At 72.4% G+C, this 50,110-nt stretch carries 40 protein-coding genes, 1 pseudogene and 1 riboswitch (1 of these 42 cut by a window edge); of the genes and pseudogenes, 27 read left to right on the forward strand and 14 right to left on the reverse strand.

Annotated features, from left to right (window positions below; all coding sequences use genetic code 11):
• The 3 genes from ACWDAS_RS26055 to ACWDAS_RS26065 all read right to left on the reverse strand — a co-directional run.
• Window positions 1-5: the 5' end (the start) of a hypothetical protein gene (locus tag ACWDAS_RS26055; RefSeq protein ID WP_450395317.1), read on the reverse strand. It extends 316 nt beyond the left edge of the window; the window shows 5 of its 321 coding nt (coding positions 1-5); its start codon is at window positions 3-5; its stop codon lies off the left edge, out of view.
• Between the two features lie 232 nt (window positions 6-237).
• The gene (locus tag ACWDAS_RS26060; RefSeq protein ID WP_450395320.1) at window positions 238-1,659 is read right to left on the reverse strand and encodes a vanadium-dependent haloperoxidase; all 1,422 of its coding nucleotides are present in this window, start codon (window positions 1,657-1,659) and stop codon (window positions 238-240) included.
• 284 nt (window positions 1,660-1,943) lie between these two features.
• On the reverse strand, window positions 1,944-2,669 hold the full coding sequence (locus ACWDAS_RS26065) for a hypothetical protein (RefSeq protein WP_450395323.1): 726 nt from the start codon (window positions 2,667-2,669) through the stop codon (window positions 1,944-1,946).
• Window positions 2,670-3,134: 465 nt separating this feature from the next.
• Between ACWDAS_RS26065 and ACWDAS_RS26070 the strand changes: the two genes are divergently transcribed.
• From ACWDAS_RS26070 to ACWDAS_RS26100, 7 genes and pseudogenes are all read left to right on the forward strand, one after another.
• Window positions 3,135-3,629, forward strand: coding sequence for a hypothetical protein (locus tag ACWDAS_RS26070; RefSeq protein ID WP_450395326.1), 495 nt, complete (start codon window positions 3,135-3,137; stop codon window positions 3,627-3,629).
• A gap of 46 nt (window positions 3,630-3,675) precedes the next feature.
• Complete coding sequence (locus tag ACWDAS_RS26075; protein ID WP_450395329.1) at window positions 3,676-4,152, forward strand: DUF4265 domain-containing protein; 477 nt, start codon at window positions 3,676-3,678, stop codon at window positions 4,150-4,152.
• A 45-nt stretch (window positions 4,153-4,197) separates the two neighbouring features.
• A pseudogene (locus tag ACWDAS_RS26080) lies at window positions 4,198-4,920 on the forward strand (dienelactone hydrolase family protein).
• Between the two features lie 544 nt (window positions 4,921-5,464).
• Window positions 5,465-6,571, forward strand: a complete 1,107-nt coding sequence (gene rlmN, locus ACWDAS_RS26085) for a 23S rRNA (adenine(2503)-C(2))-methyltransferase RlmN (protein ID WP_450395332.1) — start codon at window positions 5,465-5,467, stop codon at window positions 6,569-6,571.
• A gap of 58 nt (window positions 6,572-6,629) precedes the next feature.
• Window positions 6,630-6,734, forward strand: a riboswitch (TPP riboswitch).
• Window positions 6,726-7,817: a thiamine ABC transporter substrate-binding protein gene (locus ACWDAS_RS26090; protein ID WP_450395334.1), complete on the forward strand. Its 1,092-nt coding sequence runs from the start codon at window positions 6,726-6,728 to the stop codon at window positions 7,815-7,817. (Overlaps the previous riboswitch by 9 nt.)
• A gap of 68 nt (window positions 7,818-7,885) precedes the next feature.
• Window positions 7,886-9,499, forward strand: a complete 1,614-nt coding sequence (locus tag ACWDAS_RS26095; RefSeq protein WP_450395427.1) for an ABC transporter permease — start codon at window positions 7,886-7,888, stop codon at window positions 9,497-9,499.
• Entirely contained in the window at window positions 9,499-10,524 is a 1,026-nt protein-coding gene (locus ACWDAS_RS26100; protein ID WP_450395336.1) for an ABC transporter ATP-binding protein, read from the forward strand. The genes ACWDAS_RS26095 and ACWDAS_RS26100 overlap by 1 nt, the downstream gene beginning before the upstream one ends.
• A 216-nt stretch (window positions 10,525-10,740) precedes the next feature.
• On the opposite strand, the gene ACWDAS_RS26105 is transcribed toward ACWDAS_RS26100, so the two are convergent.
• From ACWDAS_RS26105 to ACWDAS_RS26125, 5 genes are all read right to left on the reverse strand, one after another.
• Entirely contained in the window at window positions 10,741-11,850 is a 1,110-nt protein-coding gene (locus tag ACWDAS_RS26105) for an LOG family protein (protein ID WP_450395339.1), read from the reverse strand.
• A gap of 58 nt (window positions 11,851-11,908) precedes the next feature.
• A complete protein-coding gene (locus ACWDAS_RS26110) occupies window positions 11,909-13,066 on the reverse strand; it encodes a hypothetical protein (RefSeq protein WP_450395342.1) in 1,158 nt (385 codons plus the stop codon).
• Window positions 13,048-13,773, reverse strand: coding sequence for an ABC transporter ATP-binding protein (locus ACWDAS_RS26115; protein WP_450395344.1), 726 nt, complete (start codon window positions 13,771-13,773; stop codon window positions 13,048-13,050). The genes ACWDAS_RS26110 and ACWDAS_RS26115 overlap by 19 nt, the downstream gene beginning before the upstream one ends.
• A gap of 194 nt (window positions 13,774-13,967) precedes the next feature.
• A complete protein-coding gene (locus tag ACWDAS_RS26120) occupies window positions 13,968-15,329 on the reverse strand; it encodes an aspartate aminotransferase family protein (protein WP_450395346.1) in 1,362 nt (453 codons plus the stop codon).
• 2 nt (window positions 15,330-15,331) lie between these two features.
• Window positions 15,332-15,829 carry an Lrp/AsnC family transcriptional regulator gene (locus ACWDAS_RS26125; protein WP_450395430.1) on the reverse strand — a complete coding sequence of 166 codons (498 nt, stop codon included), beginning with the start codon at window positions 15,827-15,829 and terminating at the stop codon, window positions 15,332-15,334.
• 171 nt (window positions 15,830-16,000) lie between these two features.
• Here ACWDAS_RS26125 and ACWDAS_RS26130 point away from each other — a divergent pair, with 171 nt between their 5' ends.
• On the forward strand, window positions 16,001-17,437 hold the full coding sequence (locus tag ACWDAS_RS26130; RefSeq protein ID WP_450395349.1) for a gamma-aminobutyraldehyde dehydrogenase: 1,437 nt from the start codon (window positions 16,001-16,003) through the stop codon (window positions 17,435-17,437).
• A gap of 82 nt (window positions 17,438-17,519) precedes the next feature.
• Entirely contained in the window at window positions 17,520-18,020 is a 501-nt protein-coding gene (locus ACWDAS_RS26135) for a hypothetical protein (RefSeq protein ID WP_450395351.1), read from the forward strand.
• Between the two features lie 29 nt (window positions 18,021-18,049).
• Here the strand turns inward: ACWDAS_RS26135 and ACWDAS_RS26140 are convergent, their stop codons facing one another.
• Window positions 18,050-18,712: a glycerophosphodiester phosphodiesterase gene (locus tag ACWDAS_RS26140; protein WP_450395354.1), complete on the reverse strand. Its 663-nt coding sequence runs from the start codon at window positions 18,710-18,712 to the stop codon at window positions 18,050-18,052.
• A complete protein-coding gene (locus tag ACWDAS_RS26145) occupies window positions 18,700-19,734 on the reverse strand; it encodes an adenosine deaminase (protein WP_450395357.1) in 1,035 nt (344 codons plus the stop codon). Before ACWDAS_RS26145 ends, ACWDAS_RS26140 begins: the two co-directional genes overlap by 13 nt.
• Before the next feature lie 114 nt (window positions 19,735-19,848).
• Between ACWDAS_RS26145 and ACWDAS_RS26150 the strand changes: the two genes are divergently transcribed.
• Window positions 19,849-21,423, forward strand: coding sequence for a hypothetical protein (locus ACWDAS_RS26150; RefSeq protein WP_450395360.1), 1,575 nt, complete (start codon window positions 19,849-19,851; stop codon window positions 21,421-21,423).
• Here the strand turns inward: ACWDAS_RS26150 and ACWDAS_RS26155 are convergent.
• Together ACWDAS_RS26155 and ACWDAS_RS26160 are read right to left on the reverse strand one after the other, a co-directional pair.
• Window positions 21,399-22,004 carry a hypothetical protein gene (locus tag ACWDAS_RS26155; RefSeq protein WP_450395363.1) on the reverse strand — a complete coding sequence of 202 codons (606 nt, stop codon included), beginning with the start codon at window positions 22,002-22,004 and terminating at the stop codon, window positions 21,399-21,401. The genes ACWDAS_RS26150 and ACWDAS_RS26155 overlap by 25 nt on opposite strands.
• Window positions 22,005-22,045: 41 nt before the next feature.
• Complete coding sequence (locus ACWDAS_RS26160; RefSeq protein WP_450395365.1) at window positions 22,046-23,695, reverse strand: PucR family transcriptional regulator; 1,650 nt, start codon at window positions 23,693-23,695, stop codon at window positions 22,046-22,048.
• A 281-nt stretch (window positions 23,696-23,976) separates the two neighbouring features.
• Here ACWDAS_RS26160 and ACWDAS_RS26165 point away from each other — a divergent pair, with 281 nt between their 5' ends.
• The 9 genes from ACWDAS_RS26165 to ACWDAS_RS26205 all read left to right on the forward strand — a co-directional run bounded on the left by ACWDAS_RS26165 (window position 23,977) and on the right by ACWDAS_RS26205 (window position 34,227).
• Window positions 23,977-25,494 carry a gamma-aminobutyraldehyde dehydrogenase gene (locus ACWDAS_RS26165; RefSeq protein WP_450395368.1) on the forward strand — a complete coding sequence of 506 codons (1,518 nt, stop codon included), beginning with the start codon at window positions 23,977-23,979 and terminating at the stop codon, window positions 25,492-25,494.
• A gap of 90 nt (window positions 25,495-25,584) precedes the next feature.
• Window positions 25,585-26,814, forward strand: a complete 1,230-nt coding sequence (locus ACWDAS_RS26170) for a polyamine ABC transporter substrate-binding protein (RefSeq protein ID WP_450395371.1) — start codon at window positions 25,585-25,587, stop codon at window positions 26,812-26,814.
• Window positions 26,815-26,843: 29 nt separating this feature from the next.
• Entirely contained in the window at window positions 26,844-28,028 is a 1,185-nt protein-coding gene (locus ACWDAS_RS26175) for an ABC transporter ATP-binding protein (RefSeq protein ID WP_450395373.1), read from the forward strand.
• Window positions 28,028-28,963, forward strand: coding sequence for an ABC transporter permease (locus ACWDAS_RS26180; RefSeq protein ID WP_450395376.1), 936 nt, complete (start codon window positions 28,028-28,030; stop codon window positions 28,961-28,963). Before ACWDAS_RS26175 ends, ACWDAS_RS26180 begins: the two co-directional genes overlap by 1 nt.
• Window positions 28,963-29,763 carry an ABC transporter permease gene (locus ACWDAS_RS26185; RefSeq protein ID WP_450395379.1) on the forward strand — a complete coding sequence of 267 codons (801 nt, stop codon included), beginning with the start codon at window positions 28,963-28,965 and terminating at the stop codon, window positions 29,761-29,763. Before ACWDAS_RS26180 ends, ACWDAS_RS26185 begins: the two co-directional genes overlap by 1 nt.
• Window positions 29,764-29,797: 34 nt before the next feature.
• A complete protein-coding gene (locus ACWDAS_RS26190) occupies window positions 29,798-31,192 on the forward strand; it encodes an NAD(P)/FAD-dependent oxidoreductase (protein ID WP_450395382.1) in 1,395 nt (464 codons plus the stop codon).
• 138 nt (window positions 31,193-31,330) lie between these two features.
• Window positions 31,331-31,801, forward strand: coding sequence for a hypothetical protein (locus ACWDAS_RS26195; RefSeq protein ID WP_450395384.1), 471 nt, complete (start codon window positions 31,331-31,333; stop codon window positions 31,799-31,801).
• A 137-nt stretch (window positions 31,802-31,938) separates the two neighbouring features.
• Window positions 31,939-32,631: a nucleotidyl transferase AbiEii/AbiGii toxin family protein gene (locus tag ACWDAS_RS26200; RefSeq protein WP_450395387.1), complete on the forward strand. Its 693-nt coding sequence runs from the start codon at window positions 31,939-31,941 to the stop codon at window positions 32,629-32,631.
• A gap of 90 nt (window positions 32,632-32,721) precedes the next feature.
• Entirely contained in the window at window positions 32,722-34,227 is a 1,506-nt protein-coding gene (locus tag ACWDAS_RS26205) for a CoA-acylating methylmalonate-semialdehyde dehydrogenase (protein WP_450395390.1), read from the forward strand.
• Here the strand turns inward: ACWDAS_RS26205 and ACWDAS_RS26210 are convergent.
• Window positions 34,199-34,828: a phosphatase PAP2 family protein gene (locus tag ACWDAS_RS26210; RefSeq protein WP_450395393.1), complete on the reverse strand. Its 630-nt coding sequence runs from the start codon at window positions 34,826-34,828 to the stop codon at window positions 34,199-34,201. The two genes, ACWDAS_RS26205 and ACWDAS_RS26210, sit on opposite strands and share 29 nt — an antisense overlap.
• Before the next feature lie 346 nt (window positions 34,829-35,174).
• Window positions 35,175-36,506, reverse strand: a complete 1,332-nt coding sequence (gene gabT, locus ACWDAS_RS26215) for a 4-aminobutyrate--2-oxoglutarate transaminase (protein ID WP_450395394.1) — start codon at window positions 36,504-36,506, stop codon at window positions 35,175-35,177.
• A 191-nt stretch (window positions 36,507-36,697) separates the two neighbouring features.
• Between gabT and ACWDAS_RS26220 the strand changes: the two genes are divergently transcribed.
• The 8 genes from ACWDAS_RS26220 to ACWDAS_RS26255 form a co-directional block, all read left to right on the forward strand.
• Window positions 36,698-39,274 carry an ATP-binding protein gene (locus ACWDAS_RS26220; protein WP_450395397.1) on the forward strand — a complete coding sequence of 859 codons (2,577 nt, stop codon included), beginning with the start codon at window positions 36,698-36,700 and terminating at the stop codon, window positions 39,272-39,274.
• Between the two features lie 294 nt (window positions 39,275-39,568).
• Window positions 39,569-41,104, forward strand: coding sequence for a PucR family transcriptional regulator (locus ACWDAS_RS26225; protein WP_450395433.1), 1,536 nt, complete (start codon window positions 39,569-39,571; stop codon window positions 41,102-41,104).
• Window positions 41,105-41,194: 90 nt separating this feature from the next.
• A complete protein-coding gene (locus ACWDAS_RS26230; protein WP_450395399.1) occupies window positions 41,195-42,640 on the forward strand; it encodes an aldehyde dehydrogenase family protein in 1,446 nt (481 codons plus the stop codon).
• Window positions 42,641-42,786: 146 nt separating this feature from the next.
• Window positions 42,787-44,979, forward strand: a complete 2,193-nt coding sequence (locus ACWDAS_RS26235; RefSeq protein ID WP_450395402.1) for a M48 family metalloprotease — start codon at window positions 42,787-42,789, stop codon at window positions 44,977-44,979.
• Between the two features lie 122 nt (window positions 44,980-45,101).
• A complete protein-coding gene (locus tag ACWDAS_RS26240; protein ID WP_450395405.1) occupies window positions 45,102-47,039 on the forward strand; it encodes an acyl-CoA dehydrogenase family protein in 1,938 nt (645 codons plus the stop codon).
• A gap of 89 nt (window positions 47,040-47,128) precedes the next feature.
• Window positions 47,129-48,397 (forward strand): 1-deoxy-D-xylulose-5-phosphate reductoisomerase, encoded by a 1,269-nt coding sequence (gene dxr, locus ACWDAS_RS26245; RefSeq protein ID WP_450395407.1) that lies wholly within the window; start codon window positions 47,129-47,131, stop codon window positions 48,395-48,397.
• Window positions 48,394-49,719 (forward strand): M50 family metallopeptidase, encoded by a 1,326-nt coding sequence (locus ACWDAS_RS26250; protein ID WP_450395410.1) that lies wholly within the window; start codon window positions 48,394-48,396, stop codon window positions 49,717-49,719. Before dxr ends, ACWDAS_RS26250 begins: the two co-directional genes overlap by 4 nt.
• A gap of 101 nt (window positions 49,720-49,820) precedes the next feature.
• Window positions 49,821-50,110: flavodoxin-dependent (E)-4-hydroxy-3-methylbut-2-enyl-diphosphate synthase (locus ACWDAS_RS26255; protein WP_450395413.1), on the forward strand; the 290-nt coding region annotated here is incomplete at its 3' end.

Genomic DNA, 50,110 nt, shown 5'->3' on the forward strand with positions numbered 1-50,110 from the left:
TTCATGGAACCGGCCCTCCCCTTCGCCTGCGGCAGCCCGTCTTCCGGCAAGCGATGGTGATCACTCTAATGGTCGGGTCCGGGCCGGGCACCGGTGCTGCCTCCGTCCGTCACTTCCCATGCGTGAGCGCCCTTCCGGGCCGTTCCGCGGGCCCGGGAGGGCGCTCTCGTGATCACGCCGACGACTGCCGCCGGCTCGTCAACGGGCCGGAGCGGAAGGGGAACAGCGCCGGTGCGGTCAGCTCGTGCCGTCGCGCGGGCAGGCGTCCGGGATGGGCGGTGACGACTGCGGGATTGCCGGGTGCAGTGGTTGGAAGTAGTGGGTGAGCGTCCAGACGCCGACGCGCGCGCCCGCCCGGCACCCCTCGGTGTCCGCCGTGCGGGTGTGGATCCCGGCCCAGACGCGGGCGTCGATCATGTCCTCGTTGAGCTTGACGGCGTCGTCGTACCGCCGTGTCGTGCCCGTGGCGTCGGAGGGGATGTCGAGGTCGAGGTGGGACGTGCCCAGGATGCCGGTCAGGGTCTGGGTGACGGCCCCGGCGACCGCCGCGTGCCCGCTGATGTAGTCGGGGTGCGGCGGCGTGATGAGCAGCGGCTGCCACTGGGGATCGGGTTCGGTCGCCGGGTTGCCGTCGGTGCCCGCCTGCTGGATGGCGGTGATCGGCCGCCAGGAACCGTAGTGGAACTTGGAGTTCCACGTGGTGATGACGGCGTCGGTGGCCGAGGCGTTCGCCGCGGCGAACAACCTCGCCGTGTCCGCGATGTCCAGGTGGTGCCGTGAGCTGTAGTCGCGGAACGCCGTCTGGAACTGCACCGTCAGATTGCCCCCGAAGAACAGGGCGGTCTCGGTCTGCGGCGCGGTGCGGAGCGAGCCGGTCCTCGCCCCCATGGTCTTCACCTCGTTCACGTCCTGGGCGTAGCGGGCCGACGTGAGGGCGGGCGGCGGGCCGGGCCGGAACTGGGCCGGGGAGGTGAGCAGCAGCGGGCGCAGCCGGGCGAGCCAGGTGTCGATGAAGGGGAGGTTGGCCGGCGGAGTGGGACGCCAGACACCTGGCGCGGGCGGGGTGGTGAACTCCAGAGCGTCGAACCGGCCATCGCCTTGGCGCAGTTCGAGTACGCGGTCGGCTGCGCGTGCTCCGAAGGCCACGCCCTGCCGCTTGGCCTTGCCGTCGGGGATCTTGGCGAGGGAATCGGCGTACGCGGCGTCGAGCAGCGTCCGGGACGCGGGGAAGTCGGCGAGCAGCACGTGGTGTGCGGCGGTCACGGCCGCCGCCTCGGGCGACGCGGTGGCGGGCCCGCGTGCCCGCCACTTGTAGGGCGTGTAGCGGCCCTCGATGCCGACCACGGCGTTGTAGACGGCGACCGATACGACTCCGTGCCAGGTGACCGCCTGCCCCGAGGGCCGGGTGGGGGTGAGGCTGGCGCTGATGACGTCGGTGGTGATGGCGTTCCAGTCGCGGATCGCCGCGGGGTCCGCCGCGGGCGGCCGGTGCTGTTCTGCGACGACCGTGGCGGCGGGGCCGGCGGCCCGGGCCGCGACGGGTACGGGCGACGCCAGCGCGGTGGCGACAAGGGCCGCCGGCGCGACTATGCCGGTGAGCCGTCCGTACCGCCGGAGGAACCGCCTTGACGGCGGAGAGGTCCTGTCCGCAGGACTCATGTCGGGACTCCTCGTCGATCTCGAGCCCGAGCCGCACCGGAAGGACTTCCGGCGCGGCTCGGGCCACGTCGACGTGATATGTACCCGAGACCACCCGCACGGCCGCCCGGGCCGTCCAAGTGGTGCAGCGCGTAGGGCTGTTGGCCATCCGGGGGCGCACGCCCGCAGATTGCGGCATGCCCGGTCAACTGCCTCGGGCCGCTTCAGCCCTTGTTCGCGTTCCGCAGGACGGGCGGTGACCGGCCGATCGCCGGCCACCGCCCGGGTACATCCTCGGGGAGCGGTCAGGGGACCCGAGGGGGCCGCTGGCCCAGGACCGGGGTCCAGTCGTCGCAGGCCAGGCCGGTATCGGTGATGATGCAGCGGTTCTCCAGCACCTCACCGCGGAAGGTGACGACCTTGACCGACAACTGGTCAGTGGGAACAAGGCTCACACTCGCGCCGCAGACCCCGGTGGAGGGGTACCCGCGGCGTCCGCTGAGGTTCTGCCAGGTAAAGGTGCTGCCGCCCACCTGGGCGGTGGGGTCGCTCTCGCCGACGTACGTCCGTCCGCGGACCACGACGACGGAGAAGTCGCGGCCGGTGGCGTCGGCGTCGCCGATCGAGTCGATGTCGCATCCCGCGAGCCTGCCCGGTCCGGGGAACGGACCGTAGCCGGGGCCGGGGCGGGGGCCGGTGAAGGAGTCGGGGTAGTGGTCGAGGTCGGGACCGGGGCGCGGTCCGAGAAGGGGACCGAGACCGAGGCCCGGACCCAGACCGAGACCGGGGCCCGGACCGAAATCGGTGTACGGGAACGGATCGTCGTCGTCGTACGGGCCGGGCGGCCACGGGAAGCTCGACGCCGATGCCGCGGGTGCCGACGTGCCGCCTGTGTCGGCTGCCTGTGCCGGGACGAGAGCGGACGCCGATATCGCGGCGGCGAGGGCCGCCGGCGCCGCGATGCCGGTGAGCCGTCCGTACCGCCGGAGGGACCGCCTGGAAGGCGGCGGGGTCCTGTCTGCAGGACTCATGTGGGGACTCCTCGTCGATCTCGGCCCGGAGCCGAACCGCCGGGGCTTCGGCGTGGCTCGGGCCCATGTCGAGGTGATCCGTACCCCCGCCCGCGGGCGTCTGCCGCGCAGGTCATCCCAGTGGCGCAGCCTCTTCACGGGCCATTGGGCGGCAGTCACCCGATCGGCGATCACCGGAGTGAAAGAACGCCGCCCGTGTCGACAACCCCGGGTCCTCGCTGGGCCGTGAAAGGCTGGCCAACGTTGCCGGCCGCTGCGACGCCCGGGGGTGACCGTCCCTCACCCGTTCGGGCCGCTCAGGTCACGATCAACTCGTCCAGGCAGGAGCCGACCGATTCGCGGCCAGCGTACGGACCCGGATCTCTCGCCCCGTGGCAGCTCCCGCCCAAAGTCGCTCTGCGCTCTTGCGCGTAGACTGCTGGCCAGCAACGGCGGGGGCGGCTTATGCCTCCAGGGGAGGTCGTCGTGCAGGCGAGCGACAACGAGCGCCGCTGGATCGGGGCGTGGCACGTTCCGTTGAACATTGCCGCTATGCACCAGAGCGGCGTACTGCTGTTCATCGGCTTGTGCTGGATTCCGGCCGTGTCCACGGCAGTCTATGGGCAAGCGTTCGGGCTGCTGATCTGGGTCCTGATGTTCCACGTCGCTATCCAGATACCCGCCGGCCTGCTTGCCTCCCGCTGGGCTGTTCGCGGCCAGGTAGCCAGGGCCGGCCTGGTCGCACTGGGAGTAGCCACCTCGGTCACGTGGACGCTCTATCTATGCACGGGTCAAGAGCCAGCGACGCGGGCTTTGTGGTGGCAGAGCTGGACATGTCTCTGCGTCTCCCTGAGCTGTTACGTGTGGCTGTGCACCCTGCGCCGCTCCACTGTGGAGCGACTTGCCGAACGGTTCAAATACTCTGTCCAACCACTCGCCATGTGGGCCTTGTTGCGTCCGCCATGGCGCGGTCCCCATTGAGGGGAGATCGCCACGATCCGGGCCCACATGCTGGCCGCCGGTCGGGGTGGAGAGCCTGTGGGCCATCGACCGGGGGGACGGAAGGGCCGAGCTGGCCAACTCGCCCTTCTTCGTGCGAGGCGTGGCGATCGGCGACATCGTCGAGACTTCCGCGGACGACGACGGGGTCAGGTGGGCGGTCAGGGTGGTCCGACCCTCGAACAACTGCACCATCCGCTTGATCGTGTTCCGTGACAAAGCCTCGGCAGCAGCGCGGCAGAGTGTGGTCAACGCCTTCCTTGAGTTGGGCGCCGGCGGCGAAGGCATCGAGCGATTCGGCATGGTGTCCCTCGACAATCCGTTGGATCTTGCCGGCGGAGCGCGACCGCCTTCGCGGCGGGCCCCGGAGCCCGCAAAAACCTGTTGGCGGACCACGGCGACCACCGCTACGTTTCCGGAAGCCGTGCGAGAGAACGAGGAGGTGGTATCCGTGAACACAGTATCGACATGGGTGCTCCCCTCCGGGGTCACGGTCGGGCGATAGGTCGTCCGGGAGCGCCGTTCAAGAGCACTCCCGAAAGGCACGACCATGCAGTTCACTTCTGAACAGCGCCTCGACGGCGGCGTCCTCGAGCGCGAATTCACCCTCGGCGAGATCCCCGGCACCCTGTGGACGCCCGAATCCGCCGCACCGGCCCCGCTGATCCTGATGGCCCACAACAACGGTCTGCCCAAGGGGGAATCCCGGCTGGTGGCCCGGGCCCGGCACACCGCGGCGTGCGGCTACGCGGTGGCCGCCATCGACGCCCCCGGGTGCGGTGACCGGCCCCGTTCCACCGCCGACGAGTAGGCCCGCGCCGACCTTCGCCGGGCGATGCAGGCCGGCGAGCCGGTGGATGAGATCTTCGAGTCCTTCGTCGGCCCGCTGGTCGAAAAGGCGGTCCCGGAGTGGCGGACCACCCTGGACGCCCTCCTTTCGCTGCCCGGGATCGGCGGCCCGGTCGGGTACGCGGGGTGGACCGCCGTCGGCATTCGGCTGGCGGTGGTCGAGCCGCGCATCGCGGCCGCCGGTTTCTTCGCCGGGGGTTACGTGCCCCGCGCCCAGCGCGAGGAGGCCCGGTTGGTCACCATCCCGCTGCTGTTCCTGCTGCAGTGGGACGACGAAGGGAATCCCCGGCAGCGGGCCTTGGACCTGTTCGACTCCTTCGGTACCAAGGAGAAGACGCTGCACGCCAATCTCGGTGGGCACACCGGCACCCCGTGGTTCGAGTTGGAGGACGGGGTCCGGTTCTTCGGCCGGCACCTGAGGTGAGGCCGGGCCGTCGGGCCGGCAGCAGACGGTAGGCGGTCTCGGCCGGGATGCCGCTCATCGAGGACAGGTCCCGGCCCTCCTCGATGGCGGTGGCCGGCAGATGCACAACCGCCCCGATCGCGGCGGTACCGGCCATCGGCGGTACCGGCCGGTCGGGGCGGCGCGTCTCCGGATCGACGTCGGTGAAGGTCCCGCCGGCGGGCATCGACCACCACGGAGGGGCGCCCCCCGGCGGGCCGTACCGCACCGACGGCTGGCAGACCGGATCTGCCCTCAAGAAGCGCACGACGCATCTCCTCCACCGGCACCGCCTCCAGGAAGACGGCCCCCAAGGGACCCAGAGATGGTGCAGTGAAAAGGACAAGATCCAGCCGGCCGAAGCCACTGCTCGCAGCCGGACCCACTGGCGGCGCGGGCCGCGTCCTCCGGGCCGTCTGCGGGCCGTGAAAGGTCGGCCGGCGTTGACAGGGGACATCTGAGGGTGACGGGAGCCTCACCCATCTGACCTGGGCGGGCCCAATCGATCTGCGACACTGGATGAACCATGCCTGCACCCGGAGAACTCACATTCGTCGCGCCGCGCGGAGCCAAGAAGCCGCCGCGGCACCTTGCCGATCTCTCGCCCGAGGAGCGCCGGGAGGCCGTCGCGGAGCTGGGGGAGAAGCCGTTCCGCGCGAAGCAGCTGTCGCAGCACTATTTCGCGCGGTACGCCGATGATCCCGCCGCCTGGACGGACATCCCCGCGGCGGCGCGCGGGAAGCTGGCGGAGGGGCTGCTGCCGGACCTGATGTCGGTGGTGCGGCACTCCAGCACCGACAACGACACGACGCGCAAGACGCTGTGGCGGCTGTTCGACGGGACGCTGGTCGAGTCGGTCCTGATGCGCTACCCGGACCGGGTGACGATGTGCATCAGCTCGCAGGCGGGCTGCGGCATGAACTGCCCGTTCTGCGCCACCGGCCAGGCCGGGCTGGACCGGAACCTGTCGACCGGCGAGATCGTGCACCAGATCGTGGCGGGCATGCGCTCGCTGCGGGACGGGGAGATCCCGGGCGGGCCGGCGCGGCTGTCCAACATCGTCTTCATGGGCATGGGCGAGCCGCTCGCGAACTACAAGCGCGTCGTCGGCGCCATCCGCCGGCTGACCGACCCCGAGCCGGACGGGCTGGGCCTGTCCCAGCGCGGCATCACCGTGTCGACGGTGGGCCTGGTCCCGGCGATGCTCCGCTTCGCGGACGAGGGCTTCAAGTGCCGGCTCGCGGTGTCGCTGCACGCGCCCGACGACGAGCTGCGCGACACCCTGGTGCCGGTGAACACCCGCTGGAAGGTGCGCGAGGTGCTGGACGCCGCGTGGCACTACGCGGACGTGTCCGGGCGCCGGGTCTCGATCGAGTACGCGCTGATCCGGGACATCAACGACCAGGCATGGCGCGCCGACCTGCTGGGCCGGCTGCTCAAGAATCATCGCGTGCACGTCAACCTGATCCCGCTGAACCCGACCCCCGGCTCGAAGTGGACGGCCTCGCGGCCCGAGGACGAGCGGGCGTTCGTGGCGGCGCTGGAGGCGCACGGCGTGCCGGTGACCGTACGGGACACGCGGGGGCAGGAGATCGACGGCGCCTGCGGGCAGCTGGCGGCTTCCGAGCGCTGACCCGCGCTTGCTAGGGTGACGGTCGTTTGCGGCCGTTTGCCGTGACATCACACAAAAGAACATCCGACAGGGGAGCGCACAGAGCGCTGAGAGTGCGGCACGGCCGCAGACCCTCGGACCTGATCCGGGTCATACCGGCGTAGGGAGTCACCACATGAGCACCACCCGTCGGCGTGTCGCCGGCACCGCCCTCGTTGTCGCGCTCGGCGCGAGCGCGCTCGCCGCGTGCGGCAGCGACAGCGGGGGCGCCGCCAAGGGCGAGGGCGGCAGCACCTCCAAGACCGTGACCCTGGTCAGCCACGACTCCTTCGCCGCGTCGAAGGGCGTGCTGAAGGACTTCACGAAGCAGACCGGTTACACGGTCAAGGTGCTGCGCGGCGGGGACGCCGGGGCCGCGGTCAACCAGGCCGTGCTGTCCAAGGGCAATCCGCAGGGCGACGTCTTCTTCGGCGTCGACAACACGCTGCTGTCCCGCGCCCTCGACAACGACCTGTTCGACCCGTACGAGGCCAAGGGCCTCGACAAGGTGCCCGCCACGCTGCAGCTCGACGCCGCGAAGCACCGCGTCACCCCGATCGACTTCGGTGACGTCTGCGTCAACTACGACCGCAAGTACTTCACCGAGCACAAGCTCCCCGTGCCGCAGAGCTTCGACGACCTCGTCAAGCCCGAGTACAAGGACCTGCTGGTCACCGAGAACGCCGCCACCTCCTCCCCGGGGCTCGCCTTCCTCCTCGCCACCACCGCGAAGTACGGCGACGGGGGCTGGGAGGGGTACTGGCAGAAGCTCAAGGCCAACGGCGTCCAGGTCGTCGACGGCTGGGAGCAGGCGTACTACGACAACTTCTCCGGAGCCGGCGGCGGCAAGGGCGACAAGCCGCTGGTCGTCTCGTACGCCTCCAGCCCGCCCGCCGAGGTGCTCGGCCTGAAGACGCAGCCCGCGGAGGGGCCGACCGGTGTCGCGACCGGCACGTGCTTCCGGCAGATCGAGTTCGCCGGCCTGTTCAAGGGCGCGAAGAACACCGAGGGCGGCAAGGCGCTCGTCGACTTCCTGCTGAGCCGCGCCTTCCAGGAGGACATGCCGCTCAACATGTTCGTCAACCCGGCCCGCGACGACGCGAAGCTGCCCGAGGTCTTCACCAAGTACGCCCCCGTCATCAGCGATCCGGCCACCGTCGCGCCGGAGAGGATCGCCGAGAACCGGGAGCAGTGGGTCAAGTTGTGGTCCTCGCTGGTGCTGAAGTAGCGGAAGCCGCCGAGGGAACACACGCGAAGGCGGCGGCCGTCCGGTCGATCGCCGTACGGCTCGGCCTGATGGCCGTGCCGGTCGCCTTCTTCGCGCTGTTCTTCGGCTACCCGGTCGCCGCCATCGTCGCCCGCGGGCTCCGCGAGGGCGGGCGGTGGCGGTTCGGCCGGTTCGCGGAGGTGCTCGGCGACCCCGACATCCTCCACGTGCTGTGGTTCACCTGCTGGCAGGCGGCGGCGTCCACCGCGCTCACCCTGGCGATCGCGCTGCCCGGTGCCTATGTCTTCGCCCGCTTCGACTTCCCGGGCAAGCAGGTGCTGCGGGCGGTGGTGACCGTGCCCTTCGTGCTGCCGACCGTGGTCGTCGGTTCGGCCTTCCTCGCGCTGCTCGGGCGCGGCGGGCTGCTCGACGAAGTGTGGGGGGTGCGCCTGGACACCACGGTGTGGGCGATCCTCCTCGCGCACGTCTTCTTCAACTACGCCGTGGTCGTGAGGACCGTGGGCGGGCTGTGGGCGCAGCTCGACCCGCGGCAGGAGGAGGCCGCGCGGGTCCTCGGCGCGGGACGCCTCGCGGCCTGGCGCAAGGTGACGCTGCCCGCCCTCGGCCCCGCCGTCGCCGCGGCCGCGCTGATGGTCTTCCTCTTCACCTTCACCTCCTTCGGCGTCATCCAGATCCTCGGCGGCCCCACCTTCTCCACCCTGGAGGTGGAGATCTACCGCGAGACCGCCCAGTTGCTGGACCTGCCGACGGCGTCCGTACTGACGATCGTGCAGTTCGCCGCCGTCGCGGCGATCCTCGCCGTGCACGCCGGGACCGTTCGGCGCCGGGAGAGCGCGCTGCGGCTGGTCGACCCGGCCCGCACCGCGCGCCGGCCGCGCGGCGCCGGCGAGTGGGGGCTGCTCGCGGGGGCGCTCGGCACGGCCGCGCTGCTGATCCTGCTGCCGCTGGGCGTGCTGGTCGAGCGCTCGCTGCGCGGGCCCGGCGGCTACGGCCTCGGCTACTACCGGGCGCTGACCTCCGTGGCCGGCAGCGGGGGGACGTTCCTGGTGGCGCCGGTCGCCGCGGTCTGGAACTCGCTCCAGTACGCGGCCGCCGCCACCGCCATCGCCCTGGTCGTCGGAGGGCTCGCCGCGGCCGCCCTCACCCGGCGGGCCGGGCGCCTGGTGAGGGGCTTCGACGCCCTGCTGATGCTTCCGCTGGGCACCTCGGCGGTGACCATCGGCTTCGGCTTCCTCATCACCCTCGACGAGCCGCCGCTGGATCTGCGCTCCTCGTGGATCCTCGTGCCGCTCGCCCAGGCGCTGGTCGGCGTGCCCTTCGTGGTGCGCACCATGCTGCCGGTGCTGCGTGCCGTGGACGACCGGCTGCGCGAGGCGGCCGCGGTGCTCGGCGCCTCTCCGCTGCGGGTGTGGCGCGAGGTCGACCTGCCGCTCGTGCGGCGCGCGCTGCTGGTGGCGGCGGGCTTCGCCTTCGCCGTGTCGCTGGGCGAGTTCGGCGCCACCGTCTTCATCGCCCGGCCCGACAACCCCACCCTCCCCGTCGCGGTCGCGCGCTTCCTCGGGCGGGCCGGGGAGCTCAACTACGGCCAGGCGATGGCGCTCAGCACCGTGCTGATGCTGGTGTGCGCGGGCGCTCTGCTGGCGCTGGAACGTATCCGCATCGACAGGTCGGGGGAGTTCTGATGGCCCTGCTGCGACTGGACGGCGCCACCGTGCGCTTCGGCGGGCATGCCGCCCTGGACGCCGTCGTCCTGGAGGTCGCCGAGCACGAGACGGTCTGTGTGCTCGGGCCCAGCGGCAGCGGCAAGTCCACCCTGCTGCGCGTCGTGGCCGGGCTGCAGCCGCTGGACGCCGGTCGCGTCCTGCTCTCCGGCCGCGACCAGGCGGGTGTGCCCACCCACCGGCGCGGCGTCGGGCTGATGTTCCAGGACCACCAGCTCTTCCCGCAGCGCGACGTCGCCGGGAACGTCGACTTCGGGCTGCGCATGCGCGGCGCCGGGCGCGCCGAACGGGAGCGCACGGTGGCGGGGCTGCTGGAGCTCGTCGGGCTCCCCGGCGCGCAGCGGCGCGCCGTGGCGTCCCTCTCCGGCGGCGAGCAGCAGCGCGTCGCCCTGGCCCGGGCCCTGGCCCCCGGGCCGCGGCTGCTCATGCTCGACGAGCCGCTCGGCCAGCTCGACCGCGGCCTGCGCGAGCGACTGGTGGTCGAACTGCGCGGGCTCTTCCGCCGGCTGGGCACCACGGTGCTCGCCGTCACCCACGACCAGAGCGAGGCCTTCGCCCTCGCGGACCGCGTCGTCGTCATGCGCGACGGCCGCGTCGAGCAGGCCGGTACGCCGCTGGAGGTCTGGCAGCGGCCGGCCTCCGAGTTCGTCGCCCGCTTCCTCGGCTTCGACAACGTCGTGGCCGCCACCGTCACCGGCGACGCCGCCGACACCGCCTGGGGCAAGGTCCCCGTCCCATCCGGCTCCCCGCAGGGCCCCGCCCGGCTGCTCGTCCGGCCCGCCGGCGTGCGGCTTGTTCCCGCCGACGACGGACTGCGCTGCGCCGTCCTCGCCCGCACCTTCCGCGGCGACCAGGTCACCCTCCTCCTGCGGCCCGAGGACGGCCCTCCCCTGGAGGCCGGCTGCGCCCTGCGCGACGCCCCCGCCGAGGGCGACACGGTCGGCGTCGCCTTCACGGCGGACGAGGTCGTGGTGCTCGGCGGGTAGACCCCGTCCCGTCAGCCGCCGCGCGACCTTCCCCGGCGGCCTTGCGGGGCCGGACGCTCGGTAGTCGAGCGGCAGGGGCCTCCGCTCCGCGCCCCCCTTCCCATCCGCAGCCCGCATCTGTGCGCCCGTAGGGCGCGAGACGGCGGGACGGCCGAACACGGTGCAGGCCGTACCCCGGTCGTGCGCAACGCGGTCGCGCGTACCCCGGAGTTCGGGCTAGTCCCGCGCCAGGCGGGCCAGTGCCCGCGGGGCGTCCTCGATGGAGTCGACCAGGGCGATCCGCCCTGCCATGGGGCGGTCCGCGGCGAGTGCCTGCAGCAGGGGCCAGGCCGGGAGGCGGCGGGTCCAGTGGTCGCGGTCGACCAGGACCATGGGGCGCGGGGCGCCGTTGGACTCGTAGTAGTTGGGGGTGGAGTTGTCGAAGATCTCCTGCACCGTGCCTGCGGCGCCCGGCAGGAAGACGACCCCGGCGTTGCAGCGGGCCAGCAGGCCGTCCTCGCGGGTGGCGTTGGCGAAGTACTTGGCGATGTGCGCGGCGAAGGCGTTCGGCGGCTCGTGGCCGTAGAACCAGGTCGGTACGCCGATCGAGGCACCGCCGCCGGGCCAGCGGTCGCGCACGTCGAAGACGACGCCGGCCCAGTCGGTGATGGAGGGACGGAAGGAGGGGACCTTCGCCAGCAGCTCCAGGGCGTCGGTGAGCATCGCCTCGTCGAAGGGCGCGGCGTAGGCGCCGAGGTTGGCCGCCTCCATGGCGCCGGGCCCGCCGCCCGTGGCCACGGTCAGGCCCTCGCGGGCGAGCGCGCGGCCGAGGCGGGCGGCGCCCGCGTAGGCCTCGGTGCCGCGTTCCATGGCGTGGCCGCCCATGACGCCCACGACCCGGGCGCCGGCCACGAGTTCGTCGAAGGCGTCGGAGACGGCGTCGTCGTGGATGCTGCGGAGCATGGACGCGTATATGTCGCCGCGTCCCCGGGTGCGCAGGAACCACTCGTAGGCGCGGGCGTCCGGCGTCGCCTCGTAGCCTTCGGCGAGTCCCTCGTACAGCGAGTCGGGACCGTAGAGGGAGCCGCGGTACGGATCGAACGGCAGGTCCGGCACCGGGGGGAACACCACGGCGCCGCAGGCGCGGACGTGCGCGGCCGCCTCGGGTTCCATCGGGCAGCCCAGGAAGACGGTCTCGGCCGTGTCGGCGGACAGCAGGACGGGCGTACGGGTCGTCAGATCGACCGACTGGACGCGGTGTCCGCGCAGCGAGCCCGACGCGGCGACGCGGTCGAACTCCTGGAGGGACTCGATCTCGTGATCGTTCGGCGGCAGCACGCCCGTCACGATAGCGCCCGCGCCGAGAGCCGCAGCCGGGGGGCCCGGCCGCGCGTGACCCGCGCGGCTACCGCAGCGGCAACGTGCCCAGGTGGGCGATGAGCAGGGTCAGCGGGAGCGCGACGCCGAGGACCGCGAGGGCGCGGACGGCGGCGGCGTTGCGCAGCAGGGCGGCGGGCGCGCCGAGGCGGGTGAGGGCCACGGTGGCCGGGCGGCGGGCACGCTTGGCGTCCACGGTCGCGGTGAGCGCGGTCGCGACGGCCGACACGGTGACGAGGGCGGCGCCCAGTACGGTCAGCGGGCCGACGGGATGCGTCCCGGTGCCGAGCCGGTCGCTGCCGACGAGGGCGGTGGCGACCACGGCGCAGAGCGCGCCCAGCGGTCGGCCCACAAGCGCGGCCTCCTCCTGGAGGGCGCGGCCGGCGAGCAGCCGCAGGGCGCTCGGCCGGCACATCGCCAGCAGCCGCCCGCACAGATGGACGAGCCCGGGCATGGCCAGCACCATGCCCGCGGTGGTCAGCAGCCAGCCGCAGACCACGGCCGGGGCGACGTGGCCGAGACCACCGGGCAGCGGCAGCGTGCCGCCGGATACGGGCGGACGGCCGCCGCGGGCAGCGGTGATCTCGACGGCCAGGCCGATCGCGACGAGCGCGGCGCCCCACGGCAACCCGGACGGGGCGCCGCCCTCGCGGGCGGCCGGCTCGTCCTCGCGGGTACGGCGTGGCCGCAGCGCGACCGCGGCCGCGACCGCCGCGGTGAGCGGCAGCGTGGCCAGCAGGGTCAGCGCGCCCACGAACGGCAGCGGCCGGTCCGCGCCCAGCACCTCGGCCGCGGTGCCGCTCAGCCGGGGACCGGGCAGGTCGCCGCGCAGACAGAGGAAGCCCAGGAGCGCCGTCAGGACCCCCAGGCCGCAGTTGAGCGCGGAACTCGCCGCGGCGAGCAGGGGCAGCCCGTGCCGGCCGAGCCCGGCCGCGGCCAGCCCCGCGTGCAGCCGCCCGCTCGGCTCCGTACGGGCCACGAGCACCGACAGATGAACGGTGGCGGCGAACGGCACGGCGCACCAGAGCAGTCTGACCACGTCGTCCGGTGCGACCTCGGGGTGCGCGAGGGCGTGCCCGAGCGCGGCGAGCAGCAGGAATCCCGTGCCCGCGGCCGCGGCGGCGACCAGCAGCCGGCGCAGCAGCACCTCCGGCCGGGAGCCGAGGGCTACACGGAGGCTGAGCACGAGTCGGCGTCCTCCCGGTCCTGTTGCGGCATGCCGGCGACGAAGCGCCCGTCGACCAGGGTGATCACCCGGTCGGCGAGGGAGACGACCTCGGGTTCGTTGGAGGCGAGCACCACGGTGATGCCGTGCGAACGGGCGGCGCTGGTCAGCATCCGCAGCACCTGGGCGCGGTCGGCTCGGTGGAGCGGGGCGGTCGGCTCGTCCGCGAAGACCACGGAGGGCCGGTTGACCAGGGCGCGGGCGATCGCCACCCGCTGCCGCTCCGCCTGCAGCAGCCGGCCCGGACGCTTGCGGGCGGCCCCGCCGATGTCCAGCCGGTCCAGCCACTCCTGCGCCGCGGCGCGGGCCGTGCGGTACGGGACGCCGCACAGCAGCAGCGGCAGCGCGGCGTTCTCGCGGACGGTCAGCTCGGGCAGCAGCTGCGGGCTGCTGTCGATCCAGCCGAAGCGTTCGCGGCGCAGGCGCTCGCGGGCGGTCAGGCCGAGGGTGTGCACGGGGGCGCTGTTGAACCACACCTCGCCCTGCTCGGGCAGCAGTTCGCCGGACAGGCAGCGCAGCAGGGTGGTCTTCCCCGCGCCGTGCGGGCCGAGCACTCCGAGGATCTCGCCCTCCCGTACGCCGAGGGACACGCCGAGCAGAGCGGGTGAGCGGTCGTGCGTGTGGCGCAGGCCGCGGGCCCACAGCACGTCGTTGTCGGGTGGGTTCACGTTGGCCTCTAACGAACGCGGGGAGTCCGGGTCACTGCGGCACCGTACGCGTCCGTCGGCCTCCGGCCCGGGTTACCGGGGGGCGTTTCCCGGGTGCGGCCACCCGTGCGGCCTAGCGCGATTTCCGCCGGGGACGGCGGAGGGCCGGGGCACGCGGAGTGCGTGCCCCGGCCCGTGGGGACCTGAGGGAAGGGTCAGAGCTTGGTCCAGGCCTCCGTGAGGACAGTGCGCAGGACGCCCTCGATCTCGTCGAACGTCGACTGGTCGGCGATCAGCGGCGGCGCGAGCTGGACGACCGGGTCGCCGCGGTCGTCGGCGCGGCAGTACAGGCCGTTCTCGTAGAGCGCCTTGCTGAGGAAGCCGTACAGGACGCGCTCGGTCTCCTCGTCGGTGAAGGTCTCCTTGGTGACCTTGTCCTTCACCAGTTCGATGCCGTAGAAGAAGCCGTTGCCGCGGACGTCGCCGACGATCGGCAGGTCGTGCAGCTTCTCCAGGGTCGCGCGGAAGGCGCCCTCGTTGTCGAGCACGTGCTGGTTGAGCTGCTCGCGCTCGAAGATGTCGAAGTTGGCCAGGGCGACCGCGGAGGACACCGGGTGGCCGCCGAAGGTGTAGCCGTGCAGGAAGGTGTTGTCGCCCTTGTAGAACGGCTCGGCGAGGCGGTCGGAGATGATGCAGGCGCCGATGGGGGAGTAGCCGGAGGTCATGCCCTTGGCGCAGGTGATCATGTCCGGGACGTAGCCGAACTTGTCGCAGGCGAACATGGTGCCCAGCCGGCCGAAGGCGCAGATGACCTCGTCGGAGACGAGCAGCACGTCGTACTGGTCGCAGATCTCGCGGACCCGCTGGAAGTACCCGGGCGGGGGCGGGAAGCAACCGCCGGCGTTCTGCACCGGCTCCAGGAAGACGGCGGCGACGGTGTCGGGTCCCTCGAAGAGGATCTGCTGCTCGATCTGGTCGGCGGCCCAGCGGCCGAAGGCCTCGGGGTCGTCGCCGAAGATCGGGGCGCGGTAGATGTTGGTGTTGGGCACCTTGTGGGCGCCGGGGACCAGCGGCTCGAAGGGGGCCTTGAGGCCCGGCAGGCCGGTGATGGACAGGGCGCCCTGCGGGGTGCCGTGGTAGGCGACCGCGCGGGAGATGACCTTGTACTTGGTCGGCTTGCCCTTGAGCTTGAAGTACTGCTTGGCGAGCTTCCAGGCGGTCTCGACCGCCTCACCGCCGCCCGTGGTGAAGAAGACCTTGTTCAGGTCGCCTGGCGCGTAGTTCGCCAGGCGCTCGGCGAGTTCGACGGCCTTGGGGTGGGCGTAGCTCCACACCGGGAAGAAGGCGAGTTCCTGGGCCTGCTTGTAGGCGGTCTCGGCGAGTTCCACGCGGCCGTGGCCGGCGTTGACCACGAAGAGGCCCGCGAGGCCGTCGATGTACCGCTTGCCCTTGTCGTCGTAGATGTACGTGCCCTCGCCGCGCACGATGGTCGGCACAGGGGCGTTCTCGTACGACGACATGCGGGTGAAGTGCATCCACAGGTGGTCGTACGCGGTCTTGGACAGGTCCGCGCTCATGGCTATCTGGTTCCCCAGGTGTAGGTCTGCTTCCGGAGCTTGAGGTAGACGAAGCTCTCGGTGGACCGCACGCCGGGCAGCGTGCGGATCCGCTTGTTGATCGTCTCCAGGAGATGCTCGTCGTCCTCGCAGACGATCTCGATCAGCAGATCGAAGGAGCCCGCGGTGACGACCACGTACTCGACCTCCGTCATGTCCGCGAGCGCGTCGGCGACGTGTTCGATGTCACCTTCGACGTTGATGCCGACCATCGCCTGCCGCCGGAATCCCACGGTGAGCGGGTCGGTGACGGCGACGATCTGCATGACGCCCTGGTCGAGCAGCTTCTGGACGCGCTGGCGCACGGCCGCCTCGGACAGGCCCACGGCCTTGCCGATGGCGGCGTACGGACGCCTGCCGTCCTCTTGCAGCTGTTCGATGATCGCCTTGGAGACGGAGTCGATCACAAAGGCACCGTTGGAGCCCCTGGGATCCGGAGTACGAGTGGCCACGCACCCCACTCTGCACGAGAGGTCAGCCGTCACGCAACCCCTGATCGATGAAATCCGTGGTTTGAGGGCTCGAATCTCACGGAATCCATTGTTTCGGAGTTTCGGCTATGTCGAATACGGCAGTGCTGCAGGTAGGCTGGTGACCGTCTCACACATCGGACAGGAACAGGGAGAGGTGCAGTGAGCGAGCTCCGTACCTTGCGCAACTACATCAACGGAGAATTCCGCGACGCCGCCGACGGGCGCACCACCGAGGTGGTGAACCCCGCCACCGGCGAGGTCTACGCGACCGCCCCGCTCTCCGCCGCCGCCGATGTCGACGCGGCGATGGCCGCCGCCGCGGCCGCCTTCCCGGCCTGGCGCGACACGACGCCGTCCGAGCGCCAGAAGGCGCTGCTCAAGATCGCCGACGCCTTCGAGGCGCGCGCGGACGAGCTGGTCGCCGTGGAGAGCGAGAACACCGGCAAGCCGATCGGTCTGACCGCCAGCGAGGAGATCCCTCCGATGGTGGATCAGATCCGCTTCTTCGCGGGCGCCGCCCGCCTGCTCGAGGGCCGCTCGGCCGGCGAGTACATGGAGGGCATGACCTCGATCATCCGCCGCGAGCCGGTCGGCGTCTGCGCGCAGGTCGCGCCGTGGAACTACCCGATGATGATGGCCGTGTGGAAGTTCGCCCCGGCCATCGCCGCGGGCAACACGGTCGTCCTGAAGCCCTCGGACACCACCCCCGCCTCCACCGTGCTGATCGCCGAGATCATCGGCGAGATCCTGCCCAAGGGCGTCTTCAACGTCATCTGCGGCGACCGCGAGACCGGCCGCCTGATGGTCGAGCACGAGACCCCCGCGATGGCCTCCGTCACCGGCTCCGTGCGGGCCGGCATGCAGGTGGCGGCCAGCGCCGCCAAGGACGTCAAGCGGGTTCACCTGGAGCTCGGCGGCAAGGCCCCGGTCGTGGTCTTCCAGGACACCGACATCGCCAAGGCGGTCGAGGACATCGCCGTCGCCGGCTACTTCAACGCCGGCCAGGACTGCACCGCCGCCACCCGCGTGCTCGTCCACGAGTCCATCCACGACGAGTTCGTCGCCCAGCTCGCCAAGACCGCCGCCGACACCAAGACCGGCGCCCCGGACGACGAGGACGTGCTGTACGGCCCGCTCAACAACGCCAACCAGCTCGCCCAGGTCACCGGCTTCATCGAGCGCCTCCCGGCGCACGCCAAGGTCGAGGCCGGCGGCCACCGGGTCGGCGAGAAGGGCTACTTCTACGCCCCCACCGTCGTCTCGGGCCTCAAGCAGGACGACGAGATCATCCAGAACGAGGTCTTCGGCCCGGTCATCACCGTCCAGTCCTTCTCCGACGAGGACCAGGCCGTGGAGTGGGCGAACGGCGTCGAGTACGCCCTGGCCTCCTCGGTGTGGACCAAGGACCACGCCCGCGCGATGCGCATGTCCAAGCGCCTCGACTTCGGCTGCGTGTGGATCAACACCCACATCCCGCTGGTCGCCGAGATGCCGCACGGCGGCTTCAAGAAGTCCGGCTACGGCAAGGACCTCTCCGCCTACGGCTTCGAGGACTACACCCGCATCAAGCACGTCATGACCTCCCTGGACGGCTGACGCGCACCGCGCACGCAACCGCCGCGGCCCCGGACGCACCCTGGTGCCCGGGGCCTCGGCATGCGCGCGTACGCTCCGCACCATGGAGGATCGAAGAACCCTCGAACAGCGCATACGGGCATGGCTGGTTGTCTTCGTCGTGTGCCTGGTGCTGAGCGGCGCCACCGCGTTCCCGCTCGTACACGAGGTGCGGTGGGTGGACGGATGGGGACTGCCCGGAGCCGTCGGCGACTGGATCTCCCACGTACGGGAGGGACTTGACGCCACCGACGCGAAGTACCCGTTCATGCTCTACGGGACGGACTGGCTCGCCTTCGCGCACCTGGTGATCGCCGTCGCCTTCTACGGCGTCTGGCGCGACCCGGTGCGCAACATCTGGATCGTGGAGTGGGCCATGATCGCGTGCGTCGGGATCATCCCGCTCGCGGCGATCTGCATCCCGCTGCGGGGCCTGCCGCTGTGGTGGATGCCCGTGGACATGGCCTTCGGCGTCCTCGGCATCGTCCCGCTGCTCGCCCTGCGGCGGATGATCAAGCGGCTGGAGCGTTCCGACGCAGTGTCAGCCGTGCCGGCCGGCGTCTGACGCATCGACGGCTGCCCGGGGTCGCCGCCTCACCGGCCGCTGAGCACCTCGCGCAGCACGTCGATGCGATTGCTCGTGACGGCGTCCGCGCCGAGCCGCTCCAGCCGGCGCATGGTCCGGCGCAGGTCCACCGTCCACGCGCCGACCAGCAGGCCCTCGCCCCGCGCCCACGCCACCAGGGGCGCCCGCACCAGCCCGAAGCGCAGATTGATCCAGCGCGGCCGCAGCTCCGACAGCAGCAACGGCGGCACGGGAGCCGCGGTCTTCCAGGTCAGCGCGATCTCGGCGGCGGGGTCGCGGTCCCGGACCGCGAGCATGGCCGCCGCCTCGCCGCAGTAGTACGTACGGTCCCCGGCGCCCGCGTCCCGTACCGCGGCCAGCACCGGGCCCGCGGACTCCGGCAGCGTGAGGTCGACCAGGGCGCGGCAGCCGTCGACGGCGGCCAGCGCCTCGTGGAGGGAGGGGACGCCGGGCGGCAGCCGGGCCGCCGCCATGTCGGCGACGGCGGACTCCACGCCCCACAGCCGCTTCAGCGTGGGGTCGTGGAGCAGCACCGGCACACCGTCGCGGGTCAGCCGCACGTCCATCTCCACCGCGTCCGCCCCCGCGCGCAGCGCGCTGCGCAGCGAGGGCAGGGTGTTCTCGCGGTGGAGGTACGGGTCGCCGCGGTGGGCGATCGCTAGCGCTGCCATCCGGCCAGGTAGGAGTCGATCTCGGCGGTGAGCTTCGCCTTGCCGGGGGCGTCGAGGAAGGAGGCCTCGACGGCGTTCCTGGCGAGCTGGGCCAGGCCGCCCTCGTCGAGCTGCAGCAGCCGCGCGGCCACCGCGTACTCGGTGTTGAGGTCGGTGCCGAACATCGGCGGGTCGTCGCTGTTGATGGTGACGAGCAGCCCGGCGGCCACCATCTCCTTGACGGGGTGCTCGTCGAGCGTGGCGACCGCGCGGGTCGCGATGTTGGAGGTCGGGCAGACTTCCAGCGGGATGCGGTGCTCGGCCAGGTGGTCCAGCAGGCGGAGGTCCTTGGTGGCGCTGGTGCCGTGGCCGATGCGCTCGGCGCCCAGGTCGTTCAGGGCGTCCCAGATCGTCTGCGGCCCCGTGGTCTCGCCCGCGTGCGGCACGCTGTGCAGGCCGGCGGCGCGGGCGCGCTCGAAGTACGGCTTGAACTGCGGACGCGGCACGCCGATCTCGGGCCCGCCCAGGCCGAAGCTGACCAGCCCGTCCGGCTGCAGCTGGGTGGCGATGCGCGCGGTCTCCTCGGCGGAGGCCAGTCCGGCCTCGCCCGGGATGTCGAAGCACCAGCGCAGCACGATGCCGAGCTCCGCCTCGGCCGCCTTGCGGGCGTCCTCGATCGCCTCGACGAAGGCGCTGTCGGGGATGCCGCGGCGGACCGAGCTGTAGGGGGTCACGGTCAGCTCGGCGTAGCGGATGTTCTGCCGCGCCATGTCGCGGGCGACCTCGTACGTCAGCAGGCGTACGTCCTCCGCGTCGCGGATCAGGTCGACGACGGACAGGTAGACCTCGATGAAGTGGGCGAAGTCCCGGAAGCTGAAGTACTCGGCGAGGGCACCGGGGTCGGTGGGCACCTTGGAATCCGGGTGCCGTGCGGCCAGCTCCGCCACGATGCGGGGCGAGGCCGAGCCGACGTGGTGCACATGGAGCTCGGCCTTCGGGAGTCCCGCGATGAAGGCGTCGAGGGCTGACGCGGTGTCGGACATGTCGTGATCCTCCTGCGGGGTCGGCGGCAACCGCCATCGTAAAGGCGAAATTGCCGCTGTCCGGCGTCTTCGCAGGCCATAGCATTGCCCGACGTAGCCACCAGGAAGGCAGCGATGTCCCACGACCCCGAGAACCCGACGCCGCGCGACGCCGCGAGCGACACCCCCGCAGCGGCGGCCCCGGAGACTCCGGCGGACGCACTGCCCGCCGAGGACGACGGGGCCCGGGACGGCACGCCCGACTTCGAGCTGCCCGCGCCGGAGGCGCGGGAGACCCCGGGTACGGCGGGGGCAGCCGAGGGTGCGGCGCCCGCGGACACGGCGCCGGCTCACGTCGAACCCACCGACGCCGTGCCTCCCGCGGACGCGGGGGAGGGTACGAAGGTGCTCGAGCCGGTGGCCCCCGTGCCGCCTGCCGCGCCGGAGGCGGTCCGGCCGGTGGATCTCGCCGCCACGCCGACGGAGGCGCCCGCGGACGCCGCGCCTGCCGATGCCGCGTCCGCCGCCACCGAGCCCGTCGTCGAGGGGGACACAAAGGTCTCCGGGCCTGTGGCGCCGGAGCCGGTGCGGCCGGTGGACGGGGCCGCCACGGCGGCCGGGGCCCATGACGGTGCGCCCGGACCCGCACCGGCCGCAGGGGTGCCCGGACCGCGCGGTCCCTGGGCACCGCCCGTGCCTCCCGCCCCCGGGCACGGCGGGCCCGCCGTGCCGGCCGGGTACAACCCGTGGGCGCCGCCGCTCGCGTCGCAGGACCTGCTGACCAAGCGCCCGGTCCCGGAGGGCGCGCCGGCGCCGCAGCCGCAGCAACCCCACGATCCCTGGGCCCCGCCCGCGCCGGACGCGTCGGCGACCGTGCCCCCGCAGCCGCCCCACGCGACCTGGCCGGGCCACCCGGGGCAGCCCGGCTACCCGGGGCAGCCCGCGTACCCGGCCTACCCCGGCTACCCGAGTTACCCCGGGGACCCGTACGGCGGATGGATGCCGCCCACCGCCCGCAACGGCCTCGGCCTGACCGCGATGATCCTCGGCATCGTGGGCGCCGTCCTGGGCATCTCCTGCTTCGGGGCCTTCCTCGGCCTCCCGCTCGGCATCGGGGCCGTCATCTGCGGCATCGCCGGCCTGCGGATCGTCAAGCGCGGCGAGGCGACCAACCGCCCGCAGGCGATGACCGGCCTCATCCTCGGGATCGTCTCCGTGGTCCTGTCCGGTGTGATGATCGCCTTGCTGGTCGGCGGGATCGCGGGCGGCTGGTTCGAGGGATCCGGCGACAACCTCATCAGGTCCCGGAACGGGGGGTGGGACGAACCGCTGGACGCCCGGGGCACCGCGTTCTACGACGACGGGGTCCAGGTCATGCTGCTGGCACCGCGGCAGGCCGCCGGCATTCCCGCGGGCGTGGTCGGGGAGGGCACCGCGGTCTCCTTCACCGTCGAGGTGGTGAACACCGGCGACGACCGTGCCGACCTGAGCGAGAGCGAGATCTCGGCGTACGGCGAGGACTCCGACGACGACAGCCTGCAGGACCTGTCCCAGGGCAAGGGCCTGCCGGACACCCTCGACGCGGGGGAGCGCACCACCGCGGAGGTCACCGTGGTCGTCCCGGACGACGACGAGGACGGCAGCTTCCAGGTCGAGGTCGCCCCCGGCTTCGACTACGACTACACCTACTGGCAGCTGGACGTCCCGTAACGGACCGCCTCGTCCTCCCGCGGGACGTCCAGTCGGGCCGGGCCACGCCTCGCCCGTACGGCGAGGGCGGCCAGTCCGGCCGCCAGGCAGACCAGTCCGCCGGCCCGCAGTCCGGCCCGGGCGCCCAGGCCGTCGGTGAGCCGGCCGACGGCCAGTGCCCCCCCGGGGGCGCCCTCCCGGAGCCGGTGCGGGCCCTGGTGGACCTCGCGCACGAGCCGGGGGCGCTGCGCACCGACGTGGCGTCGGCGGACCTCCTCCTCCTCCTCCTGCTCGCCCACCTCAAGACCCGTATCCCCCGCGACCACGCACGTGTTCTGGCGGGTACTCGCGCCCGGGCTGCTGGTCGCGGGCGGCACCGCGCTCCTGCTGCCCTTGGTGCGGCCGGCCGTCCCGCTGTGGGCCGCCGCCCTGGTCGTCGCCCCGCCGGTGGCCGTCCTCGTCCTGTCCGGGGCGGTCGCCACCCCGGACCGCGTCGCGCTCGCCCGGCACTTCCCGGCCGCCACCCACGCCCATCTGCTGCGGGTCAGCCGGGTGCGCACCGGCGCCTTCACCGCCTGGGGCGGGCCGGCCCTGTGGTTCACCTGGCGGCTCGCCCGGCGGACCCCGCGCCCGCGTGCGGGGCTCAGCGCCGTACCGCCTCCAGCGCGAGCAGCGCCACGTGCAGCGACAGGCAGGACTCCACCTGGTCCAGGTCGATGCCGAGGATGCGCTCGACCCGGTGCAGGCGGTCGTAGAAGGACGGCCGCGACAGGTGCGCGGCATCGGCCGCGGCCGACTTGTTGCGGCCGCTGTCCAGGTAGACGGTGAGGATCCGGACGAGGTCCGTACCGTGCTCGGCGTCGTAGGCCAGCAGCGGGCCGAGCTCGCGTTCCACATACGTCTGCAGCCGGGCGTCGTCGCGCAGCAGGTGCAGCAGGCCGCGCAGCCGTACGTCCGGCAGCCGGTAGTAGGTGCCCGCTTTGCGCCCCCCGTGCATCGCCGCGTCCGCGACCTGCGCGGCCTCCAGCAGGGTGCGCCGGGCGTCACGCAGCGAGCCGACCGAGGAGCCGGCCGCCATGACGAAGGCGGGCCCGCCGTCGGGGGCGGCCTCGGTGAGGCGGGTGAGCGCGGCGGCGAAGTCCTCCAGGGCGGTGTGCTCGTCGTCGGAGGGGCCGAGTGAGACCAGCACGCCGACGCCGCCGTCGTCGAGGGTGCCGGTGAGCGCGGTCAGGCCCCGCTCGCGCACGGCCTGCGCGGCGGTCTCGGTGAAGTCCCGCAGCCGGGCCTGCGCCTCCAGGGCCGCCGAGGCCGGGCCGCCGCGCAGCCGCAGCATGACCCCGACCAGCCGGCGGCCCTCCAGCGGCACCCCCAGCGCCCGGGCGCGCAGCGCCACGTCGGAGACCGTGAGGGCGTGGGTGAGGATGCCGGAGAGCAGGGTGCGGTGGGTCTGCCGTTCCAGTGACTCGCGGTCGCGCTCCAGCAGCCGGTTGAGCGCGAGGGTGGCGGCACCCCGTTCCAGCAGCACGCTGTGCCGGTGCGGGCGCCGGCCGGGCCCGGGTTCCGCGTCCTGAGCGGGTTCCCCGACGATCACCAGGCGTCCCCAGTCGCGGCCGCGCGCCCCGACCGCGGTGACCAGCCAGCCCGAACGCAGATCGTGGCCGGTGCGGCCGGCGGGGCGGACCCCGCGGCTGCGCCGCTCCCAGCCGTCGAGGAGGGCCTCCGGGTCCTGGCCCGCCGGGTCGAAGGCGAGCACCTGGTGGGAGAGGTTCTCCAGGACGACGGGCGCGCCCGCCATCCGGGCCACCTCGCGGACCACCTCGTCGGCCTCCGCGCCCTCGACGGAGAGCTCGTTGAAGATCTGGTGCACCGCCTCGGACGCCCTCAGCTCGGTCAGCTGGGCGTCGACCACATGGGCGTGCACGGCCTCGGTCACCGCCACGAAGCGCACCTCGGTGCGGAGCACCGCCAGCGGCAGTCCGCGCCGCTCGGCGGCCCGGACCAGGGGGCGCGGCAGGGTGTCGGCGTAGCGCCGGCCCAGCTCGACGACGAGCCCCGCGGCACCGACGTCGGCGAGGTCGTCGATGTAGCGGGCCAGGGATTCCTTGTCGTCGGGCAGCATCACGCCCGTGGTGAGCACCAGCTCGCCGCCGTGCAGCATGCCCGCGATGTCGGCGAGCTCGCTGATGTGCACCCAGCGCACCGGGCGCTGCAGTCCGCCGGAGCCCGCGACCACCTGCGGCGAACCCCGCCTGAGCACGTCCAGTTCCAGGACCTCGGCGACGGTGGGAAACACGGGGACCTCCGGGGCGGAACGGGACGGAATGCCGTGTCACCGTAGCTCCAGGGTGTAAAGGACCCCGGGGCACGGCATGCGATGTGTCGGTTGCCCGGCACGCGCGGCGCCCGGCATCGTCCACCGTGACGATCTGATGCCGGTCCTCAAGTGAACACAGATTTCGTCGCGTAACCAAAAGGCAACAACGGAATCACTTGTTGGGGCGAGCCTACTCTGTCAGGATCGTCCACCAATCCAGGCTTTGGCCACGCCGCCGAGCGGAGTGCGAGGAGAAGACTATGGACCCCAGCACAAACGGCGAGTTCGATGTGCAGGAGCGTTTCGCCGAAGGGGCCCAGTTCATCGGCGGAACCCTGCGCGGCGGCACCTCGGGACAGCGGCACCCGGTGACCGACCCGGCCACGGGCGCGACTGTCCACACCTATGAACTGGCCGGCACCGCCGACGTGGACACCGCCGTCGCCGCCGCCAAGGACGCGCTGCCCGGCTGGGCGGGCGCCACCCCCGGCGAGCGCTCCGACGCCATGCACCGCTTCGCCGCCGTCCTCGCCGAGCGGGCCGCCGAGTTCGCGTACGCCGAGTCGCTGCAGTGCGGCAAGCCGCTCCGGCTGACCACCGAGTTCGACGTCCCCGGCACCGTCGACAACACGGCGTTCTTCGCGGGCGCCGCCCGCCACCTGGAGGGCAGGGCCGCGGGCGAGTACTCCGGCGACCACACCTCCTACGTGCGGCGCGAGCCGGTCGGTGTCGTGGGCTCCATCGCCCCCTGGAACTACCCCCTGCAGATGGCCGCCTGGAAGGTCCTCCCGGCCATCGCCGCGGGCAACACCATCGTGCTGAAGCCGGCCGAGCTGACCCCGCTGACCTCGCTGATGTTCGCGCAGGCGGCGACCGAGGCGGGAATCCCCGACGGCGTGGTCAACATCGTCACCGGCGCGGGCAGGGAGGCCGGCGAGCACCTGGTGGGCCACCCGGATGTCGCGATGACCTCCTTCACCGGCTCCACCGCGGTCGGCAAGCGCGTCGCGGAGATCGCCACCGCCTCCGTAAAGCGCCTCCACCTGGAGCTGGGCGGCAAGGCGCCCTTCGTCGTCTTCGACGACGCCGACCTGGAGGCGGCCGTCCACGGAGCGGTCGCCGGCGCCCTGATCAACACCGGCCAGGACTGCACCGCGGCCACCCGGGCCTATGTGCAGCGCCCCCTCTACGACGCCTTCGTCTCCGGGGTCGCCGACCTCTTCGCGGGCATCCGGGTGGGCGACCCCTTCGACGCCAAGACCGACCTCGGCCCGCTCATCTCCCACGTCCAGCGCGACCGCGTCGCCGGCTTCGTCGAGCGCGCCCGCTCCTACGCCACCGTCGTCACCGGCGGGGAGGCCCCCGACTCACCGGGCGCGTTCTACCGCCCCACGCTGATCACCGGCGCCGCGCAGGACAGCGAGATCGTGCAGTCCGAGATCTTCGGTCCGGTACTGGTCGTGCTGCCGTTCGAAAGCGATGATGAAGGTCTGGGCCTGGCCAACGACACGCCATACGGTCTCGCCGCGTCCGCTTGGACCCGCGACGTGTTCCGCGCGGGCCGTGCCACCCGTGAGATCAAGGCGGGCTGCGTCTGGGTCAACGACCACATCCCGATCATCAGCGAGATGCCGCACGGCGGCTACAAGGCCTCCGGATACGGCAAGGACATGTCGGCGTACTCCCTGGAGGAGTACACGCAGGTCAAGCACGTGATGTATGACAACACCGCGGTCGCCAGGAAGGACTGGCACCGCACGATCTTCGGCGACCGCTGACCCCTCGGCCGCCACCCCCTCCGGGACCGCCCCCACCGGCCCGTAAGCCCGTCCGTCCCACGCACCACCGCCCCTGGAGGCAGCACCGCAATGGAGATGTTCGAGGGCCTGTCCGAGCCCGTACGCAAAGCGTGGGAACGCAGCCTGACCAACGGGAGGGCCTCCGTCAGCCGGCGCCGGGTGCTCGGCGCCGGCCTGGGCGCCGCCGGCGCCGGGGCCCTGACCGCGTGCGGCATCCCGGCCGCCACCAACAACCAGGGCGGCGTCAAGAGCGACGACCTGTCCGACAAGGACAAGTCGCTGGTCTTCTCGAACTGGCAGCTCTACATCGACATGAGCGACGACGAGAAGCACATGCCGACCCTGGAGGCCTTCGAGAAGAAGACCGGGATCAAGGTCAAGTACAGCGACGACATCACCGACAACGTCGAGTTCTTCGCCAAGATCAAACCGCAGCTGGCCGCCGGCCAGTCCACCGGCCGCGACCTGGTCGTCCTCACCGACTGGATGGCCGCCCGGATGATCCGCCTGGGCTGGGCCCAGCCGCTCGACCCCACCTACCTGCCCAACGCCTTCACCAACCTGGAGCAGCGTTTCCGCAACCCCGACTGGGACCCCGGACGCGCCCACTCCTACCCCTGGCAGGGCATCGCCACCGTCATCGCGTACAACGAGAAGGCCACCAAGGGGAAGAAGGTCGGCAGCGTCTCGCAGTTGCTGGACGACCCCGACCTCAAGGGCCGCGTCGCGATGCTCAGCGAGATGCGCGACACCATAGGCATGACCCTGCTGGACATGGGCAAGCGGCCCGAGTCCTTCAGCGCGGACGACTTCGACGCGGCCGTCGCCCGCGTCCAGAAGGCCGTGGACAACAAGCAGATCCGCCAGTTCACCGGCAACGAGTACACCGACGGCCTCGCCTCGGGGAACATCGCCGCGTGCGTGGCCTGGGCCGGCGACCTGGTCCAGCTGCAGGCCGACAACCCCGAGATCAAGTTCGTGATCCCGCCCGCCGGTTATATCTACTCCACCGACAACATGCTGGTCCCGGCGGGCTCGAAGCACCGCAAGAACGCCGAGCTGCTCATCGACTGGTACTACCAGCCCGCGATCGCCGCCGAACTCGCGGCATGGGTCAACTACATCACGCCCTGCTCGGGCGTGTACGAGGAGCTCCTCAAGATCGACAAGGATGTGGCCAACAACCCGCTGATCATTCCCAACGCGGAGATGAAGGCGAAGGCCCACCCCTTCCGGTCGCTCTCCTCCAAGGAGGAGACCGCCTTCGAGGACAAGTTCGCCAAGCTCATCGGCGCCTGACCGGCCACCGCAGTTAGGGATCTGACGACATGACCCAGCAGACCGCACCGCTCACCGACGAGCCGGCCGGAGCCAAGAACCCCGCTTCCGCGGGCGGCGCCGTGACCCTCTCCGGCATCGGCAAGGACTACGGCGACTTCACCGCCGTCCACCCGCTCGACCTGACCATCCCCGAGGGCTCCTTCTTCGCGCTCCTGGGCGCCTCCGGCTGCGGCAAGACCACCACCCTGCGCATGATCGCCGGCCTGGAGGACCCCAGCAGCGGCACCGTCCGCATCGGCGACCAGGACGTCACCGGCCTGCCGCCGTACAAGCGCCCGGTCAACACGGTCTTCCAGAACTACGCGCTCTTCCCGCACCTCGACATCTACGAGAACGTCGCCTTCGGCCTGCGCCGCCGCGGCGTCAAGTCCGTCAAGGGCCAGGTCGAGGAGATGCTCGACCTCGTCGAGCTGGGCCATCTGGCCCGCCGCAAACCGCACCAGCTCTCCGGCGGCCAGCAGCAGCGCGTCGCCGTGGCCCGCGCCCTGATCAACCACCCCAAGGTGCTCCTCCTCGACGAGCCGCTGGGCGCCCTGGACCTGAAGCTGCGCCGTCAGATGCAGTTGGAGCTCAAGCGCATCCAGACGGAGGTCGGCATCACCTTCGTGCACGTCACGCACGACCAGGAAGAGGCCATGACCATGGCCGACACCATCGCCGTGATGAACGCCGGCCGCATCGAGCAGCTCGGCGCCCCCACCGACCTGTACGAGAACCCGCGCACCACCTTCGTGGCCAACTTCCTCGGCCAGTCCAACCTCATCGAGGCCGAGGTCGCCGGGAGCAGCGGGGACGACCTGCTGCTCAGCGTCGGCGACGGCCGCCTCGCGATGCCGACCGAGCGCTGCGTGCCCTCCGTGCAGGCGGGCGACAAGATCCTGGCCGGCGTCCGCCCGGAGAAGATCTCCATCGTCCACGCCGACGACGCCGACGAGGTCCCCGAGGGCCGCAACAAGATCACCGGCCGGATCGTCGACGCCAGCTTCATCGGCGTCTCCACCCAGTACGTCGTCAACAGCCCCTGGTGTCCGGAACTGGCCGTCTTCGCGCAGAACGTGGAGCGCGACAGCCGCCTCGCCCCCGGTGCCGAGGTGGTGCTGCACTGGAGCCCCGCGCACACCTTCGGTCTCGACGCCGCGCAGGACATCGAGGCCGGGGAGGTCAACGCGTAATGGCCGCCCTCTCCACCGCCCCCGCGGGGGCGCCGGCGGAGACCCCGCCGATTCCGCCCGGCGCCGCAGCCCGGCGCCGCAAACTGGTTCCGTACTGGCTGCTGCTGCCCGGCATCCTGTGGCTGCTGGTCTTCTTCGCGGCCCCGATGGTCTACCAGGCCTCGACCTCCGTGCAGACCGGCTCCCTGGAGACCGGCTACCGCGTCACCTGGCACTTCGCGACCTACTGGGACGCGTTCAAGGAATACGACGTCTTCTACCTGCGGTCGCTGATCTACGCCGGCATCGCCACCGTGCTGTGCCTGGCGATCGGCTACCCGCTGGCTTACACCATCGCCTTCAAGGCGGGCCGGTGGCGCAACGTGCTGCTGGTCATGGTCATCGCGCCGTTCTTCACCAGCTTCCTGATCCGCACCCTGGCCTGGAAGACGATCCTCGCCGACGACGGTTACGTCGTCACCGTGCTGGACAAGCTGCACATCCTGAACGTCACCGCGTCACTCGGCCTCACCGCCGACGACCGCGTGCTCGCCACCCCGCTGGCGGTGGTGTGCGGTCTGACGTACAACTTCCTGCCCTTCATGATCCTGCCGCTCTACACCTCGCTGGAGCGCATCGACCCCCGGCTGCACGAGGCGGCCGGCGACCTGTACGCCCGGCCCTTCACCACCTTCCGCAAGGTGACCTTCCCGATCTCGCTGCCCGGCGTGGTGGCCGGCACGCTGCTCACCTTCATCCCGGCCTCCGGCGACTACATCAACGCCGAGTTGCTGGGCAGCCCCAGCGAGCAGATGATCGGCAATGTCATCCAGTCCAAGTTCCTGACGGTGCTCGACTACCCGACCGCCGCCGCACTGTCCTTCATGCTCATGGCCGCGATCCTGGTGATCGTGTCCGTCTACATCCGCAAGGCGGGGACGGAGGAACTGGTCTGATGCCCGTGCTCAACTGGGTGCGGCGGCACCTCGTCGTCTTCGCGGGCGCGGCCGCCCTCGCCTACATGACGATCCCCAACGTGGTCGTCCTGGTCTTCTCCTTCAACCAGCCCAAGGGCCGCTTCAACTACTCCTGGAACCACTTCTCGCTCGACGCGTGGACCAACCCCTGCGGCGTCGGCGACATGTGCGACTCGGTGTCGCTGTCCCTGCAGATCGCCGTCCTCGCCACCATCGGCGCCACGATCCTCGGCACCATGGTCGCCTTCGCGCTCGGCCGCTACCGCTTCCGCGGCCGCGGCCCGGTGACCGGCCTGATCTGGCTGCCGATGGCGATGCCGGAGATCGTCATGGGTGCCTCGCTCGGCACCCTCTTCCTCAACATGCGCATCCAGTTCGGCTTCTGGACGATCCTCATCGCGCACATCATGTTCTGCCTCAGCTTCGTGGTGACGGCGGTCAAGGCACGCGTGATGAGCATGGACCCGCGACTGGAGCAGGCCGCCCAGGACCTGTACGCCACCCCGTGGCAGACGTTCTGGCGGATCACCTTCCCGATCGCCGCCCCCGGCATCGCGGCCGGCGCGCTGCTGAGCTTCGCGATCTCCATCGACGACTTCATCATCACGCAGTTCAACGCCGGCCCGGCGACCGTGACCTTCCCGATGTTCGTCTGGGGCGCCGCCCAGAAGGGTCTGCCCGTCCAGGTCAACGTCATCGGCACGCTGATGTTCGTCGCGGCGGTGTTCTGCGTCGTCGTCGGACAGCTGCTCAGCCGCCGCAGGAAAGCCCATAGTTAATCCGCTGACCGCATCCGCAAAGGTGTGAGAACCCATGGATCCAGCCCGTTCGCTCGCTGACGCGCAGCCGACACCGTTCTGGCTGGAGGACCCCGGCAGGCCGCAGGCGGGACCCGCCCTCGTGGGCGACGAGCACTGCGACCTGCTGGTGGTCGGCGGCGGCTACACCGGGCTGTGGACCGCGGTGCTGGCCAAGGAGCGCGACCCGCGCCGCGACGTGGTCCTGATCGAGGGCAAGGAGGTGGGCTGGGCGGCGTCCGGCCGCAACGGCGGCTTCTGCGCCGCCAGCCTCACCCATGGACTCGCCAACGGGCTCGCCCGCTGGCCGCAGGAGTTCGCGCAGCTGCAGGAGCTGGGCGACCGCAACCTCGACGGCATCGAGGAGGCGGTCGCCCGGTACGCCATCGACTGCGACTTCGAGCGCTCCGGCGAGATCGACGTCGCCACCGAGCCCTACCAGTTCGACGAGCTCCAGGCGGCCGCCGAGGAGGCCGCCCGGCACGGCGTCGAGCTGGAACTGCTCGACCGCGACCAGGTCCGCGCCGAGGTCGACTCGCCGACCTTCGTCGGCGGCCTGTGGGACCGTACCGGCGTCGCCATGCTGCACCCGGCGAAGCTCGCCTGGGGACTCAGGCGGGCCTGCGAGGACCTGGGCGTACGCGTCTACGAGCACACCCGGGCGACCGAACTCGCCCGCAACGGCTCCGGCATGGCCGTCCGCACCCCCTACGGACGGGTCTTCGCCCGGCACGTCGCGCTCGGCACCAACGTCTTCCCGTCGCTGGTCCGCCGGGTGCGCCACTACATCGTCCCCGTGTACGACTACGCCCTGGTGACCGAGCCGCTGACGCCGGAACAACTGGGCGCCGTCGGCTGGAAGAAGCGCCAGGGACTCGGTGACAGCGCCAACCAGTTCCACTACTTCCGGCTCACCGCGGACAACCGCATCCTGTGGGGCGGCTACGACGCGATCTACCCGTACGGCGGCCGCCTGGACGCCGCACGCGACGAACGCCCGGAGACCTACCTGAAGCTCGCCGGGCACTTCTTCCGCTGCTTCCCGCAACTGGAGGGCGTCCGCTTCAGCCACGCGTGGGGCGGCGCGATCGACACCTGCTCGCGCTTCTCCGCCTTCTACGGCACCGCCCACGACGGACGGGTCGCCTATGCCGCCGGCTACACCGGCCTCGGCGTCGGAGCCACCCGCTTCGGCGGGGACGTGATGCTCGACCTGCTCTCCGGCGAGCGCACCGAGCGCACCGGGCTGCGGATGGTCCGCACCAAGCCGCTGCCCTTTCCCCCCGAACCCCTGGCGTGGGCGGGCATCGGCCTGACCAAGTGGTCCCTTGACCGCGCCGACCGCAACGCGGGCCGGCGCAACCTGTGGCTCAGGACCATGGACCGGCTCGGCCTCGGCTTCGACAGCTGACCGGCTTGCCGCCCCCGCGCCCGCCCCGTGATCCGGATCACTTCGCGCGACCGGGTGAAACCCGCGTAATGAACCGCTCCCGGCCCCCTCTCTCCGCGTGACAGCACGACAGCGCACACACGGAACGGAGGAACCGGCATGGTGGGCACAGACGCGCGGGGCGCGGTCGAATGGCTGGTTTCCGTGGCACCCGACCCCGACGCCGCCCGGTGGGAATGGGAGCGCCACCCCCTCGGGGTGACGCTGCTGCCCGCCGGGCGGCTGTGGGACGTCCTCATCCTCACCGGCGAGCTGGGCTGTCCGACGCTCGACGTCCTCACCCGTCTCGTCGACCGCCCGGGCCCGGTCCTCGCCGACTTCGGCGACTCCCGCACGGGCTACTTCGTGCCCCCGGGAACCGCCGCCCGCTGGATCGGCACCGGGGTCCGCGCCGCGGGCCCCGGCACCTGGATCGTGGTGCCCTACCCCGGTCGCGCCACGGGCGGCGTCCGCTGGCTCGTACCACCGGACGGCACCGGCCACCTCACGGACCCCGGCGTCCTGGAACTGGCCATGCACGAGGCGGCGGCCCACCTGGCGGCACGGCGCGGCCGTGACCCGCACGAGTGACGCCGCGCCCGCGCGACGATCACCCCGTACGCCCCCGTGCGCGACACTGGTGCCGTGATCCCGACGGAACGCGCCCGGCCGTGGAACGGCCGCGGATACCGGGGCGCGCCGCGGCGCGCCCCCCGGGGCGGCCTGACATGACCCTCACGCCCGGCCACGCCCACCTCGTCGGCACCGCCCTGCCCGTCTGCGAGCGCCACGGCCTCGCCGTGGCGGGCGGCCTCGCGCTGATCGCGCACGGCTTCGACCGCCGCCCGTCCCGCCACCTGGACCTGGTGACCTTCAGTTCCACGCCCGCCGCCGACATCGGCGCAGCCCTCGCCGCCGCGTACAGCGTCGCCGGCTACGATGTGGCCCCGCTGCCCGGCACACCGCTGGCCGCCCATCTCGGGGCCACCTCGCCGGGCGGCGAGGCCTACGCGGTCCACGTGGCGAAGGAGCCGCTGTCCCGCCCGCCGGTCCGCGTCGACCTCGGCTTGTCCCGGCCCGTGCCGGTGGTGGCACTGGAGGACTGCGCCGCCATGAAGGTGGCCGCCGTCGCCGACCGCGCCACGGTGCGCGACCTGGTCGACGTCCACGCCCTGACGGCGTACTTCGCACCGGGCGAGCTGCTGACGATGGCCGTCCACCTCGACGAGGACCTCCAGCCCCGCGCCCTCGCCGACCGCCTCGACAAGCTCGTCGAGGCCGACGACGCGGCGTACGCCGCCCAGGGCCTCGGCGACGAGCGGATCGCCGCCGTCAAGCGCTGGGCCTTCGACTGGGCGCAGGACATCCGGCTGGACCTCATGGAGGGTATGGAACACCCTGACGATCTGTACGACCTGTAAAGCTCTCGGCCCCGGTGCCGACACCTTGGTGCTTGAGGGGGCGCCGCGCTCTGGCGAGACTGGCAGGAGACGACGAGAGGAAGGTCCGCCGTGACCGACAAGCACATCACGCACTGGATCGCCGGACAGACGTGGACCGGCACCGCGGAGCGGCACGGCGAGGTGTACGACCCGGCGACCGGAGCCGTGACCGGTCGGGTGGACTTCGCGTCGATCGCCGAGGTCGACCAGGCCGTGGGCGCGGCCGCCGCCGCCTTCAAGGAGTGGCGCCACGCCTCGGTGGCCAAGCGCACCACGGTGCTCTTCGCCTTCCGCGAGCTGCTCAACGCCAAGCGCGACGAACTGGCCGCGATCATCGTCTCCGAGCACGGCAAGGTGCACTCCGACGCGCTCGGCGAGATCGCCCGCGGCCTGGAGGTCGTCGAGTACGCCTGCGGCATCCCGCAGCTCATCAAGGGCGGCTTCACCGAGCAGGCCTCTACCGGCATCGACGTCTACTCCATCCGCCAGCCGCTCGGTCCGGTAGCGATCATCTCGCCCTTCAACTTCCCGGCCATGGTGCCGATGTGGTTCTTCCCCATCGCCATCGCCGCCGGCAACACGGTCGTGGTCAAGCCCTCCGAGAAGGACCCGTCCGCCGCCAACTTCCTCGCGGACCTGTGGAAGCGGGCCGGGCTGCCGGACGGCGTCTTCAACGTCGTGCACGGCGACAAGGTCGCCGTCGACCGCCTCCTGGAGCACCCGGACGTCAAGTCCGTCTCCTTCGTCGGCTCCACCCCGATCGCCCGGTACGTCTACGAGACCGGCACCCGCTACGGCAAGCGCGTCCAGGCCCTGGGCGGCGCCAAGAACCACATGCTGGTCCTGCCGGACGCCGACCTGGACCTCGCCGCCGACGCCGCCGTCAACGCCGGCTTCGGCGCGGCCGGCGAGCGCTGCATGGCCGTGTCCGTCCTGGTCGCGGTCGACCCGATCGGCGACGAGCTGGTCGAGAAGATCAAGGAGCGGATGGCCACGCTCACGGTCGGCCCCGGCTGCAACGGCGCCTCCGAGATGGGCCCGCTGGTCACCGGTGCCCACCGCGACAAGGTGACGTCCTACCTCGACGCGGGCCTCGCCGACGGCGCGACCCTCGCCGTGGACGGCCGTACGCACCCCGTCACCGGCGATGACACCGAGGGCGGCTTCTGGCTCGGCCCGACCCTCTTCGACGACGTCAAGCCCGGCATGTCCGTCTACAACGACGAGATCTTCGGCCCGGTTCTGTCCGTGGTCCGGGTGGGCTCGTACGACGAGGGCCTGGAGCTGATCAACTCCAACCCGTACGGCAACGGCACGGCCATCTTCACCAACGACGGCGGCGCCGCCCGCCGCTTCCAGCACGACGTCGAGGTCGGCATGGTCGGCATCAACGTGCCGATCCCGGTGCCGGTGGCGTACTACTCCTTCGGCGGCTGGAAGGCCTCGCTGTTCGGCGACACCCACGCCTACGGCCCGGACGGCGTCCACTTCTTCACCCGCGGCAAGGCCGTCACCCAGCGGTGGCTCGACCCGAGCCACGGCGGCATCAACCTCGGTTTCCCGACCAACAACTGACGGCGAGGGCGGCGCCCGCGAGCAGGGCGCCGCACAGCAGCCAGCTCCCCACGACGTCCAGCGGCCAGTGGTAGCCGCAGTGGACCAGGGAGAACCCCACCGCTCCGTTCAGCAGCACGGCGGCCGCGACCAGCAGCCGCCGTGCTGCTGCGCGTACCAGCCACGGCAGCACGAGCAGGGCGGCCCCGCCGTAGGCGACGGCCGCCGTGGCGGCGTGGCCGGAGGGGTAGAGCCCGGGATAGCCGGGGGCGAGGGCCAGCGAGCCGGGGCCGTCCCGGCCGATCAGCGGCTTGACCAGGCCGACCAGCAGCGGCACGGCGGCCATGGCGACCCCGTACGCCAGGGGCGGCAGCCACCGGCGGGGCAGCGCGTACCGATGGGCGTGCCAGGTGGTGCAGACCATCGCAAGCAGCAGTACGGGGACCGCGACCTGTACGTTGCCCAGATCGGCCGGGAACCGCAGGAACGGCGAGGTGCCGGCCGGGTGGGGGGAGGGGCCCGCGAGGGCGGAGCGCACCGGCCCGTCGAGGGCCAGCAGGCGCCCGCGTACTGCTTCCTGCCAGGTCAGCAGCCCGAAGAGCGCCGTGCACACGACGATCACCAGAGAAATTGGCCGCCCCGGAACAGGGGGGAGAGTTCCGGGGCGGCCAGAACGATCGCCGTACCGCCCGCCCCGGGGGGTTTGGGGCAAGCGGCCGACCGATCGGCGAGGATTGCCGGAGCCTTCGGCTTCGGCGGTGTGCGCGAGGGCACTGCTGTGCCGGTGATGGGGAGTCACCGGCAAAGTGTCGCCCGCGGACTTCCGCAGACGGGGTGTTTCTTCCATCTGCGGAAACCGTACGTCACCGGAGAGCCGCCGGGCAGGGGTTGCACCCTCCCGCCATCAGGCCCGCACACGTTCTTCACGCTGTGTGTCGTACACCCTCGGTCACGGGCGAACAGCCTGGTCACAGGCGGGCGAAAGCGCCCTCGATGATGTCCAGGCCCTCGTTCAGCAGATCCTCCCCGATGACCAGCGGCGGCAGGAAGCGCAGCACGTTGCCGTAGGTGCCACAGGTCAGGACCACCAGGCCCTCGGCGTGGCAGGCCTTGGCGACGGCGGCGGTCGCGGCGGGGTTCGGGTTCTTGCCGCCCGACTCCACCAGCTCGATCGCGATCATGGCGCCACGGCCGCGGACCTCGCCGATGATGTCGAACTTCTCCTGCATGGCGCGCAGCCGGCCGAGCATGATCTCGCCGATGCGGCGGGCCTTGGCGTTGAGGTCCTGCTCCTTCATCGTCTCGATGGCGCCGAGCGCACCGGCGCAGGCCACCGGGTTGCCGCCGTAGGTGCCGCCCAGGCCGCCGGAGTGCGCGGCGTCCATGATCTCGGCGCGGCCGGTCACCGCGGCCAGCGGCAGGCCGCCGGCGATGCCCTTGGCGGTGGTGATCAGGTCGGGGACGATGTCCTCGTCCTCGCAGGCGAACCACTGGCCGGTGCGGCAGAAGCCGGTCTGGATCTCGTCCGCGACGAAGACGATGCCGTTCGCCCGGGCGAACTCCGCCAGCTTGGGCAGGAAGCCCTTGGCCGGCTCGATGAAGCCGCCCTCGCCCTGGATCGGCTCGATGACGATCGCGGCCACGTTCTCGGCGCCGACCTGCTTGGTGATCATGTCGATCGCCTGGGCCGCCGCCTCCTCCGCGCAGTTCTCCGCGCCGGTCAGCCATCGGAAGGGGTAGGCCAGCGGCACACGGTAGACCTCGGGGGCGAACGGGCCGAACGAGTGCTTGTACGGCATGTTCTTCGCCGTCAGCGCCATCGTGAGGTTGGTGCGGCCGTGGTAGCCGTGGTCGAAGACGACGACGGCCTGCCGCTTGGTGTACGCGCGGGCGATCTTCACCGCGTTCTCGACGGCCTCTGCACCGGAGTTGAACAGCGCGGTGCGCTTCTCGTGGTCGCCCGGGGTCAGCTCGTTGAGGGCCTCGGCGACCTCCACGTAGCCCTCGTACGGCGTCACCATGAAACAGGTGTGGGTGAAGTCGGCCAGCTGCGCGGACGCGCGGCGCACGACCGCCTCGGCGCTGTTGCCCACCGAGGTCACCGCGATGCCGGAGCCGAAGTCGATGAGGGAGTTGCCGTCCACGTCCTCCAGGACGCCGCCGCCGGCGCGGGTGACGAAGACGGGCAGGGTCACGCCGACGCCGTTCGGGACCGCCGCCGTCTTGCGCGCCAGCAGCTCCTGCGACTTGGGGCCGGGGATCGGGGTGACGAGTCGGCGCTCCTGGGCCAGATCGGTCATGGCGGACGTACTCCTTCGAACCGTGGTCTTTTCTCGCAGGCTAAGCCCGTACGGCGACACCCCGCACACTCCGATAGGGCGCACTGCGGAACGCCTCTTCGACGTGGCGGACATGACCGTGCCAAGATCCTTCAGACAGCGGTGGCCGCTCGACTACATTGAGTGCGGACCTGCGAGGGGTGGCACACGCGATGGACATCGACGGTACGCACGAGAAGCCCGCGGCGCCTTCACCCGGAGGCCCGAGCCCGCACCCGGGCACACCGCCCGTGCCGGGGGCCCGGCCCATGCCGGGCGCCCCGCCCGCGCACGCCGGACCGCCCCCCGTGCCGGGGGCCCGCCCAGGCCCGGCCGACCCCGGCCGGAGCGACCCGGACGCCCGCACATGGCGCGAAGGCGGCCAGGGCCCCGCCCCGTTCACGCCCCCGCGGCCCGCCGGACCGCCCCCGACGCCCGGGACCCGCCCGGGAGCCGGTGCTCGGCATGCCCCGGCGGACCCCCCGACGTCCGGCACGCCAGACGGGTCCGGCTTCCTCACCTGGCTGCGGGCCCCCCGCCCGGACGCCGCCCCCGGCGTGTGGCGCCTCGGGCACCGCCCCCGGCCCGCGGACGACCCGGACGCCGCGCCGGGCCGATCCCCGTACTTCGGGGCACTGGTGTCGCTCCTGGCCTGCCTGCTCGTCTGGTCGCTCTTCCGGAACGGCTACATCCCCTACTGGCGCGTCCCCCTGGAACTGGTGACGCCGCACGACTGGTGGACGCCACGCTTCGGCCCCGCGCCCACGGCCGCCGGGGTCGCGCTCGATCTGTACCGACTGCTCTTCCTCACGGTGATCGTCATCTGGTTCGCCCGGCTCGGGGACTGGCGCGGCGCGTTCGAGCATGCCGTCGCGGGACGCGGACCCCTGGCCCGGGCCGGCGCGGCGGCCCTGTGCATGGCCGTGGTCGCGCTGCTGATCCACGGCCGCTTCCTGCCCGTCTACGACCTGGCCTTCGACCACCTCGACTACAGCCAGGACCCGGTGACCCTGCGCAACGTCACCGACCTGGTGTACGTCGTGATCTACGGGCTCCTCTTCCTGGCCTTCGCGCCGGTGGGCGGCTGGTTCCGGCTCCCGGGTGCACGGCGCGCCTCCGGCACGCCGGCCGCACCCGTCCAGGGGGGGACGCCGGCCGCCCCGGACGACGACCCCGCCCAGTGGCCCGCCCTGCGGCACGGCGGCGCGGCCGACGCCGCGGACCGGCTCGCCGAGGACGCGCGCTCCGGGCTGATGAACGACGTCGACTTCGCGCGCATCACCCGCGCCTGGCAGTCCGTACGCTCCGGCCCCGGCCGCCTGACCGCCTTCACCGACACCGTCCTGCGGTACGGAGCGGCGGCCTGCGCCCACCCGTCCGGCGCGCGCGACCTGCCGGCCCGCACCGCCCCGCACGATCTCCTCGTCGGCCAGGTCCGCATCGGCGCCGCCCCCGACGACGAGCGCAACCCCCGTTCGCACCGCGGCGCCGGCTACGCGCTCGACCCCTCCGTGCTCGGCACGTCCCTGCTGGCCGTGGGCCCGCCCGGCTCCGGCAAGACCGTACGCCTGGTGCGGCCTGCCCTGGAGTTCATGTGCCTGCAGGCCCTCGCCGGACGCGCGGCGGTCGTCGTGGTCGGCACCGAGGGGGCGCGGCTCGCGCCGGACGAGGCCTTCGACGTCGTCGTCAAGATCGGACACCCCGACTCCGCGTACGACCTCGACCTCTACGGCGGCACGGGCGACCCCGACGAGGCCGCGGGCTTCCTCGCCGAGGCCCTCGTCGGCGACCTCGCCGCGGCACTGCCCGGCGGCGACAGCCGACGCGCCGCCACCGCCCTCGCCCAGCTCCTCGGGCCCTTCCACGCGGCCCACGGCCGCTTCCCCTCCGTCCCCGAACTGCGCGAACTCCTCGACGGGACGCCCGCGGCCCTCGCGGCGCTCCGCTCCGCCCTGGAGGCCCGGGGGGCCGCCGCGCAGGCCCAGCTGCGCGAGCTCGACGCACGCGAGCGGCAGGCGGCCCGGGCCGGCGACGCGGGCCCGCTGCTCGCCGACCGCATCGCCCTGCTCGACCGGCCCGCGTTCGCGGGGTTCTTCGACACGACGGGCGGCAGCCACCCCTTCTCGCTGCGGGGGCTGGAACACCCGCTGCGGGTCCGCATCGACCTGCCGGAGCGGGGGCACGCCGAAGTGTCCCGGATGCTGGCGCGGCTCGTGCTCGCCCAGTTCGCCGAGTGCGCCGCGGCCCGCCGGGACCGCTCCCTCTTCGCCTGCCTCGTCCTCGACGACGCCTCCCACACGGTGACCGCGGAGTCCGTGCGCGGCCTGCAGCGCATGCGTTCCGCCAACGCCGGCGCGCTGCTCACGCTGCGTACGCTGGACGACGTCCCCGAGGCCCTGCGGGGTGCCCTGCTGGGCGCGGTCGGCTGCCGGGCGGCGCTGGCGGGCGTCGCCGCCTGGGACGGCGCGCGGTTCGCGGAGGTGTGGGGCAAGGAGTGGGTCGACGTCCACGACGTCACCAACCGCCAGATCATCGCGGACGAGCCCCTGACCCGGGTTCTGCACACGGTGCGGCGGCTGGTGACCGGGAAGGCGGTCACGGCGGAGTCGGTGACGGTGCGGCGCGTCGAGCGTGAGCGGTGGTCCGCCTCCGAGCTGGCGCACGCGGTCCCCGCGGGGCACGCCGTCGTGTCCCTGACAGCGGTGAACGGGGAGCACGCGCCCCCGGTGCTGGTTGATCTGCGGGCCTGATCGTCCGTGCGGCGCCGTTGTAATTGCGGTGGGGGTTCCCCGGCCCTCCCTCCCGATTGCCCGGCGCGGTCAGTGCCGGCCTGCGCACCGACCCCAGGCGTACGCAGCGAGGTGGTCACTGACTGCGCCGGGAAACCCCCACCTCCACCGCAACCACAATGGAGCCGTACACAACTGCATCCCGCAGCCCGGCGCAGCCGACCCCGGCGCGAGGACGGGGAACCGGGGAACCGCCGGAGGTATACGGTGAGGCAGAATCGGATGTGAACGCACTCCACGTTGGAGAAAAAGACCGTGCCGCCCACCCTCGCCTCGCTACTGCGCAACCCCGCGCTCAAGCTGGCCGTCCTCGCCGGAGGCGACCGCTTGGACGAGGCCGCCGTGCGCTGGGTGCACACCAGTGAGCTGGACGACCCGGCCCCGTACCTGGAGGGCGGCGAGTTCCTGCTCACCACGGGCCTCAAGCTCGACGTCGGGTCGCCCGCGGCGCTCGGCCAGTACGTGGAGCGCCTGGCCGGGGCCGGCGTCGTGGGCCTCGGGTTCGGCGTGGGGCTGAGCCACGAGCGCGTGCCGCAGGCACTGGTGGAGGCGGCCGCCGCGCACCGGCTGCCGCTGCTGGAGGTGCCGCGCAAGACCCCGTTCATCGCCATCAGCAAGGCCGTCTCCGCGGAGATCGCGGCCGATCGCTACAAGGCCGTGACCGCCGGGTTCGAGGCGCAGCGGGAGCTGACCCGGGCGGCGCTCGCGCCGGACGGGACGGCGGCGCTGCTGCGGCGGCTGGCGGCACATCTGGACGGCTGGGCGGCGCTGTACGACGCGTCCGGCGCCGTGGTGGCCGCCGCTCCGGAGTGGGCGGGGCGGCGGGCGGCACGGCTCGCCGGGGAGGTGGAGCGGCTGCGCGACAGGCCCGCACCGGCCAGCGCGGCGGTCGCGGGACCGGCCGGTACGGAGGACCGCGTCGAGCTCCAGTCGCTGGGCACCGGGCGGCGCCCCCGCGGGTTCCTCGCCGTCGGCACGGAGGAGCGTCTCGACACCTCCGCTCGGTACCTCGTGCACGCCGCCGTCGCGCTGCTGACGCTCTCCCTGGAGCAGTCCCGCGCGCTGCAGGACACCGAGCAGCGGCTGGGCGCCGCGCTGCTGCGGATGCTGCTGGTCGGCGAGCCCGAGCACGCCCGCACCGTGGCCGGCCGGCTGTACGGCGGGTTGCTCGACGCCCCGGTGCGGATCCTGGTCGCCGAGCCCGCGCAGGCGACGGTGGACGCGGTGGGCCTGCTGGCAGAGCGGGTGGAGGCGGCCGGGCTGCGGGCCGCGGAGCCCGTGCTGGCCGTGCGGGACGCCGACCGGCTGACCGTGCTCGCGGCCGCCGGCGGCGAGGTGATGGCCGCCTGCGTGGCCGCGGTCGACGGGAGCGACGACCTGGTGGCGGGGCTGTCCGCCGCGGTGGGTTCCGCGGGCGTGCCCGGCGCCCACGAGCAGGCCGAGCGCGCGCTGGCCGTCGCCCGGCGCCGCGGCCGCAGCCTCGTCGAGCACGACGAGGTCGGCTCCGGCTCGGTGCTGCCGCTGCTCGGCGACGACGCCGTACGGGCCTTCTCCGAGGGCCTGTTGCGCCCGCTGCGCGAGCACGACGCCACCGCCCGCGGCGACCTGGTCGCCTCCCTGCAGGCGTGGCTGTCCCGGCACGGCCAGTGGGACGCCGCCGCGGCCGACCTCGGGGTCCACCGGCACACGCTGCGCTACCGGATGCGCCGGGTGGAGGAGATCCTCGGCCGGTCGCTGGACGACCCGGACGTCCGGATGGAGCTGTGGCTGGCCCTCAAGTCCTCCGGCTGAGGACGGGCTGCCAAAACGTCGCATCCGGCCCCGGCCGCAGGACGTACTGGACAAGACCGACCGGGTGCCGCCCGCCCTACCGTGGTCCGCATGAGCACCCCCACCTCCTTCTGGCTCGCCGGCCGCCCCGCCACCGGCGAGGACAGCTTCGATGTCGTGAACCCGTACGACGGCAGCGTCGTGGCCTCCGTCGGCGTGCCCACCCCCGCCCAGGTGGAGGAGGCCGTGGCCGCGGCCAAGGCCGTCGAGGCGGAGTTCGCCGCGACCCCCGCGCACGTGCGGTCCGCCGCCCTGGACCACGTGTCGAAGCGGCTGGCCGAGCGCACCGAGGAGATCGCCCGGCTGATCACCGCCGAGAACGGCAAGCCGATCAAGTGGGCCCGCGGCGAGGTCGGCCGTGCCGTGTCCGTCTTCCGCTGGGCCGCGGAGGAGGCCCGCCGCTTCAACAGCGGAGAGGCCCAGCGCCTGGACACCGACGCCGGCGGCGCCGGCCGGCTGGCGCTGACCCGGCGCTTCCCGCGCGGGAGCGTGCTCGGCATCGCGCCGTTCAACTTCCCGCTGAACCTGGTGGCCCACAAGGTGGCCCCGGCGATCGCGGTCGGCACCCCGATCATCCTGAAGCCGGCCCCGGCGACCCCGCTCTCGGCCCTCGTCCTGGGCGAGATCCTGGCCGAGACCGACCTGCCGACCGGTTCGTGGAGCGTGCTCACCGTCCCGAACGACCGCATGCCCGCCCTCGTCCAGGACGAGCGCCTGCCGGTCATCTCCTTCACCGGCTCCGACCGGGTCGGCTACCAGATCATGGACTCGGTGCCGCGCAAGCACACCACCCTGGAGCTGGGCGGCAACGCAGCCGCCGTCGTCCTGGCCGACTGGTCCTCCGAGGAGGACCTGGAGTGGGCGGCGAGCCGCATCGCCACCTTCGCCAACTACCAGGGCGGCCAGTCCTGCATCTCCGTGCAGCGGGTCGTCGCCGACGCCTCCGTGTACGACCGCCTGGTCGAGAAGGTCGTCGCCAAGGTGCAGGCCCAGGTCACCGGCGACCCCTCGGACGACGCGACAGACGTCGGCCCGCTCGTCGACGAGAACGCCGCCAAGCGCGTCGAGTCCTGGGTCGAGGACGCCGTCGCCAAGGGCGCCAAGCTGTTGACCGGCGGCAGCCGCGACGGCGCCGCCTACGAGCCGACCGTGCTCGCCGGTCTCCCGGCGGACGCGATCCTCGCCACCGAGGAGGTCTTCGGCCCGGTCCTGTCGCTGCACAAGGTGGACGGCACCGACGAGGCGTTCGCGGCGGTCAACGACTCCAAGTTCGGCCTGCAGAGCGGTGTGTTCACGCACGACCTGCAGACCGCCTTCCGCGCCCACCGCGAGCTGGAGGTCGGCGGCGTCATCATCGGCGACGCCCCCTCCTACCGCGCCGACCAGATGCCCTACGGCGGCGTCAAGGACTCCGGCGTGGGCCGCGAGGGCGTCAAGTACGCCATGGACGACTACACCTACGAGCGGGTCCTGGTCCTGACCGGTCTCGCCCTGTAGTCCTCGCGGCAGGACAGTCCACCCCTTCCAGCGGCCGGGGCGCATGTGCGGTGCGCCCCGGCCGCGCTGTCACGTTGTCAGCATGGGCACGTAAAGTGGCGCTTTCGCAAGGGCGCCGAACGGGCGCCGGGGAGGGGAAACGCAAGGTGGCAACGTATGCGGTGGTCTGCGCGGCGGAGGCCGGGGCGACCGCGGAGGCCGTGGCCCGGGGAGCGGTCGGCGGCTGGATCGCCGGCGGCGAGGGCGGCACCGGGGTGCTGTTCGACGCGCCGGTGACCGAGGGCGAGGGCATCGGCATCAACGACGTCGTGCCGGCCGGGCGCGAGCTCGCGCGGCGGCTGGACACCCCGGCCGTGGTGCTGGTCGGCACGCCGCAGGTCGCGTACGCGGTGTTCCTGCGCCCGGGCGGCCAGGGAACGCAGAGCATGGTGTGGGCCGCGGACTGGGAGCCGCCCACCGACCCGGAGGAGTACGCCGAGCACCGTGCCCAGTGGGACGCCCAGGCCGCGCGCTGCGCCGAGTGGTTCGGGCGCCCCGAGGCGGCGGCCGCCCTCGCGGAGGTCCGCAACGACCCGCGTCCCGGGGAGGCCAAGCCCGGCACGGACGCACTGCTGCGCCAGGTGTGCGCCGCCCTCGGGGTGCCGGCCGCGACGGTCGGCGCCTCCTCGCTGACCTCCGCGGACGGCGTCGCCGACCAGGGCGTCCCGGACGGCGCCGTGCGCGCCGAGGCGGCACCGCCCGCCGGCACGGAGACGGCCCCGGCCAAGAGCTCCACGCTGCGCGCCGTGCGCGCCCTGGTGCTGCTCGCCGGCTTCTACCTGCTCGGCGCGGTGCTGCTGGCGGTCCTGGCCGGGATCGACGTCCTGGTCGCCTCGTGGGGCGTGGGCGGGCTCACGGGCAAGGTCTTCATCGTCAGCGTCGTGCTCGCCATCCCCATCGTGCGCGGCATGTTCATGCTCCGCCGCCCAGAGGACGACGGTCCGGCGGGCGTCCCCGTCACCGAGCAGCAGCAGCCCGGGCTGTGGGCGGCCGTCCGTGATCTGGCCGGGCGCTACGGCACCCGGGCGCCGGACGAGATCGTGCTGATCGGCGAGGTCAACGCCGCCGTCTCCGAGCAGTCCCGCCTGCTGGGCCTGATCGGCGGCCGCCGCCGCATGTACATCGGCGTACCCCTGCTCGCCGGGCTGACCGAGCGGCAGCTGCACGCCGTCCTCACCCACGAGCTGGGCCACTACGGCAACAGCGACACCCGGCTGTCCGCCATCACCCTGCGCGGCCAGCAGCGCGTCCTGCGCACCATCGCCCACTTCGAGGAGCGCGCCGCCCGCGCCCAGGGCAAGGAGCAGGCCCGGCAGGAGGAGCGCGCCGCCAAGGCACTGGCCAAGGGACGCAAGGCCAAGGAGGTCGACACCTCCGGCGCCGGCGTCACCTACCGCGCCATGGCCGCCGTCTACACGGCCTACGCCAAGTTCTACCTCCGCGCCTCGCACAGCGTCGGCCGCGCCCAGGAGCTCGCCGCCGACCAGGCCGCCGTCCGGCTCGCCGGCCGGGACGCCACCGCCTCCGCACTGCGCGAGCTCCCGGTGCTGGACGCGGCCTTCGACCACTACATGCGGCAGTACGCCGGCTTCGGCGCCCCGGCGCGCCTGCTCCCGCCCGCCGGACAGGTGTACGGCGGGCTGGGCCGCTTCCTGTCCGACCCCGCCCGCCACGCGGAGCTGGAGCGGATGCGCGCCCGGCTGCCCCGCGAGCAGCGCTCCCCGTACGACTCGCACCCGCCGATCGCCGAGCGGGTCCGCCTGGTCGAGGCCGCGCCCGCGGACGAACCGGGCACGGCGCCCGCCGCCCAGGACCGCCCGGCCCTGGAGCTGCTGAGCGACCGGGAGCAGGTGCTGATCGCCCTGGAGGGGGCCACGCTCTCGGGGGAGGCCCAGGCGTTCACCCGAGTGGAGTGGAGCGCCCTCGCGGATCCCGCGGTGCGTCTGGTGCTCGCCGAGAACGCCGCGCCGCTGCGCGCCGCGCTGTCCGCCGCGGGCACCGAGCCGACGGCCGGGGCCCTGCTCGACGCCGCCGACGAGGGCCGTCTCCCGGCGCTCGCCCAGGGGCTGCCCGAAGGCGGGCTGCACGAGGGCGTCGCCGCCCTCGCCGGCCTGGCGCTCGCCGAATCCGGCGCCGGCCACTGGGAACTGACGTGGGCTCACGGCGTCCGCCTGGTCCTGGCCGACGGCACCGACGAGGCGGAGTTCGGCGCCGCCGTCGACGCCCTGGCCGGCCCCGTCACCGAGGGCGGGGCGGCACCGGACACGGCGCCGCTGCGCAAGCTGCTCGCATCGGCCTGAAACACCGTCGGGAAGGTCGCCGGCCCTGCGCGCCTCGTGCGCGAGGGCTGGTGACCATGCCGGAACCGGGGTAGTAACGAACAAGTAGCACCGGTCGGTAACCGACGCGAGGTGACGCCCCCATGTCCGCAGCATCCGCCCGCCCCACCGTTTCCGAACGCGAAGCGCGCCAGGTCGCAGAGGCCGCCCGCGAACAGGAATGGCGCAAGCCCAGCTTCGCCAAGGAACTGTTCCTGGGCCGCTTCCGGCTCGACCTGATCCATCCGCACCCCACACCGTCGACCGAGCAGGTCCAGCGCGGTGAGGAGTTCCTGGCCAAGCTCCGCGACTTCGTCGAGACGAAGGTGGACGGGGCCCTGATCGAGCGTGAGGCGAGGATCCCCGACGAGGTCATCACCGGGCTCAAGGAGCTCGGCGCCCTCGGCATGAAGATCGATCCCAAGTACGGCGGCCTCGGCCTCACCCAGGTGTACTACAACAAGGCGCTGGCCCTCGTCGGGTCCGCCAGTCCCGCCATCGGGGTGCTGCTGTCGGCGCACCAGTCGATCGGCGTGCCCCAGCCGCTGAAGATGTTCGGCACCCCGGAGCAGAAGGAGCGGTTCCTGCCGCGCTGCGCCCGTACCGACATCTCGGCCTTCCTGCTCACCGAGCCCGACGTGGGGTCCGACCCGGCGCGCCTGGCGACCACGGCCGTACCGGACGGCGACTCGTACGTCCTCGACGGCGTGAAGCTGTGGACCACCAACGGCGTCGTCGCCGACCTGCTGGTCGTCATGGCCCGGGTGCCGAAGAGCGAGGGCCACAAGGGCGGCATCACGGCCTTCGTCGTCGAGGCCGGCTCCGAGGGCATCACCGTCGAGAACCGCAACTCCTTCATGGGGCTGCGCGGCATCGAGAACGGCGTCACCCGCTTCCACCAGGTACGCGTGCCCGCCGAGAACCGGGTCGGCCCCGAGGGCGCCGGGCTGAAGATCGCCCTCACCACCCTCAACACAGGCCGGCTGTCGCTGCCCGCGTCCTGCGTCGCCGCGGGCAAGTGGTGCCTGAAGATCGCCCGCGAGTGGTCCGTCGCCCGCGAGCAGTGGGGCAAGCCGGTCGCCAAGCACGAGGCCGTCGGCTCCAAGATCGCCTTCATCGCGGCGACCACCTTCGCCCTCGAGGCCGTCATGGAACTCTCCAGCCAGATGGCCGACGAGGACCGCAACGACATCCGCATCGAGGGCGCGCTGGCGAAGCTCTTCGCGTCCGAGATGGGCTGGCTCATGGCCGACGAACTGGTCCAGATCCGCGGCGGCCGCGGCTTCGAGACCGCCGAGTCGCTCGCCGCCCGTGGCGAACGGGCAGTACCCGCCGAGCAGTTGCTGCGCGACCTGCGCATCAACCGGATCTTCGAGGGCTCGACCGAGATCATGCACCTGCTGATCGCCCGCGAGGCCGTCGACGCCCACCTCTCGGTCGCCGGCGACCTCATCGACCCCGACAAGGCCCTCGGGGACAAGGCCAGGGCCGGCCTCAAGGCCGGCGGCTTCTACGCCCGCTGGCTGCCCAAGCTGGTGGCCGGCGCCGGACAGAACCCCGTCGCCTACGGCGGCTTCCACCCGTCGGGCCACCCGGACCTCGCCGTCCACCTGCGCTACGTCGAACGCAACGCCCGCAAGCTCGCCCGCTCCACGTTCTACGCCATGTCGCGCTGGCAGGGCCGCATGGAGACCAAGCAGGGCTTCCTCGGCCGGGTCGTCGACATCGGCGCCGAACTGTTCGCCATGAGCGCCGCCTGCGTCCGCGCCGAGATGCTCCGCACCCGCGGCGAGAACGGACGCGAGGCCTACCAGCTTGCCGACGCCTTCTGCCGTCAGTCGCGGATCCGCGTCGAGGAGCTCTTCGGCCGCCTGTGGTCCAACACCGACGCCGTCGACCGGAAGGTCGTCGACGGGGTACTGGGCGGCGCCTACACCTGGCTGGAGGCCGGCATCGTCGATCCCTCCGGCGACGGTCCCTGGATCGCCGACACCACCCCGGGCGCCTCCGCCAAGGAGAACGTCCACCGCCCGATCCGCTGACCGCACCGGGGACCCGTCCCACGCGCGAAGGGCACCGCCTTCCCGGAGGCGGTGCCCTCGCCGTCCCGGCGACCGGACACAATGGGGGGATGACGGACTCTCTCGCCGACCCGCACCTGCGGCTGCCCGGACCGGACGCGGCCACCGCCGCCGACGACGGCCCCCGCGACATCGTGATCCTGGGCTCGACCGGATCGATCGGCACCCAGGCCATCGACGTCGTCCTGCGCAACCCCGACCGCTTCCGGGTGCTCGCCCTGTCCGCCGCCGGCGGCCGGGTGGAGCTCCTCGCCGACCAGGCGCGGCAGCTGGGCGTCTCGGCGGTCGCCGTCGCGGACGAGAACGCCGCGGGACCGCTGCGGGAGGCGCTGGCCGCGCGCTACGGCACCGAGCCCCTGCCGGAGATCCTGGCGGGGCCGGACGCGGCGACCGAGCTGGCGGGCCGCCCCTGCCACTCCGTCCTCAACGGCATCACCGGCTCGATCGGGCTGCGCCCCACGCTGGCCGCCCTGGAGGCGGGCCGGATCCTGATCCTCGCCAACAAGGAGTCGCTGATCGTCGGCGGCCCCCTGGTGAAGGCCGTGGCCAAGCCGGGCCAGATCGTGCCCGTCGACTCGGAGCACTCCGCGCTCTTCCAGGCCCTCATGGGCGGCACCCGCTCCGAGGTCCGCAAGCTTGTCGTGACCGCCTCCGGCGGCCCCTTCCGCGGCCGCGGCAAGGAGGAGCTGGCCGGGGTGACCCCGCAGCAGGCGCTGGCCCACCCCACCTGGGACATGGGCCCGGTGGTCACCATCAACTCGGCGACCCTGGTGAACAAGGGCCTGGAGGTCATCGAGGCCCACCTGCTCTTCGACATTCCCTTCGACCGCATTGAGGTCGTCGTCCACCCGCAGTCGTATATCCACTCGATGGTGGAATTCACGGACGGCTCCACGCTGGCCCAGGTCAGCCCGCCCGACATGCGGATGCCGATCTCGCTGGGCCTGGGCTGGCCCGAGCGGGTGCCGGACGCCGCGCCCGGGTGCGACTGGACCAAGGCGGCGACGTGGACCTTCTTCCCGCTGGACGACGAGGCGTTCCCGGCGGTGGCGCTCGCCCGCCACGTCGGTAGCCTCGGGGGTACCGCCCCCGCGGTGTTCAACGCGGCCAACGAGGAGTGCGTGGCCGCGTTCCTCGCGGGCACGCTGCCCTTCACGGGCATCGTGGACACCGTCGCACGGGTGGTCGAGGAACACGGCACTCCCACGGCGGGAACTTCCCTCACCGTGGAGGACGTCCTCGAAGCGGAGAACTGGGCGCGGGCCCGCGCCCGGGAACTGGCTGCGGAACAGGCGACGACGGAGGCGGCACACGTATGACGGGACTCATGTGGGGACTGGGAATCGCCGTCTTCGTGGTCGGTCTCCTGTTCTCCATCGCCTGGCACGAGCTCGGCCACCTCTCGACGGCCAAGCTGTTCAAGATCCGCGTGCCGCAGTACATGGTCGGCTTCGGGCCGACCATCTGGTCCCGGCACAAGGGTGAGACCGAGTACGGCATCAAGGCGATCCCGCTGGGCGGCTACATCCGCATGATCGGCATGTTCCCGCCCGGCGACGACGGCCGGATCGCCGCCCGGTCCACCTCGCCCTTCCGCGGGATGATCGAGGACGCCCGTTCGGCGGCGTACGAAGAGCTGAAGCCCGGCGACGAGACCCGGATGTTCTACACGCGCAAGCCCTGGAAGCGCGTGATCGTCATGTTCGCCGGACCGTTCATGAACCTGATCCTGGCCTTCGGTCTCTTCCTCGCGCTCTTCATGGGCTTCGGCATCCCCACCCAGACGACGACGGTCGGCTCGGTCTCGGACTGCGTCATCCCCGCTTCCGACACCCAGGCCCTCAAGGCCAAGGACCCCTGCGCCCGCGGGGACTACCCGGCCGCTCCCGCCAAGGCGGCCGGCCTGCAGCAGCGCGACCGGATCGTGGCCTTCAACGGGGTGAAGGTCGACGACAGCCAGTGGACGGTGCTCCAGCAGGAGATCCGCAAGACCATCGGCCCCGCGACGATCACCGTGGTGCGCGACGGCAGGACCGTCGACCTGCACGCGAACCTGATCGCCAACAAGGTCGTCAAGACCGACGGGCGAGGGGGCATCGTCAAGGGCCAGTACGTCCAGGCCGGATTCCTCGGCTTCACGCCCGCGGACGGTGTGGTGAGGCTCGGCTTCGGACAGTCGATCGACCACATGGGCGACACGGCGAAGGACGGCGCCCGTTCCCTCGCGGCGCTTCCCGGCAAGATCCCGGGCCTGTGGGACGCGGTCTTCAACGGCGCCGAGCGACAGCCCGACTCCCCGGTCGGCATGATCGGCGCGGCCCGTCTCGGCGGCGACATCTTCTCGCTGCCGCTGCCGGCCACGCAGAAGATCGCCACGATGGTGAACCTGCTCGCCGGGATCAATCTGGCCCTGTTCCTGTTCAACATGCTCCCGCTGCTCCCGCTCGACGGCGGGCACATCGCCGGCGCCCTGTGGGAGTCCGTCCGGCGGAACTTCGCCAGGGTCCTGCGCCGAGCCGACCCCGGCCCCTTCGACGTGGCGAAGCTGATGCCCGCCGCCTACGTCGTCGCCGGGATCTTCATCTGCTTCACGGCCCTGGTGATGGCCGCGGATCTCATCAATCCGGTCCGCTTGACCTAGGCGCGATGTCGGGGGCGTGGGTGGGGTGACGTAGTCTCGTTCAACGGAGCCCGCCCACGCCGCCGGGACCTCGATCCGCGTACTTTGGGGATGCCACTCACATGACCGCGATTTCGCTCGGGATGCCGTCCGTTCCGATCAAGCTCGCCGACCGCCGCAAGAGCCGCAAGATCCAGGTCGGATCCGTGGCCGTCGGCGGCGACGCACCGGTCTCCGTCCAGTCCATGACCACCACCGTCACCGCGGACATCGGCGCCACGCTGCAGCAGATCGCCGAGCTCACCGCCTCCGGCTGCCAGATCGTCCGGGTGGCCTGCCCCTCGCAGGACGACGCCGACGCCCTCGCCACCATCGCGAGGAAGTCGCAGATCCCGGTGATCGCGGACATCCA

Source organism: Streptomyces sp. NPDC001070, from assembly GCF_053598835.1.

Excerpts from the sequence above, each read along its gene's own strand:
- ACWDAS_RS26060 (WP_450395320.1), bottom strand. The coding sequence starts at position 1,659 with ATGAGTCCTGCGGACAGGACCTCTCCGCCGTCAAGGCGGTTCCTCCGG.
- ACWDAS_RS26065 (WP_450395323.1), bottom strand. The coding sequence starts at position 2,669 with ATGAGTCCTGCAGACAGGACCCCGCCGCCTTCCAGGCGGTCCCTCCGG.
- rlmN (WP_450395332.1), top strand. The coding sequence starts at position 5,465 with ATGCCTGCACCCGGAGAACTCACATTCGTCGCGCCGCGCGGAGCCAAG.
- ACWDAS_RS26090 (WP_450395334.1), top strand. The coding sequence starts at position 6,726 with ATGAGCACCACCCGTCGGCGTGTCGCCGGCACCGCCCTCGTTGTCGCG.
- ACWDAS_RS26095 (WP_450395427.1), top strand. The coding sequence starts at position 7,886 with ATGGCCGTGCCGGTCGCCTTCTTCGCGCTGTTCTTCGGCTACCCGGTC.
- ACWDAS_RS26100 (WP_450395336.1), top strand. The coding sequence starts at position 9,499 with ATGGCCCTGCTGCGACTGGACGGCGCCACCGTGCGCTTCGGCGGGCAT.
- ACWDAS_RS26120 (WP_450395346.1), bottom strand. The coding sequence starts at position 15,329 with ATGAGCGCGGACCTGTCCAAGACCGCGTACGACCACCTGTGGATGCAC.
- ACWDAS_RS26135 (WP_450395351.1), top strand. The coding sequence starts at position 17,520 with ATGGAGGATCGAAGAACCCTCGAACAGCGCATACGGGCATGGCTGGTT.
- ACWDAS_RS26140 (WP_450395354.1), bottom strand. The coding sequence starts at position 18,712 with ATGGCAGCGCTAGCGATCGCCCACCGCGGCGACCCGTACCTCCACCGC.
- ACWDAS_RS26145 (WP_450395357.1), bottom strand. The coding sequence starts at position 19,734 with ATGTCCGACACCGCGTCAGCCCTCGACGCCTTCATCGCGGGACTCCCG.
- ACWDAS_RS26150 (WP_450395360.1), top strand. The coding sequence starts at position 19,849 with ATGTCCCACGACCCCGAGAACCCGACGCCGCGCGACGCCGCGAGCGAC.
- ACWDAS_RS26165 (WP_450395368.1), top strand. The coding sequence starts at position 23,977 with ATGGACCCCAGCACAAACGGCGAGTTCGATGTGCAGGAGCGTTTCGCC.
- ACWDAS_RS26170 (WP_450395371.1), top strand. The coding sequence starts at position 25,585 with ATGGAGATGTTCGAGGGCCTGTCCGAGCCCGTACGCAAAGCGTGGGAA.
- ACWDAS_RS26175 (WP_450395373.1), top strand. The coding sequence starts at position 26,844 with ATGACCCAGCAGACCGCACCGCTCACCGACGAGCCGGCCGGAGCCAAG.
- ACWDAS_RS26180 (WP_450395376.1), top strand. The coding sequence starts at position 28,028 with ATGGCCGCCCTCTCCACCGCCCCCGCGGGGGCGCCGGCGGAGACCCCG.
- ACWDAS_RS26185 (WP_450395379.1), top strand. The coding sequence starts at position 28,963 with ATGCCCGTGCTCAACTGGGTGCGGCGGCACCTCGTCGTCTTCGCGGGC.
- ACWDAS_RS26190 (WP_450395382.1), top strand. The coding sequence starts at position 29,798 with ATGGATCCAGCCCGTTCGCTCGCTGACGCGCAGCCGACACCGTTCTGG.
- ACWDAS_RS26195 (WP_450395384.1), top strand. The coding sequence starts at position 31,331 with ATGGTGGGCACAGACGCGCGGGGCGCGGTCGAATGGCTGGTTTCCGTG.
- ACWDAS_RS26200 (WP_450395387.1), top strand. The coding sequence starts at position 31,939 with ATGACCCTCACGCCCGGCCACGCCCACCTCGTCGGCACCGCCCTGCCC.
- gabT (WP_450395394.1), bottom strand. The coding sequence starts at position 36,506 with ATGACCGATCTGGCCCAGGAGCGCCGACTCGTCACCCCGATCCCCGGC.
- ACWDAS_RS26220 (WP_450395397.1), top strand. The coding sequence starts at position 36,698 with ATGGACATCGACGGTACGCACGAGAAGCCCGCGGCGCCTTCACCCGGA.
- ACWDAS_RS26230 (WP_450395399.1), top strand. The coding sequence starts at position 41,195 with ATGAGCACCCCCACCTCCTTCTGGCTCGCCGGCCGCCCCGCCACCGGC.
- ACWDAS_RS26240 (WP_450395405.1), top strand. The coding sequence starts at position 45,102 with ATGTCCGCAGCATCCGCCCGCCCCACCGTTTCCGAACGCGAAGCGCGC.
- dxr (WP_450395407.1), top strand. The coding sequence starts at position 47,129 with ATGACGGACTCTCTCGCCGACCCGCACCTGCGGCTGCCCGGACCGGAC.
- ACWDAS_RS26250 (WP_450395410.1), top strand. The coding sequence starts at position 48,394 with ATGACGGGACTCATGTGGGGACTGGGAATCGCCGTCTTCGTGGTCGGT.